This window comes from Rhodococcus sp. AW25M09, assembly GCF_000333955.1.
Lineage (GTDB): Bacteria > Actinomycetota > Actinomycetes > Mycobacteriales > Mycobacteriaceae > Rhodococcoides.
The window spans coordinates 57672-109838 of record NZ_CAPS01000121.1 but is presented as its reverse complement, the minus strand read 5'-3'; the positions used below and the strand labels follow the sequence as shown (position 1 = coordinate 109838).

The 52167-nt window shown below is 64.8% G+C and carries 44 protein-coding genes and 1 riboswitch (1 of these 45 cut by a window edge); of the genes, 24 read left to right on the top strand and 20 right to left on the bottom strand.

The genetic code is table 11. The features are described 5' to 3' along the window. A partial coding sequence (locus RHODMAR_RS23485) for an MMPL family transporter (protein ID WP_198289523.1) occupies nucleotides 1-1526 on the bottom strand: 1526 nt, incomplete at its 3' end. Nucleotides 1527-1734: 208 nt separating this feature from the next. Here RHODMAR_RS23485 and RHODMAR_RS23480 point away from each other — a divergent pair. Then, nucleotides 1735-2232 (top strand): MarR family winged helix-turn-helix transcriptional regulator, encoded by a 498-nt coding sequence (locus tag RHODMAR_RS23480; RefSeq protein WP_008719641.1) that lies wholly within the window; start codon nucleotides 1735-1737, stop codon nucleotides 2230-2232. A gap of 199 nt (nucleotides 2233-2431) precedes the next feature. After that, nucleotides 2432-2833, top strand: a complete 402-nt coding sequence (locus tag RHODMAR_RS23475) for an STAS domain-containing protein (protein ID WP_008719639.1) — start codon at nucleotides 2432-2434, stop codon at nucleotides 2831-2833. A gap of 168 nt (nucleotides 2834-3001) precedes the next feature. On the opposite strand, the gene RHODMAR_RS23470 is transcribed toward RHODMAR_RS23475, so the two are convergent. The 3 genes from RHODMAR_RS23470 to pruA form a co-directional block, all read right to left on the bottom strand. Continuing rightward, nucleotides 3002-3190, bottom strand: coding sequence for a hypothetical protein (locus RHODMAR_RS23470; RefSeq protein WP_008719637.1), 189 nt, complete (start codon nucleotides 3188-3190; stop codon nucleotides 3002-3004). A gap of 195 nt (nucleotides 3191-3385) precedes the next feature. After that, nucleotides 3386-4330 carry a proline dehydrogenase family protein gene (locus tag RHODMAR_RS23465; protein WP_008719634.1) on the bottom strand — a complete coding sequence of 315 codons (945 nt, stop codon included), beginning with the start codon at nucleotides 4328-4330 and terminating at the stop codon, nucleotides 3386-3388. Further along, nucleotides 4327-5976 (bottom strand): L-glutamate gamma-semialdehyde dehydrogenase, encoded by a 1650-nt coding sequence (pruA, locus tag RHODMAR_RS23460; RefSeq protein ID WP_008719632.1) that lies wholly within the window; start codon nucleotides 5974-5976, stop codon nucleotides 4327-4329. The genes RHODMAR_RS23465 and pruA overlap by 4 nt, the downstream gene beginning before the upstream one ends. A 99-nt stretch (nucleotides 5977-6075) precedes the next feature. Between pruA and RHODMAR_RS23455 the strand changes: the two genes are divergently transcribed. Then, a complete protein-coding gene (locus tag RHODMAR_RS23455; RefSeq protein ID WP_008719630.1) occupies nucleotides 6076-7647 on the top strand; it encodes a PucR family transcriptional regulator in 1572 nt (523 codons plus the stop codon). Between the two features lie 62 nt (nucleotides 7648-7709). Here RHODMAR_RS23455 and RHODMAR_RS23450 read toward each other — a convergent pair whose 3' ends face one another. From RHODMAR_RS23450 to RHODMAR_RS23415, 8 genes are all read right to left on the bottom strand, one after another. Next, nucleotides 7710-8723 carry a LacI family DNA-binding transcriptional regulator gene (locus RHODMAR_RS23450; RefSeq protein ID WP_008719629.1) on the bottom strand — a complete coding sequence of 338 codons (1014 nt, stop codon included), beginning with the start codon at nucleotides 8721-8723 and terminating at the stop codon, nucleotides 7710-7712. Between the two features lie 57 nt (nucleotides 8724-8780). Continuing rightward, nucleotides 8781-10109, bottom strand: a complete 1329-nt coding sequence (gene mmsB, locus RHODMAR_RS23445) for a multiple monosaccharide ABC transporter permease (RefSeq protein WP_008719625.1) — start codon at nucleotides 10107-10109, stop codon at nucleotides 8781-8783. Next, complete coding sequence (gene mmsA / locus RHODMAR_RS23440) at nucleotides 10106-11644, bottom strand: multiple monosaccharide ABC transporter ATP-binding protein (protein ID WP_042940182.1); 1539 nt, start codon at nucleotides 11642-11644, stop codon at nucleotides 10106-10108. Before mmsA ends, mmsB begins: the two co-directional genes overlap by 4 nt. A gap of 8 nt (nucleotides 11645-11652) precedes the next feature. Further along, complete coding sequence (chvE, locus tag RHODMAR_RS23435; protein ID WP_008719622.1) at nucleotides 11653-12789, bottom strand: multiple monosaccharide ABC transporter substrate-binding protein; 1137 nt, start codon at nucleotides 12787-12789, stop codon at nucleotides 11653-11655. A 195-nt stretch (nucleotides 12790-12984) separates the two neighbouring features. Then, nucleotides 12985-13788, bottom strand: a complete 804-nt coding sequence (locus tag RHODMAR_RS23430; protein ID WP_042940164.1) for a hypothetical protein — start codon at nucleotides 13786-13788, stop codon at nucleotides 12985-12987. Between the two features lie 32 nt (nucleotides 13789-13820). Continuing rightward, nucleotides 13821-14135: a DMT family transporter gene (locus RHODMAR_RS23425; protein ID WP_008719619.1), complete on the bottom strand. Its 315-nt coding sequence runs from the start codon at nucleotides 14133-14135 to the stop codon at nucleotides 13821-13823. Between the two features lie 14 nt (nucleotides 14136-14149). Next, nucleotides 14150-14211, bottom strand: a riboswitch (guanidine-III (ykkC-III) riboswitch). A gap of 36 nt (nucleotides 14212-14247) precedes the next feature. Next, a complete protein-coding gene (locus tag RHODMAR_RS23420) occupies nucleotides 14248-14985 on the bottom strand; it encodes a TIGR03943 family putative permease subunit (protein ID WP_008719618.1) in 738 nt (245 codons plus the stop codon). After that, on the bottom strand, nucleotides 14982-15986 hold the full coding sequence (locus RHODMAR_RS23415; protein ID WP_008719616.1) for a permease: 1005 nt from the start codon (nucleotides 15984-15986) through the stop codon (nucleotides 14982-14984). Before RHODMAR_RS23415 ends, RHODMAR_RS23420 begins: the two co-directional genes overlap by 4 nt. A gap of 84 nt (nucleotides 15987-16070) precedes the next feature. Between RHODMAR_RS23415 and RHODMAR_RS23410 the strand changes: the two genes are divergently transcribed. Both RHODMAR_RS23410 and RHODMAR_RS23405 read left to right on the top strand, forming a co-directional pair. Continuing rightward, a complete protein-coding gene (locus RHODMAR_RS23410; RefSeq protein WP_008719613.1) occupies nucleotides 16071-16778 on the top strand; it encodes a response regulator transcription factor in 708 nt (235 codons plus the stop codon). Nucleotides 16779-16798: 20 nt separating this feature from the next. Continuing rightward, complete coding sequence (locus RHODMAR_RS23405; RefSeq protein ID WP_042940181.1) at nucleotides 16799-18181, top strand: sensor histidine kinase; 1383 nt, start codon at nucleotides 16799-16801, stop codon at nucleotides 18179-18181. Here the strand turns inward: RHODMAR_RS23405 and RHODMAR_RS23400 are convergent. Genes RHODMAR_RS23400 through RHODMAR_RS23390 form a run of 3 tightly spaced genes read right to left on the bottom strand, consistent with a single transcriptional unit; the run spans nucleotide 18161 to nucleotide 21126 of the window. After that, nucleotides 18161-19282: an AbrB family transcriptional regulator gene (locus RHODMAR_RS23400; protein ID WP_008719609.1), complete on the bottom strand. Its 1122-nt coding sequence runs from the start codon at nucleotides 19280-19282 to the stop codon at nucleotides 18161-18163. The genes RHODMAR_RS23405 and RHODMAR_RS23400 overlap by 21 nt on opposite strands. Next, nucleotides 19279-19689 carry a universal stress protein gene (locus RHODMAR_RS23395; protein ID WP_008719607.1) on the bottom strand — a complete coding sequence of 137 codons (411 nt, stop codon included), beginning with the start codon at nucleotides 19687-19689 and terminating at the stop codon, nucleotides 19279-19281. Before RHODMAR_RS23395 ends, RHODMAR_RS23400 begins: the two co-directional genes overlap by 4 nt. A gap of 33 nt (nucleotides 19690-19722) precedes the next feature. Continuing rightward, nucleotides 19723-21126, bottom strand: coding sequence for a CitMHS family transporter (locus RHODMAR_RS23390; RefSeq protein ID WP_008719605.1), 1404 nt, complete (start codon nucleotides 21124-21126; stop codon nucleotides 19723-19725). Between the two features lie 168 nt (nucleotides 21127-21294). On the opposite strand from RHODMAR_RS23390, the gene RHODMAR_RS23385 reads away from it, so the two are divergent. Together RHODMAR_RS23385 and RHODMAR_RS23380 are read left to right on the top strand one after the other, a co-directional pair. Then, a complete protein-coding gene (locus RHODMAR_RS23385; protein ID WP_042940163.1) occupies nucleotides 21295-22959 on the top strand; it encodes a sensor histidine kinase in 1665 nt (554 codons plus the stop codon). After that, nucleotides 22956-23612: a response regulator gene (locus RHODMAR_RS23380; RefSeq protein WP_008719600.1), complete on the top strand. Its 657-nt coding sequence runs from the start codon at nucleotides 22956-22958 to the stop codon at nucleotides 23610-23612. Before RHODMAR_RS23385 ends, RHODMAR_RS23380 begins: the two co-directional genes overlap by 4 nt. Here RHODMAR_RS23380 and RHODMAR_RS23375 read toward each other — a convergent pair. Then, nucleotides 23558-24976: an MFS transporter gene (locus RHODMAR_RS23375; protein ID WP_008719598.1), complete on the bottom strand. Its 1419-nt coding sequence runs from the start codon at nucleotides 24974-24976 to the stop codon at nucleotides 23558-23560. The genes RHODMAR_RS23380 and RHODMAR_RS23375 overlap by 55 nt on opposite strands. A gap of 132 nt (nucleotides 24977-25108) precedes the next feature. Further along, nucleotides 25109-25534 (bottom strand): HIT family protein, encoded by a 426-nt coding sequence (locus tag RHODMAR_RS23370; RefSeq protein ID WP_008719596.1) that lies wholly within the window; start codon nucleotides 25532-25534, stop codon nucleotides 25109-25111. 89 nt (nucleotides 25535-25623) lie between these two features. Between RHODMAR_RS23370 and RHODMAR_RS23365 the strand changes: the two genes are divergently transcribed. The 3 genes from RHODMAR_RS23365 (at nucleotide 25624) to purD (ending at nucleotide 30229) form a co-directional block, all read left to right on the top strand. After that, complete coding sequence (locus RHODMAR_RS23365; protein WP_042940162.1) at nucleotides 25624-26880, top strand: bifunctional glycosyltransferase family 2/GtrA family protein; 1257 nt, start codon at nucleotides 25624-25626, stop codon at nucleotides 26878-26880. Beyond that, nucleotides 26877-28892 carry a glycosyltransferase family 39 protein gene (locus tag RHODMAR_RS23360; protein ID WP_008719591.1) on the top strand — a complete coding sequence of 672 codons (2016 nt, stop codon included), beginning with the start codon at nucleotides 26877-26879 and terminating at the stop codon, nucleotides 28890-28892. The genes RHODMAR_RS23365 and RHODMAR_RS23360 overlap by 4 nt, the downstream gene beginning before the upstream one ends. Before the next feature lie 77 nt (nucleotides 28893-28969). Further along, a complete protein-coding gene (gene purD / locus RHODMAR_RS23355; protein ID WP_008719588.1) occupies nucleotides 28970-30229 on the top strand; it encodes a phosphoribosylamine--glycine ligase in 1260 nt (419 codons plus the stop codon). 51 nt (nucleotides 30230-30280) lie between these two features. Here the strand turns inward: purD and RHODMAR_RS23350 are convergent, their stop codons facing one another. Beyond that, a complete protein-coding gene (locus tag RHODMAR_RS23350) occupies nucleotides 30281-31204 on the bottom strand; it encodes a malate dehydrogenase (RefSeq protein ID WP_008719586.1) in 924 nt (307 codons plus the stop codon). A gap of 264 nt (nucleotides 31205-31468) precedes the next feature. Between RHODMAR_RS23350 and RHODMAR_RS23345 the strand changes: the two genes are divergently transcribed. From RHODMAR_RS23345 to RHODMAR_RS23310, 8 genes are all read left to right on the top strand, one after another. Further along, nucleotides 31469-32644, top strand: a complete 1176-nt coding sequence (locus RHODMAR_RS23345) for a 4-hydroxybenzoate 3-monooxygenase (protein ID WP_042940179.1) — start codon at nucleotides 31469-31471, stop codon at nucleotides 32642-32644. 56 nt (nucleotides 32645-32700) lie between these two features. Next, nucleotides 32701-34164, top strand: coding sequence for a benzaldehyde dehydrogenase (locus RHODMAR_RS23340; protein ID WP_008719581.1), 1464 nt, complete (start codon nucleotides 32701-32703; stop codon nucleotides 34162-34164). A 75-nt stretch (nucleotides 34165-34239) separates the two neighbouring features. Next, nucleotides 34240-34755: a zinc-binding dehydrogenase gene (locus RHODMAR_RS23335; RefSeq protein ID WP_086000282.1), complete on the top strand. Its 516-nt coding sequence runs from the start codon at nucleotides 34240-34242 to the stop codon at nucleotides 34753-34755. A gap of 1 nt (nucleotide 34756) precedes the next feature. Then, complete coding sequence (locus RHODMAR_RS23330; protein ID WP_008719577.1) at nucleotides 34757-35500, top strand: IclR family transcriptional regulator; 744 nt, start codon at nucleotides 34757-34759, stop codon at nucleotides 35498-35500. A gap of 226 nt (nucleotides 35501-35726) precedes the next feature. Further along, entirely contained in the window at nucleotides 35727-36005 is a 279-nt protein-coding gene (locus RHODMAR_RS23325) for a hypothetical protein (protein ID WP_008719575.1), read from the top strand. Continuing rightward, nucleotides 36002-37555: a solute symporter family protein gene (locus RHODMAR_RS23320; RefSeq protein WP_008719573.1), complete on the top strand. Its 1554-nt coding sequence runs from the start codon at nucleotides 36002-36004 to the stop codon at nucleotides 37553-37555. Before RHODMAR_RS23325 ends, RHODMAR_RS23320 begins: the two co-directional genes overlap by 4 nt. 38 nt (nucleotides 37556-37593) lie before the next feature. Further along, entirely contained in the window at nucleotides 37594-39204 is a 1611-nt protein-coding gene (locus RHODMAR_RS23315; RefSeq protein WP_008719571.1) for a thiamine pyrophosphate-dependent enzyme, read from the top strand. Between the two features lie 42 nt (nucleotides 39205-39246). Continuing rightward, nucleotides 39247-40407, top strand: coding sequence for a pyridoxal phosphate-dependent aminotransferase (locus RHODMAR_RS23310; RefSeq protein ID WP_042940176.1), 1161 nt, complete (start codon nucleotides 39247-39249; stop codon nucleotides 40405-40407). A gap of 18 nt (nucleotides 40408-40425) precedes the next feature. On the opposite strand, the gene RHODMAR_RS23305 is transcribed toward RHODMAR_RS23310, so the two are convergent. Then, nucleotides 40426-41439: a threonine aldolase family protein gene (locus tag RHODMAR_RS23305; RefSeq protein ID WP_232433749.1), complete on the bottom strand. Its 1014-nt coding sequence runs from the start codon at nucleotides 41437-41439 to the stop codon at nucleotides 40426-40428. A gap of 67 nt (nucleotides 41440-41506) precedes the next feature. Between RHODMAR_RS23305 and RHODMAR_RS23300 the strand changes: the two genes are divergently transcribed. Both RHODMAR_RS23300 and purB read left to right on the top strand, forming a co-directional pair. Beyond that, on the top strand, nucleotides 41507-42130 hold the full coding sequence (locus RHODMAR_RS23300; RefSeq protein ID WP_008719566.1) for a TetR/AcrR family transcriptional regulator: 624 nt from the start codon (nucleotides 41507-41509) through the stop codon (nucleotides 42128-42130). Between the two features lie 58 nt (nucleotides 42131-42188). After that, nucleotides 42189-43607 (top strand): adenylosuccinate lyase, encoded by a 1419-nt coding sequence (gene purB / locus RHODMAR_RS23295; protein WP_042940160.1) that lies wholly within the window; start codon nucleotides 42189-42191, stop codon nucleotides 43605-43607. Here purB and RHODMAR_RS23290 read toward each other — a convergent pair whose 3' ends face one another. Continuing rightward, nucleotides 43608-44399: an HAD-IIA family hydrolase gene (locus RHODMAR_RS23290; RefSeq protein ID WP_008719562.1), complete on the bottom strand. Its 792-nt coding sequence runs from the start codon at nucleotides 44397-44399 to the stop codon at nucleotides 43608-43610. Nucleotides 44400-44561: 162 nt separating this feature from the next. On the opposite strand from RHODMAR_RS23290, the gene RHODMAR_RS23285 reads away from it, so the two are divergent. From RHODMAR_RS23285 to RHODMAR_RS23270, 4 genes are all read left to right on the top strand, one after another. Then, complete coding sequence (locus tag RHODMAR_RS23285) at nucleotides 44562-44981, top strand: HIT family protein (RefSeq protein WP_042940175.1); 420 nt, start codon at nucleotides 44562-44564, stop codon at nucleotides 44979-44981. A gap of 160 nt (nucleotides 44982-45141) precedes the next feature. Next, nucleotides 45142-48621 carry a non-ribosomal peptide synthetase gene (locus tag RHODMAR_RS23280; RefSeq protein WP_008719558.1) on the top strand — a complete coding sequence of 1160 codons (3480 nt, stop codon included), beginning with the start codon at nucleotides 45142-45144 and terminating at the stop codon, nucleotides 48619-48621. 46 nt (nucleotides 48622-48667) lie between these two features. Continuing rightward, nucleotides 48668-50320 carry a (2,3-dihydroxybenzoyl)adenylate synthase gene (locus tag RHODMAR_RS23275; RefSeq protein ID WP_008719556.1) on the top strand — a complete coding sequence of 551 codons (1653 nt, stop codon included), beginning with the start codon at nucleotides 48668-48670 and terminating at the stop codon, nucleotides 50318-50320. Nucleotides 50321-50328: 8 nt separating this feature from the next. Further along, nucleotides 50329-52167, top strand: partial view of a non-ribosomal peptide synthetase gene (locus RHODMAR_RS23270; protein ID WP_042940159.1) — the 5' portion only. 1512 nt of this gene lie beyond the right edge of the window; only the first 1839 of its 3351 coding nucleotides appear in the window; it begins with the start codon at nucleotides 50329-50331; its stop codon lies beyond the right edge, outside the window.

The window sequence follows — 52167 nt, the reverse complement described above, 5'->3', positions numbered from 1 at the left end:
AGGGGTGCGACAACCGCACGCAGAAGCAGCAGGAGGACGGCCAACACCACCGCTAGGATCGCGGGAATCACTATCAGGCGATCGCGGGCTGCGGCGTCGGTGGTGTCGAGCGCCTTGGCGTCGCTGCCTCCTACTCGAGCGCCGTCCACGCCGGCGAGTGCCGAACGCAGGGCCTCGACGACGGTGAACGATGCGTCGGAGGCGGGGGCCGCGTCGGTGACGACCGACAGGCGGGTGAGTCCGGTACCGGAATCGGCGACGCGGTCGACCGAGACGACGCCGTCGGTGCTCTCGACGGTGTCGATCACCGAGTCGATGTCCGCGGTGGGTGCGAGGACCGTCATCGGATCGGCCGAACCGGCCGGGAAGTGCTGCGAGAGAGTGTCGAATCCTTCGACGGATTCGGCGGTGACGCGGAACTGCTCGGTTTGGGAGAGCCCGATCTGCGTCCCGAACAGCGCCGCGCAGCAGGCCAGCAGCACGACGATGGTGACCGAGGCCGTCAGCACCGGTCGCCGCGAGACGCCAGCCGCGACCGAATGCCAGACACCCTCGGTAGCGGTGTCTCGGTCCGTCGCCTTGGGAGCGAAGGGCCAGAACAGCTTCGGGCCGAACAGTGCCAGTAGTGGGGGCAGCACGAACAGGACGAAGACCGCTGCGACGACGAGGCCGGCCGCGGCGAGAGCTCCGAGGCTGCGGGTGCTCGGCAGTACTGCCAGCAGCAGGGTCAGTAGCGACAGTACGACGGTGGCATTGCTGGCGAGAATGGCGGGACCGGCCTGCCGAACGGCGCGCCGCAGGGCGAGGCGGTGGTCGGATTCGCGTCGCAGCTCCTCGCGGTATCGAGAGATCAACAGCAGCGCGTAGTTCGTCCCGGCACCGAACACCAGCACGCTGGTGATCCCCGACGTCGAGCCGTCGAACGCGAGACCGGTGGCTTGGGCCAGGACGGTGCCGACGGTGGTGGCGAATCGGTCGGCGAAACCGATGACGGCCAGCGGCACCAACCACAGGATCGGGGATCGGTAGGTGACGATGAGCAGCACTGCCACCACGAGCGCGGTGACGGCGAGAAGTGTGAAGTTGGCACCGGCGAACGAGTTCGCGATGTCGGCACCGAAGGCGGGCCCGCCGGTGACCTGCGCGCGCAGATCGGGCGAGAGATCGTCGGATGCAGCGGTCCGCAAGTCGGTGACCAGGTCGTTGAGCGTGAAGCCCGACAACTCGGAATCGACCTGAACGAGCGCGATGGCAGCTTTTCCGTCGGGCGCCACGATCGGGGGAGGTCCCGGCTCGTCGGGTACCGAGCGGTCGACGGCGAGCAGCCTGCTTTGCGCGGCGGCGGCTTCGTCGATATCGGTGGGTGTCAGGTCGCCACCGTCTGCGCGGCTCAAAACCAGGATCACCGGCGCGGTGTCGGAATCCGGGAACTGAGCCAGCAGCTCGTCCACCTGGTATGACTCGGCGGAGGTCGGCAGTGAATTGGGTGATTGGTCGGCGGAATCGTTCGTGCCGACGAGGCCCATCACCGCGACGGAAAGAACGAGGATTGCGAGCGCGATCGCCCACGATCTACGGTGCGTCACGGCTGCGGCGATGCGGTCCCAGACGTCGTTGTTCTCGGTTCGGATGCTGTCCACGTTGCAAACAATCTCATTTTCTTAGATATTCAGCAACTGAATCGGTTTCGGGCAGTACTCTGACCATGAACGTAGCGAAGGAGTTACCACCGACATGGCCGACCGAAACCACCTCGAATCCGCAATATCTGCGGATCTCCGAGCGCTGTCTTCGGTGTCCGAGCAGATCGGCCAAGTGTTCGGTGCCTTACACAGCCTGCGGCCCAACGACTTTCGCGCGCTGCTGCATGTGATGGTCGCCGACGTCGAGGGTTCGCCCCTGACCGCCGGGGAGTTGGGCACCATGTTGGGGCTGTCCTCGGCGGCCATGACCTACCTCGTCGAGCGCATGATCGCCTCGGGTCACATCCGACGAGAATCCGACGCCTCGGACCGGCGCAAGGTCATCCTGCGTTACGACGAGCACGGGATGGAGGTTGCCCGAGGCTTCTTCGGACCCCTCGGCATGCGCACCAGCGCCGCGTTGAGCGACATTCCCGATGCCGATCTCGCCGCCGCGCACCGGGTGTTCGAAGCCCTCATCGGTGCCATGCGAGAACACCACTCCGAGCTCGGTAGCAACCGCCGCGCGGAGCGCACCCGCCCGGTGTGATGCTCGCGCCGCTGGTGGGCGAACTACTCGAGCCATTGCTGGACGCTGACGCCGCCGGTGCCGTAGGGTTGCTCTCGGTTGAGCTAACAGCCGGTCACGGGGAAACGCAGCGAAGTCAGCGTCTCGGGTCGAGCAGCAATGTGCTCCCGCTACGTCACTCGGTTTCCCCTTTCAGTTCGACCGATCGATGGGATCTGCCATGAGTGTTGAATCACAAGGCAACAAAGTCCGAACCACCCCGGGGGCCGTCGCGGAGAAGTCCGTGTCCGTCGCAGCAACCGGAGCAATCTTCACCGCGCACGACGGCCCCGACGGGTCACTCGTGGTCGCAGTGCACGGGGATATCGACATGCGCAGTGCGCCCATGTTCTCCGATTTCGTGTGCAGTCGTGTGTCCAGCAAGCGGCATGTGACCCTCAATTTGGCCGATGTCGACTTCTTCGGCATTGCAGGCCTCACAGTCTTCGATGCGGTCCGTGACTACACGGCCGGCATCGGCGCAACCTGGTCGGTCGTCGCAGGGCGCTCGGTCTCGCGTCTGCTGCAGGTCGCAGACCTCGAGTCCGTGATCCCGACGGCGCGTCCCTCGAACGACCAGTAAAACCCCGGCGTTCAACGCCGTGACAAGAGGTGGGCAGTTCCGAATCCGGGGCTGCCCACTGTCGGTTCAGCAGCATCTCGACTTGCTCTACTACGCACAATCGGACGATCCTGCCCCACGGTTCAACGGGGGTGCAGGATCGTCCGAAAGTGTGTCAGCGCTGTAGAACTAGTCTTTCGTTCCCTCGGAATCGCTGAAGAACGCCCACTCGCCGTCGTGCTCGACTTCGAGTCGCCACCCCAGGTCCTCGTTGTCTGCGCGGCTGTCCTTGAACCAGGCGTGCGCATCCTCTGAACTGGAGATGTCCTTGGTGTCGACGACGGTTCCGTGCGGATCGATAACTCTGTAGTTTGCCATGCAGTCAGGGTGCCCCGATGTCGCAGAAGCTAATCCACGGTGGAACGCCGAGGACGAACGGCAGCCGGCTTCCTCGGTTCGCAGACGCGCGCGCATTCGTCGAACGCTCGCGAAATCTGCTCGGAAACGATGAGAATTCGCGAGCACCTGGCAAACGCGCGCGCATTCGCGGCATCCAGGTCTCGGGTGAACCGGCTACTTGCGCGAGAGAAGCGATCGCGCGAAGAACATCAGGTTTGCGGGTCGCTCGGCCAGTCTGCGCATGAAGTAGCCGTACCACTGCTCTCCGTACGGCACATAGACGCGAACGTGCCGATCGGCAGCGACGAGTCGACGTTGTTCCTGATCGCGTATCCCGTAGAGCATCTGGAACTCGAAGTCCTCGGACGACCTGCCTGCGGCCGACGCGAACCGTTCCGCCGCCTCGATCATCTCCGGGTCGTGCGAGGCCACCATCGGGTAGCCACGTCCGTTCATCAGAACCTGCAGGCATCGGAGGTAGGAGTCGGACACCTCCCGCGTGCCCTGAAATGCCACCGACGACGGTTCGTTGTACGCCCCCTTGCACAGTCGGATCCGAGATCTCGGTCCGGACAGGTCGACGCAGTCCGCCTCGGTTCGTCTCAGATAGGCCTGCAACACCGTGCCCAGATCAGGAAAGTCCACGCGGAGTTCACGCACGATCGACAGGGTCGAATCGGTGGTCGTGTGGTCCTCGGCGTCCACCGTCACCCACACCCCGGCCGCTTCCGCGGCCGTGCAGATCGTGCGCGCATTCTCGAGGGCGAGGCTTCGGTCGATTCCCTGGCCCAGCGCAGACAACTTGAGCGAGACCTCCAGGGCCCGTCCGCTGGTCTCCCTGCTCGAAAAGCGTTGTATCAGTGACAGGTACGACTCGACGGTGGCGGTGGCCAGGGCGCTGTCGGTGGTGTCCTCACCGAGATAGTCCACCGAGACGAACCGGCCCGAGGCCAGGAGAGTGTCCACGGCGGCGACGGCCGCAGGTTCCGATTCTCCCGCCACGAAGCGGTCGACGAGAGATCGGGTGGCGCGCAGCCGCGTGAGAGTCGTCTGCAGTGTCGACGATCGCGCCGCCGCCAGCAGCGCAGGCCGGAGGGGATTGCTCAGCACGGTGGTCATCGCAGGCCCTCGCCTTCCTGATGTGGGTAGCCATGGGTGGTCGGGGGGACGAAGGTTTCCTTGACAGTGCGCGCCGAGGTCCAGCGCAGCAGGTTCTGGAGTGACCCGGCCTTGTCGTTGGTTCCCGACGCGCGGGCGCCACCGAACGGTTGCTGACCCACCACTGCGCCGGTCGGTTTGTCGTTGACGTAGAAGTTTCCGGCCGCGAATCGCAATGCCGCATGGGCCTGTTCGACGGCAGCGCGATCGGTTGCGATGACTGCTCCGGTCAGTGCGTACTTCGATCCGGTGTCGACGGTACGCAGGATCTCGGCGTAGGCGTCGGGCTTGCTGTCGTCGTAGACGTGCACGGCGAGGATCGGTCCGAAGTACTCGGTGGTGAAGGCCTCGTCGGTGGGGTCGTCGCCGAGGAGAACGGTGGGGGAGACGAAGTATCCCTCGGAGTCGTCGTACGTGCCGCCGGCGGCGATCGTCAAGCTGGGCACGGACTTCGCGCGATCGATAGCAGCCGCGTTGCGGTCGAACGCCTTTCGGTCGATGACGGCCCCGCCGTAGTTCGACAGGTCGGCCACGTCGCCGTACTTCAGCGCCGATACCTGCTCGATGAACGATTCGCCCATCGTTGCCCACAGCGATTTCGGCACGAAGGCCCGCGACGCCGCCGAGCACTTTTGGCCCTGGAAGTCGTAGGCACCGCGAATCATGGCCGTGGTCAGCACATCCGGATCGGCGGAGCTGTGCGCCACGATGAAGTCCTTACCTCCGGTCTCGCCGACGAGGCGTGGGTAGGAGTTGTAGTTCGAGATGTTGTTGCCCACCTCGCGCCACAGGGTCTGGAACGTCGCGGTGGATCCGGTGAAGTGGATGCCGGCCATGCGCGGATCGGCCAGCGCCACCTCGGAGACCATCGGCCCGTCGCCGAGCACCAGGTTGATCACTCCGGCCGGCAGTCCGGCAGCTTCGAGAAGTTGCATCGTCAGGTACGCGGCCACGGCCTGCGTCGGAGAAGGCTTCCACAACACGGTGTTGCCCATCAGCGCAGGTGCGGTGGGGAGGTTGCCCGCGATGGCGGTGAAATTGAACGGGGTGATGGCGTAGACGAAACCCTCGAGCGGACGGTATTCGAGGCGATTCCACACTCCCGGTGCCGATACCGGCTGATCGGCGAGGATCTGCCGAGCGAACGCGACGTTGAAGCGCCAGAAGTCGATCAGCTCGCAGGGGGTATCGATCTCGGCCTGGTATGCCGACTTGGACTGACCGAGCATCGTGGCAGCAGCGATTCTTTCGCGCCACGGTCCGGCCAGGAGATCGGCCGCGCGCAGGAAGACGGCCGCGCGCTCGTCGAAGGGGAGGTCCCGCCACATCGGGGCTGCTGCGCTCGCGGCTTCGATGGCATCGCGGACATCCTGCGGGCCGGCATTGGTGAAACTGCCGATGATCGACGAGTGCCGGTGCGGCTCGACGACGTTCTCCACGGGGCCGTCGGCATGACGGTGGACTCCGCCGATGACCTGTTTGATCTCGATGGGCGAGGTCCGGAGTTCGTTCAGGTGGGTCCGCAGGCGGGCGCGTTCCGCGCTCCCCGGTGCGTAGGTGTTGACCGGCTCGTTGGTGGGGGTGGGGACCGATGTGACGGCGTCCATGGCTGCTCCTCGTCTTCGATGTGTGAAGCCCATTGAAGTCCGATCCGAAGACCGTTCAATCAGCTCATCGGCCAAAGAATCCGTGATCTACTTGTTCGCATGGCCAATGCAGTCTCGCTGCGATCCTTGCTGACATCTCTGCACAGCGCAGTCGTCGAACTCGTGCTCGCCCCCGCAGGAATCGACATGGCCGTCGACTCCGTGGCGTTGCTCGACGCCGACGATCTGCGCCTGCCACCAGGGGTCTCCGCCGATCTGACGCTGCTGGTGGGCGTCACCGAGGCCGACGTGGTCCGGTGGTTCGACGACCTCGCGCTGCGCGCCGCGGCGGACAGACCGCTCGCGGTGCTGACCAAGGTGGCCGACTCCGCAGCACTGGCCCATGGGGCGCGCGAGACCGGCATCGCATTGGTGGCCGTACACCGTCAGACGCGCTGGGAGCTGCTGCTGTCGATGACGCGCGGAGTTCTCGACCAGGTGCGAACGAACGGTCCCGACGACGCCACCTTCGGGGCCGACACCGACCTGTACGAGCTGGCCCAGACGGTGGCGTCACTGACGAAAGGCATGGTGAGCATCGAAGACGAGCGCTCACACGTGCTGGCCTACTCGGCATCGGACGACGCAGCCGACGAATTGAGAACGCTGTCGATCCTCGGTCGCGAAGGGCCGACCGACTATCTACGCAGGCTGCACGAGCGCGGTGTGTTCGATCGCCTGCGTCGCACCGACGACGTCATCGACGTACCGGCCGATCCCGAGCTGGAGATTCGACGACGACTGGCCGTGGGTATACGTCGACTGTCCCGTAGTCCCACGACTCTCGGGACGATCTGGGTGCAGGAGGGTGCCACCCCACTCGCCGTCGACGCCGATGCGGTGCTGAGCGGTGCCTCGGCCGTCGCAGCCCGATTGATCACCCGCATCGCGAATGCCCCCACCAACGAGACCCTGCAGATCCAACGCCTCCTCGGGGCACATGGCGGCGGAGTGGACGTCCCGTCGCTGGCGTCGGCGCTGTCGATACCGACCTCCGGATCGGCGGCCGTCGTCGGATTCGCTGCCTGTGGAGAATTCGACATCAGTGCCATGGCACCCGCGATCCGACTGCACGCCAGCGCATTTCGACGCGAATCCTTGGTCACCACCATCGGGGAGAGAATTTACGCGCTGTTCACCGGGGTGGCGTCGGGCACACCGATTGCGGCCTGGACCGCCGATGCCGTCGGTCGGATCGAGACGCGGACCTCGCTGGCGCTGCGCGCTGCGGTGGCCGCCCCGATCGCCGAGCTCGAGGGAGTTGCCGTGGCCCGATTCGAGGTGGACCGAGTACTCGACGGCACCACCGGGGAGGTTCGTGTCACCACGCTCGAGGAGTCGAGAACCTCTGTGTTGCTGGGGGAAATCCTCGAACTGATCGGGAATCACGAACAGCTGCGAGACCCTCGCATCGCCGCCCTCGACCGATACGATGCCTCGGGCGACTCCAGGATGCGGGAAAGCCTCGAGACATATCTGGCGTGCTTCGGCGACGTTCGGTCCGCTGCCGCGAGGCTGCACGTTCACCCGAACACTTTGCGCTACCGCATTCGCCGAATCGAGCAGATCCTCGATCTCGATCTCACCGATTCCGACGCACGGCTACTGGTCGAGATCCAGCTCCGCATGTGAGTGGCTGCGTTCTCGGGTCGTTCCGCAGGCTTCACTCCCCGCCCGACCCGTGCTACGAATTCTCATCCACGTGGGGCCGCGTCGGTGCTCGACCTGATCACCAAACTCGGCTCGATGCTCGAGCGTCGGGTGCTTCGGCTCCCGGAATCGATCTGGCTCAGCAGTATTTCGACACTCCTGATACCGACCTCGCTGAACTCCTGGCGGATCGTGGTCAGCGGTGGTGAAAAGAATTCGGCGTCGGGCACATCGTCGAATCCGACCACGCTGACGTCCTGGGGTACTCGCTTCCCGTGTACCTCCAGCGCCCGCAACATCCCGAGCGCCATCGCGTCGTTGCCGGCGAACACCGCTGTGACGCCTGCGATCCGAGCCAGCTCGCTTCCGGCTGCGAACCCCGATCTCGCGGTCCAATCACCGCTGAGGGTGGGTGGCGGTTCGATGCCTGCCTCCTCGTGGGCCGCGCGCCAACCGGCCACGCGGTCGACGGCCTCGTACCAACCCAGGGGCCCGGCAACGTGCCACACCGCGCTGTGCCCGAGTTCGAGCAGGTGTGCGGTGGCGGCTCGTGCTCCGGCGATCTGGTCGACCGAGACCACGGCCAGATCGCCTACCGGTGAGCCCTCGACGGCAACCAGGGGAAGATCGCGCGCCACATCGGCGATGTCGCCGCCGTCGGCTCGCAGTGGGGCGATGACGACGACTCCGTCGACACCCTGTTTCTGCAACCTGCGGACGCAGGTGATGATGGCCGACTCGTCGAAGGAGGTGGGAACGCCGACCACGACGGAGTAACCGGCTTGGCGCGCTGCGTATTCGACGCTGTAGAGCGTCGACACCGGGCCGTAGAGCGCGTTTCCGGTGCCGACGATTCCGATGGTGCGACTGCGGCCGGTGACCAGAGCGCGCGCGGCCGTGTTGGGCCGATATCCGAGCTCCGAGATCGCCTGATGCACCTTCGTTCTCGTCGTCTCGGTCACGTTGGGATGACCGTTGATGACGCGGGAGACGGTCTGGTGGGATACGCCGGCGAGCCGGGCGACATCGGTCATGGCCGGTCCGCGGGTCGGCGTCATCGTGTGCAGCTCCTGTCCGTTGTCGTCAGCCAATCACAGCATGCGCGTCCGCGCGGGTCATGTGGGTGTGTTCGCCGCCGCGGTCGTGGTGGGTGCAGGCTTGTGAGGTTCGGCTCCGGTGAGCATCTCGGGCGGGACGGGCAGGCCGAGATAGTTGGCCGGCGGCGCAGTCTTCTCGCCCTTGCTGCCTCGACCGCTGGCCGCCCGGCGTTTGGTCCAGATGTCGAATGCGACCGCGGCGAGAAGGACCAGGCCCTTGACGAGCTGAACGCGCTCACTGGGCGAGCCGATGAGTGACATTCCGCTGTTGATCACCGCAATGATGAGTCCGCCGGTGAGCGCGCCGACGATGCGTCCGACGCCGCCCTGGACCGCTGCGCCGCCGATGAAGGCCGCCGCGATCGCGTCGAGTTCGAAGCCGTTGCCTGCAGTGGGGCCCGCCTGATTGAGTCGGCCGGCGAAAATTATGCCGGCGAGAGCGGACAGGACGCCCATGTTGACGAAGATCCAGAAGGTCACCGGCTTGACCTTGATTCCGGACAGCGACGCGGCGTGGATGTTGCCGCCGATGGCGTACACGTGCCGGCCGAAGACGGTCTTGCCGGCCAGCGTGGAGTAGCCCATCACCAACACCGCGAGGAGGATCAGCACGTACGGCAGGTTCTTGAAGCGAGCCAGCTGAACAGCGATCGCGAGCACCAGCCCACCGGCCAGGATCATCTTGGCCAGGAACAGTGGCATCGCTTCCACCGTCTGCCCGTACTTCTGCCGTGCCGTCCGCGAACGCCACTGGGTGAACACGATTCCGGCAACGGCGAGGACGGCGACGAGCAAGGTGAACAGATCCGCCCCGCCGAGCGGCCCGAGGCCCACGTTGCCCAAGAACCCGGGGAGGAAGCCGTTGGCGAGGGTGCGTACCGGTCCTGGAAACGGCCCGATGCCCTGGTTCCCGAGAACGATGAGCGTGACTGCTCGGAAGATGAGCATGCCTGCCAGGGTCACGATGAAGGCCGGAATGCCGAAGTAGGCAACCCAATAGCCCTGCCAGGCCCCGATCAGACCGCCGACGATCAGCGTGATCAGGACAGCCAGTGGCCACGGCACGTTCTGCTGGACCATCAGGACACCCGAGATCGCTCCCGTTGCCGCGACGACCGATCCGACGGAGAGGTCGATGTGGCCGGCGATGATGATCACCACCATGCCGATGGCCAGGATCAGAATGTAGGAGTTCTGGACCACCATGTTGCTGATGTTCTGCGGCACCAGGAGTTGGCCACCGGTGAGAACGGTGAACAGCGCGATGATCAACGCGAAGGCGATGAAAATCCCGCTCTGGCGCAGGTTTCGAGTGAGCAGCCCCCGGATGCTCGACAGCTGATTCATCGAAGTACTCCTGTTCCACGGGTCATGAGATGCATGAGAGATTCCTGCGTCGCGTTGTTGCGGGTCACCTCGCCGGTGATTCGGCCTGCGGACAGCGCATAGATCCGGTCGCACAGTCCGAGCAGCTCCGGGAGTTCCGACGAGATAACCAGAACTGCCTTCCCGGCGTCGGCGAGATCGTTGATGATGGAATAGATTTCGAACTTCGCGCCGACGTCGATTCCACGTGTCGGCTCGTCGAGAATGAGCACATCGGGATCGCTGAAGATCCATTTGCTCAGCACGACCTTCTGTTGATTGCCGCCGGAGAGCTTGCCGACCACGGACGAGACGTTCGGTGCCTTGATGTTCATGCTCTTGCGGAAGCCCTCGGCAACGCGATATTCCTGGTTGTCGTCGACGAATCCGCCGGTCACCAGTTTGTCCAGTGCCGCGGTGGAGATATTGCGTTTGATGTCGTCGATCAGGTTGAGGCCGTATCGTTTTCGATCCTCGGTGGCATATGCAATTCCATGATGGATGGCGTCGCTCACGGATTTCACGTGAATCTCTTTGCCGTACTTGTACAACCGGCCCGAGATGTCGATGCCGTAACTTCGGCCGAAGACACTCATCGCCAACTCGGTACGTCCGGCACCCATCAAACCGGCGAGACCGACGATCTCACCGCGGCGCAGCGTGAGGTTCGCCCCGTCGACGACGGTTCGTCCGTGCTGGGTGGGGCTGTGTACGGTCCAGTCCTCGATTCTCAGAACCTCCTCACCCACGGTGGATTCGTGGGGTGGGAACCGGTGCTCGAGATCGCGGCCGACCATGAGCGAGATGATCCGATCCTCGGTGACATCGGGGTCTCGCATGTCCAGCGTCTGGATTGTCTTTCCGTCCCGGATGATTGTGGTCCGGTCCGCAATGGCCGCGATCTCGTTGAGCTTGTGCGAGATGATCACAGACGTAATTCCTGCGTCTCGCAGACCACGCAACAACTCCAGCAGGTGGGCCGAATCCGAATCATTGAGTGCTGCAGTCGGTTCGTCGAGAATGAGCAGTGTCACGTTCTTGGACAGTGCCTTGGCGATCTCGACGAGTTGTTGTTTGCCGACACCGAGATCGCTGATCACGGTGCTGGGGTTCTCCCGCAGCCCTACCCGATCCAGTAGGGCTGCGGCCTCGGAGTTGGTGCGGTTCCAGTCGATGAAGCCGCGCCTCGACCGCTCGTTGCCGAGGAAGATGTTCTCGGCAATGGACAGATGCGGGCTCAGCGCCAGTTCCTGGTGGATGATGACGATGCCCTCGGCTTCGCTGCTCCGGATGTCGGAGAACGTGCACGGTCGACCGTCGAACACGATCTGGCCGTCGAAGGTTCCGTGCGGATAGACACCCGACAGCACCTTCATCAGGGTCGACTTGCCTGCGCCGTTCTCGCCGCAGATCGCATGAATCTCGCCGCGGCTGACCGACAGCGTAACGTCCTGCAGGGCCTTGACCCCGGGAAACGTCTTGGTGATGCCGCGCATCTCCAAGATGGGGCTCGTCATCGCCGAACTCACTTCAACTGATCCTCGGTGTAGTAGCCGCTCTCGACGAGAAGCTGCTCGTAGTTGTCCTTGTAGACGATCGCGGGCTGCAACAGGTACGCGGGAACGACCTTGTCGCCGTTGTCGTAGTCGGTGGTGTTGTTGGTCTCGGGCGTCTGACCCTCGAGCATGGCCTCAGCCATTGCGATCGTGACCTCTGCCAGCTGACGAGTGTCCTTGTAGATCGTCGAGTACTGCTCGTCGGCGATGATGGACTTCACCGATGGCACCTCGGCGTCCTGCCCGGTGACGACCGGGTAGGGCTGACCTGCGGTGCCGTAGCCGTTGCTCTTGAGTGCGGAGAGGATGCCGATGGACAGGCCGTCGTAGGGCGAGAGCACGCCCTGAACCTTCTGGCCCGAGGAGTACGTCTTGGTGAGCAGATCCTCCATGCGCTTCTGCGCGGTGGCCGGGTCCCAACGCAGTGTTGCGGCGGTCTCGAAATCGGATTCGCCGCTGCCGATCTTCAGAGTTCCCTTGTCCAGGTAGGGCTTCAACGTTTCCATGGCACCGTCGAAGAAGAATGTCGCGTTGTTGTCGTCGGGGGATCCGGCGAACACCTCGATGTTCATCGGGCCCGCAGGTGCGTCGGCCTTGTCGGAGCCGTCCTGATTCTTCAGGCCGAGGCCGACGAGAAGTGACGTGGCCTGGTCGACGCCGACCTTGTAGTTGTCGAAGGTCGCGTAGTAGTCGACATTGGGCGAGTTACGAATGAGGCGGTCGTAGGCGATGACGCCGATGCCGTTGTCCTTGGCTTCCTGCAGCTGGGTGGTGATGGCGGTGCCGTCCACCGAGGCCACGATGAGAAGCTTTGCGCCCTGGGTGATCTGGTTCTCGATCTGGTTGACCTGGGTGGGGATGTCGTTCTCGGCATACTGCAGATCGACCTTGTATCCCTGCGCCTCGAGTGCGCTCTTGAGGTTGTCGCCGTCGGCGATCCATCGAGCCGAGGACTTGGTCGGCATCGTGACACCGATCAGTGCGCCCGCCGTACTGCCTCCCTCGGCCGGCGCGACGTCCGCTGTCTTGGTACTCGACCCGCATGCGCTGACCGTGATGGCGAGTGCCACCGCGGCCGCGGCAATGGTTAGGCGTCGAAACTTCATCGTTTCTCCCTGCGTAGTGAAATCGGACCGTGGAGTGGTGGGCCGAGGCGATATATGTGCCTCACATCACATCAAGACGAAAGTGTGAGCGATAACAACGCGGTTGTCAAAGATTTTTTTCGGCATGACCCGTGACCAGTGTGAGCGCTAACATCGATGCGCGATCGCTGACGCCCAACGCGTGGGTCGGAGAGGTCAGCGCAGCTCGTGTACCGACTGCTTGCCGCCCTTGAGCCAGCGGTTGGGAAGTCGACCGACCAACTCGCCCAGCGGATGAACAGCAGCCGAGAGGATCTCCACCGAATCCTGCAGAATGTCGATCGAGATGCTCATCCGCTCGATGTTCGGGGCCACCGAGGTCAGTGTCTCGGACAGTTTGACCAATTGATCGAGCGGACCGTCCTTGGCCGTCAGGCGTTCGACAGCGCCGTCCTCGGCGAGCAGGGTCTCGAGGATGCCGTCCTCGGCGATGGCGCGTTCGATCAGACCGTCCTGACGCGTGAGTACCTCGAGCGGCCCGTCCGTGGCCGTCAGTCGTTCGAGTGGACCGTTGGTGGCGGTGATGCGGTCGAGCAAGCCACCTTCGGCCAAGAGACGTTCGAGTGGCCCGTCCTCGGCGAGCAATCGATCGAGTGGTCCGCCGGGAGCGAGGATTCGCTCGACGGGCCCGCCTGCGGACAGCAGCCGCTCGAGGGTGCCGTCCTCGGACGTGAGGCGATCGACGACGCCCCCCTGAGCGAGCAGACGGTCGAGGGGCCCGCCTTCCTTGAGCGCATTGCCCAGGGCGCGGTCGTCGGAGGTGAGTTGGCCGAGCTGGGTGAGCAGTTGCATGGTGCCGCCGCGCGGATTGGCGAGCGAGGCCATTCCGGCGGTGCCGGATGCGCCGGAGGCCAGTGCCATCCGCGTGGTCGCCAGTGCGACCTCGGCGACTCCGATCGCCTGTTCGGCAATGGCAATTCCGGCGCGCGCGGGCAGTGTGATCGCTGACACCCAGTTCATCGTTTTACTGTAACTGCTTGTAGCTCGGAAAATCAGTGAAGAACCTTCAGTCCCACCACGCATCCGACAATGCCGACCAGAAGCGCAACCTTGAGCAGTGACGCGGCCTCGGCCCCGGTGATCATGGCGTACGTGACGGTGAGGGTGGCACCGATCCCCACCCAGACGGCGTAGGCGGTGCCGGTCGGAATCGAGCGCATCGCGATCGCGAGACCGATCATGCTGAGCACCACCGCGACCCCGAACACGACCGACGGCCCGAGTTTGCTGAAGCCCTCCGATTTGCCGAGTGCGGTTGCCCAGATCGCCTCGAGAACGCCGGAGACGGCAAGAATGAGCCAAGCCATGAAAATTCACTCCTCTGACACCGTCTTGTCATGGTCGGGTACGGCGTGCTCGTCCGATTGTCGGAAGTGACTTGTACGATCGTACCAATTTTGGTCGACGGTGGTCACGGATTCAGTACTCGTACGTATTCTCGGGTGCGTCGATTCGATCGATGGTCGAGACCGACATCGTGGGTGTGAATGCGGTGTCCTCGGTCGCGGTGGCAGCGTCGACGGTTCCCGATATCTGCAGCCAGGTGCCGTCCGGAATGTCGTCGAGAGCCGCGCTACCTGCGTCCAGGTGGATGCGGATGGATCTGGCGTCGGCCGCGCAACAGATGATGAGAATGCGCGCGAGGTCGACGCCTTCTCTCGTTCCGTTCGAGCGCGGCGAGCCTCCGTTCGCGGTGGCGACGGCGAATCCGGTGACGCGAATCTCCCGCCCGTCGAGGCTGCGTTCGGAGTCCCTGACCGCGCGTTGTACGACATCGAGCAGCGGGACCTCGGGTACCGCCTCGTCCGGGAGCGCTGGAAACGGCACTTCCCGATCAGAGGCGACGGCAGTGACGGATCGCTCGCCGACAGCCGAGACCCCCAAGGCGGGCGGTGCGACGAACAAGATGACCGCGAGCGGGACCAAGAGCAGCCAGTACGGACGCGAATCATGATCGTGACCGTCGTCACCGGGTCCGCCGCGGCGGATGTCGGCAACGATCGACGCGATCGCCAGCGCGACGATCAGCACCCCGGCGGTCAGGAGATACGGATGCAGCGACGGTTTGACGTATCGCACAAAGCTGCCGTCCAGCGAGATCTTGACCATCGCTCCGCCGAGGAGCACCAGCAGCAGATTCTGCACCTCGCGCTTCATCGCAGGCCCACGACGAAATAGCCGCACACCGAGGCGCACACGATCGCGACGACGAACGTCAACGGAGCGAAGCGCGCGACGAAACCTCGTCCGAAGCTGCCCGCCTGCATCGCCATCAATTTCAGGTCCACGGCCGGCCCCACCACCAGGAAGACCAGACGCGGCAGCAGTGGCAGCATCGACATGCTCGCGGCGACGAATGCATCGGCCTCCGAGCACAGAGCCAGGATCACCGCGAGGACGGCCATCACCAGTATCGACAGCATCAACTGCCCGGCGAGATGGGTGAACACCCAGTTCGGAATCACAAGATGGAGTAACGCGGCCGCCGCTGCACCGAACACCAGAAAGGCTCCGGCCTGAAGCAGATCCGCGCGGGCCGATTCGCGGAACGTCTCCCACCGCGACGAATGGTGGTCGTGTCCACGATCGGCGAGTCGGGCAGTGATCCACTCGGCCTTGCCGAACCTGGTCCACAGCCAGCCCATCACCAGGGCGGTGGCGAGCGAGCCGAGGAACCGCGCGAGCACCATCGTCGGCTCGCCGGGAAAGGCGACGGCGGTGGACACGAGCACGACGGGGTTGATCGCCGGTGCCGACAGCAGAAACGCCAGAGCTGCAGACGTCGGAACACCCTGATCCATCAGCCGCCGCGAGACGGGAACGGCACCGCACTCACAACCGGGCAACGCCATTCCCGCGAGACCGCTCACTCCGACAGCAACGGTGGCGTTGTTCGGCACCACCTTCTGCAGCACCCCGGGCGAGACGAACGCGGCGATGCCTCCACTGACGAGCACACCGAGTACCAGGAACGGCGTCGCCTGCACGAAGATGCCGGTGAACACCGTCGCTCCGGTCTGCAGCGCGGGGGACGAGTCGACCCACCGGGAGATGTCGGCACCGAAGACGATGCCCAACAGGAGCAGAGTTGCGAATACGTGCATGGATGACACCGCAAGCCGAGTCCTGCGTCGGCCGTCCGTCTTCGCATCGAGCATGTCCCCGCCATCATGCCCCCTACTGGGTGGCTCACAGCAACCTCACAGCGAGAGTCCAGCGAACGGGCAGCATCTCGCGCAAAGATGGACGCCGTGAGCGAGACACCCGAGGCCCGAGTCCTGATCGTCGACGACGAACCGACCATCGTCGAACTGTTGTCGGTCAGCCTCAGGTACCAGGGATTCGAGGTGGCGACGGCATCCTCGGGTCCCGAGGCTCTCGACAAGGCGCGCAATTTCCGGCCCGAGGCATTGATCCTCGACGTGATGATGCCCGGTATGGACGGCTTCGGTCTGTTGCGTCGGCTACGCGCCGACGGAGTCGATGCGCCGGCGCTGTTCCTGACCGCGCGCGATTCGGTGGAGGACAAGGTGACCGGACTGACCCTCGGTGCCGATGACTACGTCACCAAGCCGTTCTCGCTCGAAGAGGTGGTGGCCCGCCTTCGGGTGATTCTGCGTCGGTGGGGCAAGAACGAGGACGCGCAGCCGTCGCGAGTTGCGTTCGCAGACATCGAACTCGACGACGACACACACGAGGTGTGGAAGGCAGGCGAGCCGATCTCCCTCTCGCCCACCGAGTTCACGCTGTTGCGATACTTCATGGTCAACGCGGGAACTGTGCTCAGCAAGCCGCGGATCCTCGATCATGTGTGGCACTACGATTTCGGCGGTGAGGTGGGTGTCGTCGAGTCGTATGTGTCGTATCTGCGTCGCAAGGTCGACACCGGCGACACTCGCTTGATTCACACGCTGCGGGGAGTCGGATACGTCATGCGCCGGCCGCGGTGAGGGACCGTCGATTTCGAAGTCTGCCGCTGCGACTCACTTTGGTCGCGGCGCTCCTGCTTCTGGTCGGTGCGGGTCTGTTGGCGTCGGGGGTCGCGGTGACGACGTCCCTCGAGACATCGTTGATGCGTCGGCTGGACAGCCAACTGGTGGAAGCGTCCCGCGGGTGGGCGCAAAGGGACGCTCGCCCGCTCCCGCCCGTGGACGAGCCGAACCCTGGTCGGCCTCCGTCGAACTTCTTCGTTCGCTCCGTGGCCGACGACGGTACCGTCCGCGGCCCGATCAACGATGTGGCCGAGAGCGTTCCGGATCTGTCGGGCCCGTCGTCGGCCACGCCGAAAACCGTGGGATCCGAGGGCGACCCGGCCACGCAGTGGCGGGTGATCACGGTGAGCAACAATCAGGGTTCCACCACCGTGGGAATGTCACTGAGCGGCAATCAGCAGACGGTCAGCAGGCTTGCGGCACTCCAGTTCTACATCGGAGCCGCGGTGTTGCTGGCCCTGGCCGTGATTGCCTACTTCGTGGTGCGGCGCAGCCTACGGCCACTACGAGAGGTGGAGACGACGGCCGCTGCCATCGCAGCCGGAGACCTGCATCGCCGGGTGCCCGAGTGGAGCAAGAGGACCGAGGTGGGCCGGCTGTCGGCGGCTCTGAACGGGATGCTCTCGCAGATCCAACGCGCGTTCGCGGCGACCGCGGCCTCGGAGGAGGCGGCGCGTGCGTCCGAGGATCGGATGCGCCGGTTCGTCGCCGACGCCAGTCATGAACTACGGACTCCGCTCACCACGATCCGCGGGTTCGCCGAGCTGTACCGGCAGGGCGCCATGAGTGACATCTCCTTGCTGATGACGCGAATCGAAGGCGAGTCGGCGCGCATGGGCCTGCTCGTCGAAGACCTGCTGATGCTCGCGCGCCTCGACGCTCAACGGCCCCTCGAGATGCGCCGCGTCGACCTGCTGACCATCGCCGCCGATGCCGTACACGACGCGAAGGCGGTCTCGCCCCAGCGAGACATCTCACTGAAAGTGATAGCAGGACCTGGGATTCCCGAGGTCGACGGTGACGATGCCCGGCTGCGGCAGGTACTCGCGAACCTCGTCGGAAACGCAGTTCGGCACACGCCCGAACCCGCATCGATCACCGTCAGCGTCGGCACTACCCAGTCGTCGGTGCTGCTCGAGGTCCAGGACACCGGACCTGGTCTGGGCGAAGACGAGGCTGCGCACGTCTTCGAGCGCTTCTATCGAGCGGACTCCTCGCGGACGCGCGAAAGTGGTGGCAGCGGACTCGGTCTGTCGATCGTTGCGGCGTTGGTCGCAGCCCATGGCGGCACCGTCGAGGTGCAGAGCATCCCGGGGCAGGGCGCGACTTTCCGGGTCGAATTACCCCGCGCCGACGGTTGATTCGGGTGCCGCGCCGGCTTTCCTACGTTCGGCCAGCTTCGTGTACGCGGCTGCGGCGAGTGGCGCGGCAGCAAGCATCGTCACCAGCCGAATCACCTGAACGCAGGCCACGAAAGTGACGTCCGATCCGGTGGTCGCAGACACCGCCAGCACGGCGGCCAATCCTCCGGGTGTGGTGGCGAGGTAGCCGGTCAACATGCTGACCCCGGTGATCGCGGACAGTGCCCAGCCGAACAGCGCGCACACCGACCCGATCGAGAGAACCAGCAGTGCGGCCCACGGGAAGATGCGTCCGATGGCTCGCAGGCCGGCGGTCGTGAAAGCAAGTCCCGCTTGCCATCCGATGACGATGAACGCCACCGGTAGCAGGACCGTGGGTACCGAGATGTCGACGGGCCACCCGAGTAATTCGCATGCGCCCGCCACGATCAGCGGTCCGAGCGTCGCCGGTGCGGGCAGGCGGATCAGACGCGCGAGCACGATTCCGACGACGACGGCTCCGAGCAGAAACGCCGTGCCGACGTACCAGGGCGTCGTCGATTGCTCGTCGGTGCCGGCCCCTCCAGCAGTGTCGGTATGGAACGCGAATGTGACGATGAGCGGCATCGTCACCACTACGAGTGCAACACGAAGGTACTGGACCACCGCGACGATTCGCTCGTCGCCGCCGAGTTCCCTGGCGATCGACACCAGACCCGTTGCGCCGCCGGCAATCAGCGACAGCGCCCCGGTGACCGGGTCGACATCGCGATGCAGAGCGAGCAGTGCGCCGCAGCCGGCGCTGACGACCAGCGTCCCCGCGCCGACGAGAACAGCAGGAATCCAGTTCTCGCCCAACGCCCCGAGTGTCTCGGTATCGAGCATCAGACCGATGGTCACTGCCAGTGTGCCTTGCGCTGCCATCGACGCCGGACGCGGCACCGCCGCAGGTCCCAGTCCGGTCAGAGCGAACACCACGGCGACGACCAGTGCCGCGAACAACGACGGTGCCGTCAGCCCCAGGGCCTCGAAAAGGGCCCAGCCCCCGAGGGATACGACCGTGAGGCCGATCCATCGGAGGCTGTGTCCGAGCAACTCGGTCGTGCGGTTCGGAGCGCTCACGCTCCGGATTTGACCAGCAGAACCGGGACCGGGATCTCGAGCAGTAGACGCTGAATCGTCTGTCCCATCAGGAACTTGCCGACTGCCGAGCGGTGGCGCGAGCCGACCACGAGGATCTCGCACTTCTGTTCTTCCACCAGTGTCAGCAGGGTATTGACGGCATCGGGATCGGGCCTACCTGCCGCCACCCTCCAGGAGACGGCGTCGGCGTGGTCGATGTCGTTCATGGCAGTCTCCACCGCAGTCGATACTGCGTGCGTCTCGACTGCCTCGGCGGAAGGCTCGGCCGATCCGGAGAGTGCATGCAGGACGACGAGGTCCGTCTCTCGAATGCGTGCTTCTCGAACGGCGGCCGCCAACGCTGCGCGGCCCTCGGGTGAATTGTTGTGCAGTACGCCAACAGTCATGGCAGGTTCTCCTCGAAACAGTGGGGTGGGGGATCAGCCGAAGGGAATCTGGCCGAGGACGATGCCGACGGCCAGCATTGCGAGGGAAACGACCACTGCTCGCCACAGCACCTTCTTGTGGTGATCGGCCAGCGACACTCCGGCGAGGGTGACGAGCAGCAGGATGGCCGGAACCAGCGGGCTCTGCAGGTGGACGGGCTGTCCGGTGATCGAGGCACGGGCCATCTCGACCGGGTCGATGCCGTACTTGCTTGCGGTCTCGGTCAGCACCGGCAGGATGCCGAAGTAGAAGGCGTCGTTGGTCATGAAGAAGGTCAGCGGGATGCTCAGGATTCCGGTGATGACGGCCAGGTACGGTCCCATGCCGGACGGAATGACGTTGAGCAGCCATTCGGCCATGGCCTCGACCATTCCGGTGCCCTGGAAGACGCCGGTCAGAATTGCCGCGGCGAGCACCATGGCGACCACCGAGACGATCGAGGACGAGTGCCGCGCGATCGCGTCACCCTGCTCCTTGACCTTGGGGAAGTTGACCGTCAGAGCGATCGAGGCAGCGATCATGAACAGCACCGGGATGGGCAGAATGTCCATGACGAGGACGACCAGCAGGACGACTGTCAGAGCTGCGTTGAACCACAGCAGCTTCGGGCGCAGAGTGTCGCGATCGGGATCGAGGCCGTCGAAGAACTGGCCCGATTCGTCTGCTCCGCCGGTGCCACCTGTTCCCTTGCTGCCGCCGGTTCCCGGTTTTCCGGTTCCACTGCTGCCCTTGCGGATACTGCCGCCACCACCGGAGGCCACCAGCTCGGGCTCGTAGATCAGCTTGCCCAGGCGGCGACGCTCCATGATGCCCAGGTGTACAGCGAACAGCAGCACGATGATCAGGCCCACGATCATCGACGGAACCATCGGTACGAACACGTCGGAGGGGGAGATGCCGAGAGCGGACGCGGCGCGAACCGTCGGGCCACCCCACGGGATGATGTTCATCGTGCCGTTGGCGAGACCGGCGATCACCGTCAGAATCACCGGGCTGACACCGAGTTTGAGATACAGCGGCAGCAGTGCGGACGTGACGATGATGAACGTCGTGGAGCCGTCACCGTCGAGAGAGACGACCATGGCCAGAATGGCTGTTCCGACAACCAGTTTCATCGGGTCGTTGCGCACCACGCGCAGGATGCCGCGCACCAGCGGGTCGAACAGTCCGACGTCGATCATGATTCCGAAGAAGATGATGGCGAAGAACAGCAGGGCCGCGGTGGGGGCCAGGGACTTGATGCCGTCGGTGATCATGTCGCCGATGCCGAGTCCGGCCCCGGCCAGCAGGCCGAAGATGACGGGTACGAGGGTGAGTGCGACGACAGGCGTGGCTCTCTTGGTCAGGATCAAGAACATGAAGGCGGCGACCATGAGGAAGCCGAGTATCACCAACATCGTGCACTCCTTCTCGAAAGTGTGAGGTGGGTCCGGTCGGACTTGGTGTGTGACCGAAGTTACGTAACCGGCATCACATGTTCGCTGTTGTGCGCACTACCCGCGCAAGCGACGTAAAGAGTCTTTTGCGCATTGTGCTCATGGACGTCGTGGACATAGCCTTGGCGGGTGCGATTGAGGACTCAGGTGCTGTTGTTGCAGGCCGCGCTGGTGGCGGTGGCTCTTGCGGTGGCGTTCGGGGTGTTCGCGATCAGCAGTGGCAGGCAGGCGAGCGAGGAGTACGGCGAACGTGCGTTGGCTGTCGCGCGGACGGCGGCGTCGGATCCGGAGGTGCGCACGCTCGTCGAGCAGTTCTCCGCGGCGGACTCTGCGGGGACCGAGGCGGCACCTGCGGAAATGTTGGCGAGCGGGGCTCTGCAGCGGGCGGCCGAGGGTGCTCGAATTCGCACCGATGCGCTGTTCGTCGTCATCACCGACGATCGGGGTCTGCGGTTGGCGCACCCCGACCCGACGGTGCTCGGCCTGCGGGTGAGTACAGATCCTTCGGGCGCGTTGGCGGGCAACGAGGTGGTCGAGCAGGATCGCGGCACGCTCGGTGACTCCGTTCGTGCGAAAGTTCCGGTGCTGGAACTTGGTTCGAGGGACGTGGTGATCGGTGAAGTGAGCGTCGGAATTTCCACGACGGCGGTGCGTACCGAGTTGGTGAAAGACCTCGTCAACGGCGCGTTGGTGACGGGCGCCGTGCTGTTGCTCGGGCTGTTCGGCTCGACTTTGTTGGCGCGCAGGTGGAAACGGCTGACTCTGGGGCTCGAACCGGAGGAACTCGCCGAACTGGTCCGGGAACAGGAGGCGGTGCTGCACGGAATCGGTGAGGGCGTGGTGGCCGTCGACCCGGACGGCATGGTCACGGTCGTCAACGACGAGGCGCGTGCGTTGCTCTCGATCGACGGCAGGCCGGGGATGCGTGTCGAGGACATCGGCCTCACCCCGAGGCTGCTCGAGGTCATCGAATCTCCGACGGCCGAGCCGGTGCTCGCTGCCGTGAACGAAGTGGTGGTCATTGCGGCAGCACGAAAAGTACTGCGCGACAATCGAGATCTGGGTACGGTGCTGACCGTGCGCGACCGAACCGATGTGGAGACCCTGACGCGGCAGCTCGACGCGGTGCAGTCGATGTCCGCCGTACTGCGCGCTCAGCGACACGAGTTCGCGAATCGGATGCATCTGGTCAGCGGATTGCTGCACGAGGGCCACTCCGATCGCGCGTCGCACTACATCGACGAGATCCTCGGTGTCGGGCCCAGATCGGAATCCGTCGAGGGCATCGATGCCGTGTCCGATGCCTACCTTCGGTCGTTCCTCACGGCCAAGGCAGCGCACGCGCGCGAGAGCGGCGTCCGGTTGGTGTTGGGCGAGAACACCTGGGTCGGCGGCGAGCTGGCCGTTCCGGTCGACGTGACCACGGTGCTGGGCAACCTCGTCGACAACGCGATCGATGCCGCCCGGCTGGGTGTCCGCAGGCCCGCGGAGGTGGAAGTGGAACTGATGCAGGATGGTTCGACGTTACACATCGTCGTCGTGGATTCGGGTGACGGCGTGGACCTGGCACCCGATCAGGTGTTCGTCGAGGGCGTCTCGACCAAATCGACGACAGAATCGCCGGGCGGCCGAGGGGTGGGCCTGGCGCTGAGTCGTCAGATCGCGCGCACTCGGGGCGGCGATGTGACATTGGCCGATGTCGGCGGGCAGATCAACGCGGACAATGGACGAGGGGGCGCGGTGTTCATCGCGTCGATACCGGATGCACTGGAAACGGACGAGGTGTCGGGATGAGAGTACTGGTGGTCGACGACGACTTTCGGGTTGCGGATCTGCATGCGGCGCTGGTGAATTCGCTCGACCACTACGAGGTTGCAGCGGTGGCGACGAGCATCGGCCAGGCGCGTGAGCTGGTGGCGACGCAGTCGTTCGACTTGGCGCTGGTCGACGTCTATCTACCGGACGGATCCGGCATCGACCTGGTCCGCGAACTCCCCTGCGACGCCGTGGTGCTCTCCGCCGCGGCCGATCGGCAGACCGTACGCGCTGCGATGATCGCCGGCGCGTGGACGTATCTGATCAAACCTTTTCCGCGCTCGGCACTGGTCGACCGACTCACCGGCTACCTGACGTATCGCGCTGCCCTCGACCGTTCGGAAGAGCTGAGCCAGGCCGATATCGACGGCGGTTTCGACGCGCTACGCCCGCGCGCAGCGGCACCGATGCCGACCTCGCAATCGGTCACCCGTGATCTGGTCCTGGGCGCTGTTCGCGGTACGGCCGATCCGATGTCTGCGGGTGAAGTTGCTGCGGCCATAGGGATTTCCCGAGCGACGGCGCAGCGCTACCTGGCTACTCTGGTGTCCAAGGGGCGGTTGCGTATGCAGCTACGCTACGGGTCCACCGGGAGGCCGGAGCAGGAATACTCGTCAGCGCCGGGCGCCTGATAGCGCCACCACCACGGCTCCGAGCACCGATATCGCAGCGGTGAGCAGGGCTGCGGTGTTCCAGCCGTCCACCAGCGCAGTGGCGGTACGGTTCCCAGCGGGAACAGCAACGACGCGACGACGGTGACACCGACGGCAGATCCGACGTAGCGTGCGGTGTTGTTCGCTCCGCTTCCCATTCCGCCCCGTCCGGCCGTGACGCTGGCCACGGCCTCGCGTCCCAGAGCTGCGTTGAGTATCCCGCTGGAAACGCCTGCCACGAGTAGGCCGGGGAGAAGTCGCGACCAGGATGCGTTCTCGGACAACCCCGTCAGCATCACCATCCCGATCGCGACCCCCACGAGACCGATGGCGAGTTGCGTCCGTCCGCTCACCGATGCGGGCAGCCTGCGGGCCAACAGAGCGGTGACTACCGATGTGGCCGACCACCCGAACAACAGCAACGCAGCACCGAGCGCATCGATCCCCAGCACGGTTCCGACGAATCCGGGCATGTACGACATCAACGCGATGATTCCGCCGCCGGTGGCCAGCGCAGCAACAGTTGCGGCGACGAACGGTGGATGCTTGAAGAGTGTGAGATCGAGCATCGCTGCTGCACTGCGTAATTCGAGGATGAGGAAAGATGCCAAGAGGAGCGCAGCGAGGACGAACAGCACGATCGGGGTGACGGAGATCCAACCCTGCCTGCCCTCGACCAACGCAGCCAGCAACGCACCGATGCCCGTCGCCAACAGCAGCGCACCGAACGGATCGAGTCCACGCGGGGCGTCGGACGTGGATTCGTCGACCAGAAGATGCGCAGCGACGGCGAGCGCGGCCGTGGCGACTGCGAGAACCACATAGGCCTCGCGCCAACTCGCCCAGCGATCCAGGGCGGCTGCCAGCAGTGGGCCGAGTGCGATTCCGGCACCCACGCTCGCGCCCCATACTCCGCTGGCCTTCGCGCGTAGCGGACCGGCGGGATGGGTGTGCGCGATGATGCCCAGGCTCGATGCGATGACGGCGGCGCCGCCGAGGCCCTGCAGGATGCGGGCCGAGACGAAGATCAGCGTGTTGGGGGAAACGGCACAGACGACGGCGCCGACGGCCAGGACTACGGCACCGAGCGCGAACGTGCGACGCCGGCCGAAGTCGTCGGAGACGGTACCGGTGGTGAGTAAGGCTGCGGCGAGGCCGATGCTCATGGAGCTGAGAATCCAGGTGCGGCCCGCTGCGTCCGACATCAGGTCCACGGCGGTGCTGTTGATGGTCGCGAGCGGTGCGGTGAATGCCATCAGGGTCAGCAGGGTGCCGAGGGCTGCGATCGACAGTGCTCGGGTGCTGTTCGTGGTGCCGGTACGGCCGAGCGCTGAGTCGGTCATCGTCATCCTTGTGGTCTGGTGATCGAGGCCCGCGATCTGTAGTCGAGCTACTGGAACAGATCGCGAAACCCGCAGCGAGGCGTCGACGATTCCTGCGCGCCGCTGAGCATGTGCGTCCCCCTGGAGGGCCGATCAGTCCGCTACGTGCGCCTCGTGGCCGAGCTCGCGCAACGCCGCCCGCAGCTTGGTCGCGGCCTCGTCCTGGGACTCCGGCGAGGGATTCGGGTCGGCACCGGAAATGTCGAAGTTGCCCATGTCGTAGGCCGGGAACACATGCAGGTGCAGATGCGGAACCTCGAGCCCGGCGATCAACAGACCGGCGCGGGGCGCGTCGAACGCAGTCCGAACGGCCTGGCCGATGATCTGCGCGACCGCCGTGATCTTGGCGAACGCGGCACCGTCGACGTCCTGCCACTGGTCGATCTCCTCCCGCGGAACCACCAACGTGTGGCCCTGGGTGACCGGCGCGATCGTCAGGAACGCAACCACGTCCTCGTCCTGCCAGACGAAACGTCCGGGGATCTCGCCGGCGATGATCTTGCTGAAGATGGAAGCCATGGGAACAGGATGCCCTATGCGTTCGCCTCCCAGGCGATTGCCAGGTGCGTCGCAGGGTGGGTCCAGCTCCGAACCCGAGTGTTGTCCCCATGCCAACGAATTCTCTCGCACCAGCAGCAGGCCGACGGCCCGGCTCGAATGCCACGGGCACGCTCGAGGTGGTCATCCCGGTCTACAACGAAGAGGCCGATCTCGAACAGTGCATTCGTCGTCTACACGAGCATCTCGAGGACCGAATCCCGTTCCGGTCCCGAATCACGATCGCCGACAATGCCAGCACCGACGGCACGCTCGCCGTCGCGCATCGACTCGCCGAGGAGATCGACGGAGTCCAGGTTCGTCATCTGAACGAGAAGGGACGTGGGCGGGCCCTCAAAGCAGTGTGGTTGGCGTCGGCCGCGGATGTCGTGGCCTACATGGATGTGGACCTCTCCACCGACCTCAACGCCCTGATGCCGCTGATCGCACCCCTGATGTCCGGCCACTCGGACCTCGCGATCGGATCGCGGCTGAGCCGGTCCTCTCGCGTGGTCCGCGGGGCGAAGCGCGAATTCATCTCGCGCAGTTACAACCTCATCCTGCGCACCTCGCTTCGTGCACGATTCTCCGATGCCCAGTGCGGCTTCAAAGCCATGCGCACCGATGTGGCCCGGCATTTGCTCCCACTCGTCGAGGACACCGGGTGGTTCTTCGACACCGAATTGCTCGTGATTGCCGAGAAGGTCGGCTTGCGCATTCACGAGGTACCCGTCGACTGGGTCGACGACCCGGACAGCAGCGTCGATATCGTCGACACCGCCGTCAAGGACCTGCAGGGATGCTGGCGCGTCGGACGCGCACTGGCCACCGGCGTGCTGCCCGTCGCCGAACTACGTCGAAGCCTGGGACGGGAGCCGCTCGTGCCCGGAGTGCCGCACGGAATGATCGGCCAGATGGTGCGATTCGGCATCATCGGTGTCGCCAGCACCGTCGCCTACGCGCTGCTGTATCTCGTGTTGCACTCGTCGATCGGCGCACAGGCCGCGAACTTCTTCGGGTTGCTGATCACTGCAGTGCTCAACACTGCGGCCAACCGCGCCTTCACCTTCGGCGTCCGGGGCTCGGAGGGAGCAGGCAAGCATCAAGTCCAGGGCCTGGTGATCTTCGGCTTCGCGCTCCTCGTCACCAGCGGATCGCTTGCATTACTGCATGCCTGGGTTCCCGACGTGTCCCGGCACGTCGAACTCGCCGTCCTCATCGTCGCCAATCTCGTTGCCACCGTGTGCCGATTCGTCGCGCTGAGGTGGGTCTTCCGTAGCCCCCAGTCGGTACTCGCGCACGCCGAGGGTGCGGCGGAGATCCTGTGACGACGTTGATCGATCGACCCTCCGCGGCTGCCGCGTCCGCTCCTACGACATCTCGCCGGTGGGAATGGATCGGATTGGTCGCGCTGCTCGTCGGTACCGGGGTCGCCTACATCTGGGGACTCGGTGCGTCGGGCTGGGCCAACTCGTTCTATTCTGCTGCCGTACAGGCAGGTTCGGTGTCCTGGAAGGCCTTCTTCTTCGGATCCTCGGACGCCGCCAATTCGATCACCGTCGACAAGCCGCCGATGTCGCTGTGGTTGATGTCGTTGTCGGTGCGCATCTTCGGGCTCGACACCTGGGCGATGCTGGTGCCGCAGGCTCTCCTCGGGGTCGCGTCGGTGGCACTGCTGCGCGCCACTGTCCGGCGCAGATTCGGCGGTGCCGCGGGCTTGCTCGCCGGACTGGTGCTGGCCCTCACCCCGGTTGCGGCACTGATGTTCCGGTTCAACAACCCCGACGCATTGCTCGTGCTGCTGATGATCGCGTCCGTCTGGGCGCTGCTGCGAGGCGTCGAGTCCGGAAAGATCAAGTGGCTGCTCATCACCGGCATGTTCGTCGGATTCGGCTTCCTCACCAAGCAGCTTCAGGTGATGCTCGTCGTACCGCCGTTGGCGCTGACCTATCTGATCGCCGGTCCACCGAAATTCGTCACCCGACTGCTACAGCTGTTCGGTGCCCTCGGCGCGATGATCGTCTCGGCGGGATGGTGGCTGTTGATCGTGGAGTTCTGGCCGGCATCCTCGCGGCCCTGGGTCGGTGGATCGCAGAACAATTCGATCCTCGAGCTCACACTCGGCTACAACGGGTTCGGTCGACTCAGTGGTGACGAAACCGGCAGCGTCACGCCCGGTGGTGTCGGGGGCGGCGCGGGTGGCGGGTCGATGTGGGGAGAAACCGGCATCTTCCGCATGTTCGACGCCTCCCAGGGCGGCCAGATCGCCTGGCTACTGCCTGCTGCATTGCTCCTGTTCGTGGTCGGACTGGTGTTGCGTGGCAGGTCTCCTCGAACCGACGGCCGGCGCGCATCGCTGATCGTCTGGGGTTCGTGGTTGCTCGTCACCGGCCTGACGTTCAGCTTCATGGCCGGAATCTTCCACGCGTATTACACCGTTGCGCTCTCACCCGCCGTGGCCGCGCTGGTCGGTATCGGCAGCGTCCTGCTGTGGCGTCGACGCGACACCTACTGGGTGCGTATCGCGATGGCCGTCGCGGTCGCGGCGACGGTGGCGATGGCCTGGGTGTTGCTCGGCCGCAGTGCGAGTTTCGTGCCGTGGCTGAAATGGGCGATTCTCGTCGTCGGAATTCTCGCTACGGTGGCGATGCTGATTCCGGCACTGACTCGGGGAAAAGTGGCGGTGGCGTCGATTCTGGCGGTGATGTTCGCGGGGCTCGCCGGTCCGACGGCCTACGCCGTCGACACGATCGCTACCCCGCACAGCGGAGGCATCGTCTCGGCCGGCCCGAACACCGGCATGCGCGGATTCGGCGGCACGGGCGAGGGTCGCCGAGGCCAAGGTGCGATTCCTGCCGGGATGCAGTTGCCTGCCGGGATGCAGTTGCCTGCCGGGATGCAACCGCCTGCGGGGTTCCCCGGTCGAGGCGGGGCTCCCGGGCAGTTGCCCGGTGCCGACGGTGGGTCGGAGATGGGCCGCGGTATGGGTGGTCTGTTGGACGGCAGTACGCCGACCGCAGCGATCACCGAGATGCTCGAGGAAGACGCCGGCTCGTACACCTGGGTGGCAGCGGCCATCGGAGCGAACACCGCAGCGGGCTATCAATTGGCCACGGGGTATCCCGTCATGCCCGTGGGCGGATTCAACGGCACCGACCCCTCACCGACCCTCGCCGAGTTTCAGCAGTACGTCGCCGAAGGTCAGATCCACTACTTCGTCGGAGGCGGCGCCGTGCCGGGGATGGCGTCGGGTACCTCGGCCGCAATATCGGCCTGGGTCATCGAGAACTTCACCCCGACCACGGTCGACGACGTGACGTTCTACGACCTGTCGCCGTAGTCCCGGGAAGGCACGACGTGCCCCGCACCGTGACAGGTGCGGGGCGCTGTCGCGTCGAGCAGATAGTCTGATGCACTGTGCGCGTACTAGTCATAGGTTCCGGTGCTCGTGAGCACGCCCTTCTCCTTGCGTTGAAGGCCGATCCGTCGGTCGACACGCTGTTCGTTGCTCCGGGCAACGCAGGCACCGCGAAGCTCGCCGAGCAGCATGCGGTCGACGTGGCGTCCGGCGAGGCGGTGACCGCTCTGGCGAAGAAGCTCGAAGCGGACCTCGTCGTCATCGGACCTGAGGTGCCCCTGGTCCTCGGTGTGGCCGACGCACTCCGCGAGGCAGGCATCGCCACGTTCGGCCCCTCTGCAGACGCCGCTCGAATCGAGGGCTCCAAGGCGTTCGCCAAGGACGTGATGGCAGCAGCAGGCGTGCGGACCGCGCACAGTGAAATTGTCGACTCGCCCGCGTTGCTCGACGCAGCCCTCGACCGTTTCGGCCCGCACTGGGTCGTCAAGGACGACGGCTTGGCCGCGGGCAAGGGTGTCGTCGTCACCACCGATCGCCTCGTCGCCCGCGATCATGCTGCCGAACTTCTCGAGAACGGTCACCCGGTTCTACTCGAATCGTTCCTGGACGGACCCGAGGTCTCCCTCTTCTGCCTCGTCGACGGCGAGACCGTGGTGCCGTTGCTGCCCGCTCAGGACCACAAGCGCGTCGGCGACGGGGACACCGGGCCCAATACCGGCGGCATGGGTGCCTACACCCCGTTGCCATGGCTGCCCGCGGACGCCGTCGACGAGATCGTCCGCGACGTGGTGAAACCTGTTGCAGCCGAGCTGGTCGAACGCGGCTCGGGCTTCTCCGGCCTGCTGTACGCAGGTCTGGCGATGGGTGCCGACGGACCGGCCGTGGTCGAATTCAACTGCCGCTTCGGTGATCCCGAGACCCAAGCGGTGCTGGCGCTGCTGAAGACGCCGATCGGCACCCTGCTGAACGCCACCGCTACCGGGACCCTGGCGTCGCTGCCCGCGCTGGAGTGGGCAGACGGTGCCGCCGTCACCGTTGTCATCGCCGCCGAGAACTACCCCGGTCGCCCGCGCACCGGTGACGAGATTCTCGGCTCCGACGGTGCCGGCGTCCTGCACGCAGGTACCGCAGTCGAGGACGGCGTGGTCGTCTCCGCGGGTGGACGCGTCCTGAGTGTGGTCGGCACCGGATTCGACCTCACCGCCGCACGTGACGACGCCTACTCCCGTATCGCTGGAATCCGCTTGCCGGGCAGTCACTTCCGCACCGACATCGGATTGGCTGCGGTCGAGGGACGCATCTCGCTGGACGTACGGTAAACCTCGCGCGCGACCACTCTCACCGGACGCCGGCAGTGCGTCGAGATCGACTCAATGCAGTGAAATGCCCTCGGCGGCAGCGCGCACACTGTCGCCGCCGGTGCGAAACGCAGCCAGTTCGGAGGTGGACAAGTCCCATTCCACGACGGAACGAACACCCGATTTCCCGAGCAGAACCGGAACGCCCAAACTGGCACCCTTGACTCCGTATTCGCCGTCGAGCACGACGGATGCCGGTAGCGGCTCGTCCGATTCGGTCACGATCGCGTCGACGAGCAACGCCGTCCCGCGTCCACTGCTCCACGTCGAAGTACGGCCCGAGTCGAGCGCCACGTGCTCGACGTACCAGGTGTCGATGTAGTTCTGGGCGACTGCCCGCTGTTCGTCGTCGAGATGGACGGGCGAGCCGTCCACCAGTAGCGAGTCGTAGAGCGGAACTTGCCCAGCGCCGTGTTCGCCGAGCACCCAACCCTCCACTCGGTGCGGTGATACGCCGAGCGCGCGTCCGACGCCGGTCCGCAGCCGAAGGCTGTCGTTGATGGTGTATCCCAGCAACTTTCGCCTGTCGAACCCGGTTCGCTGATGCAGCCACGTGCTCAGTGCATCGGCCGGGTTGGTGAGCATGACGAAGATTCCGTTCCACCCGGACTCGATGAGCGGAACAGCAAGAGCCTCGACAATTCTGGCATTGTCCTCGAGAAAAACCGAGCGAGAGGCATTCAGCCGCAGGGGAACTGCGGCACTGAGGATCACGATGTCGGAGTCGGCTGCGTCGTCGGCCGATCCCCCGCGCACCGTCGAGGATCCATCGATACCCGCCACGTCCTGTAGGTCCATGACGTGACTGGTCACCATGTTGGGCTTCGTGTCGACGATGACGACGTCGTACGTCGACGGACGCAATAGCAGATTGAAGGCTACGGACGAACCGATTCCGCCCGCTCCGCCGAAGATCGTGACTTTGGTTGCGTTCATATGAGTGGTCCCTTGTGCTGGTTGTCGTGAAACGCCTGTGTGTGGGGTGACATACCGAGTGTGTCCCAGCGAAGAGTGGGCCCACAGCATTCCTCTCGCGATTCGGAAAAGGGACCATGAGACCGAATTTCACCAATCGCAAAATTATTTCACTGACTGAAAGTGGTCTTGGTCTCATCGCAGCAGACCGGTCACAGTGAGAGAAACCACAGCCGCAGCCCGCGGTGAATTCTTCTCGAGGAGACAGCAGTGAGTACACCAACCATCCGCACCCGTGTCGGGATCGTCGGTGCTGGACCAGCAGGGCTGATGCTTTCGCATCTGCTGCACCTACGCGGTATCGACTCGGTAGTGCTCGAGTCACGCTCGCGTTCGGACGTCGAAGAAACGATCCGGGCGGGTGTTCTGGAGCAGAACACGGTCGATCTCATGGTGGAGACAGGACTCGGCGACCGGGTCAAGGCGGAGGGACTCACGCACAGCGGTGTCGAGCTCCGTTTCGCCGGTCGCGGCCGACGGATCGATTTCGAGGAACTGACCGGCAGATCGGTTACGGTCTACCCACAGCACGAGGTTCTCAAGGATCTGATCGCGCGCCGGCTGGGCGACGACGGCGACGTGCGCTTCGAGGTGTCCGATGTGACCGTGCACGACCACCTGAGCGACACCCCGACGATCTCCTTCGTGGACAAGGACGGTTCCGAGCAGCTCATCTCGTGCGACCTTGTTGCAGGCTGCGACGGATCGCGTACCGGCACAAGGTTCCTCATCCCCGAGACGCAGGTTCGGACCGATCACTTCCGGCAGTACCCGTTCGCGTGGTTCGGCATTCTGGCCGAGGCGCCGCAGACATCGGAAGAACTGATCTACGCGCACCACGAGCGAGGATTCGCACTGTGCAGTACCCGCACCGCGGACGTGCAGCGACACTACCTCCAGGTCGACCCGGAGGACACGGTCGAACAGTGGTCCGACGATCGAATTTGGGACGAGCTACACAAACGGGTAGACGGCGAAGGTGCCGAAGTGCGCGAGGGCACGATCTTTTCGAAGTCGGTTCTCCAGTTCCGAAGCTTCGTCTGCGAACCGCTCCAGCACGGACGCCTTTTTCTCGCGGGAGATTCGGCGCACACGGTTCCGCCCACCGGTGCCAAGGGAATGAACCTTGCGATCGCTGACGTGGTCGTGTTGTCGAACGCGATGGCAACCTACTTCGAAACGCGCGACGAGCGCGGACTGGCCTCGTATTCGGAGACCGTGCTGCCGAGAATCTGGAGAGCACAGCACTTTTCGTACTGGTTGACCAGCATGCTCCACACCGTACCGGGCGCGACGAGCTTCGACCTGCAACGTCAGATCGCCGAACTCGACACCGTCACCCGATCGGCTGCCGGACGGACACTCATCGCAGAGAACTACGTCGGCGTCGCATTCGGCTGAGACCGCCACAGCCTCTGCAACACACGATCCACAGCCACCTCACGAAAGAAACGCATATGAGCACGTTGTTGTCCACGCCCGTCTGGGAATCGAAAATCTTCACCGGTGAATGGGTAGCCGGAGGAGCCGAGGATCGGCTCGTCGTCGAACCCGCGACCGGGAAGCAGCTGACGACTGTCGGTATGGCCACGGCCGAGGATGTCGCCGTCGCTGCGTCCAAAGCTGCTTCGGCACAGAAGGACTGGGCCGCACTACCGTTCTCGGAGCGTGCACGCGTGCTGCGTCGGGCCGGCCAGCTGTTCGAGGATCACGCGCAGGAGATCGGCGAGTGGATCATTCGCGAGGCGGGCGGCATCGGGCCCAAGGCCGCCATCGAGACGCACACTGCGGCGGAGGAATGCTTCAACGGCGCAGCGTTGGCAGCTCACCCGATCGGTGAAGTTCTCCGATCGGAGCAGCCCAGGTTGAGTTTCTCGCGGCGCGTCCCGGTCGGGACGGTAGGCGTCATCGCACCGTTCAACTTCCCCCTCATTCTGTCGATTCGCGCCGTGGCCCCTGCCCTTGCCCTGGGCAACGCCGTGATCCTCAAACCCGACCCCAGGACCGCGATCTGCGGTGGCGTCGTGCTTGCGCGAATTTTCGAGGAAGCCGGACTTCCCGCCGGTGTGCTCAGTGTTCTCCCGGGCGGTGCAGACGCCGGCGAGGCGCTGGTCGTGCACCCCACTGTCCGCGTCATCGCGTTCACGGGATCCACACGTGCCGGTCGCGCGGTGGGCGAACTCGCAGGCCGACACCTCAAGCGGGCGCACCTCGAGCTGGGCGGAAACAACGCACTCATCGTCCTCGATGACGTCGACATCGAAAAGGCAGTATCGGTCGGTGCTTTCGGCTCCTTCATGCACCAGGGGCAGATCTGCATGCAGACGGGTCGGCACATCGTGCACGAGAAGATCGTCGACGACTACATCGCGGCACTGGCCGAGCACGCGGATCGCCTTCCGGTGGGTGACCCGTTCACTTCGCAGGTAGCGCTCGGGCCGATCATCGACGCCGGACAGCGCGACCGTATCCATCAGCTGGTCGGCGCGAGCGTCGAGGCAGGGGCAACTCTCTCGGCGGGTGGGACGTTCGACGAACTCTTCTACCGCCCGACGGTCCTGGGCCACACCCCGCTGACGGCTCCCGCGTTCGCCGACGAGGTTTTCGGCCCGGTCGCCCCGGTGACGTCGTTCGCGACCGTGGACGAAGCCGTCGACATCGCAAACCAGACCGAGTACGGCCTGTCCCTGGGCATATTGACCGCCGACGGGATGCGCGGACTCGAACTGTCGCAGCGTATTCCGTCGGGATTGGTGCACATCAACGATCAGACCGTCGGCGACGAAGCGATCGTGCCGTTCGGGGGAGTCGGCAATTCCGGCAACGGTGGCCGTGTAGGTGGCATCGGCGCAAACCTCGAAGCCTTCACCGAGACCCAGTGGGTCACGGCTCAGAGTTCGCTGCCGATCTACCCGTTCTGAGCCGCCTCGATACGAAGGATTTTGCTTGCACCCCGAGGGTGCGGAATTCAGACCGGTGCCGGTGCGGTCCTGAACATGTTGAAGCCGACACCGGGCGCCAGCATCGTCGTGTTCGGGGCCGGTGCAGTGGGGATGGCGGCGATCATGGCTGCTGCTCTCTCGGGTGCCACGATGATCGTCGCCGTCGCCGTCGCCGTCGACGTCGTGGCGTCACGTTTGGAATTGGCACAGTCTCTGGGAGCGACGCACATCGTCGATCCGGCACACCAGGACACAGCCCAGAAGGTCGCAACACTGACCGACGGGAGGGTCGACTACGCGATCGACGCAACGGGTAACTCGGAGGTGCTCGCAACTGCGATTTTATCGCGTGCTCCACTGGGCACCGTTGCGGTGATCGGTGCGCCCAGCGCGGGTACGACCGCGGCTGTGGACGTGAATTTCATTCTGAACGGGCGACCGATCGTCGATGTCACCGCGGGTGATTCGGTTCCACAGGAATTTCTTCCCGCACTGGCCGAACTCGAACCTGCCCGCCTGAGAAATCGGCACCTCTGTCGTCTGCACGGTGTATGGGGATACTGTCGCTGACATGGAGTCCACTCCCCGCGGCATGCTCGCGCGCGCCGCGGCCGTGTTGTCGGCGTTCGGTGCCCACAATCGCACATTGACGCAATCCGACATCAGCAGACGAACCGGGCTGCCTCTGCCGAGCGTACACAGAATCTGCGCCGAGTTGGCTCGTCTCGGTGCCCTCGAAAGAATCGACGGTGGGAGATATCAGGTCGGTGTGCGCCTGTGGGAGGTCGGATCACTTGCGCCTCGGTCGCAGGGTCTGCGCGAGATAGCTCTGCCCGTCATGGAAGATCTGTACGAGTCCACCCACGAGAATGTTCAGCTCGTGGTCCGCGAAGGGCTCGAAGCGCTGTACATCGAACGAATCTCGGGCCGGGATGCCGTCCGGCTCAAAGGGAGAGCGGGTGGCAGGCTACCGATTCATGCGTCCAGCGGTGGCCTCGTTCTCCTCGCCCACGGGGGACCGACTCTCCTCGCCGACGTTCTCGACGCAGGCCCGCAACGGCTGACCGAGAACACTGTGGTGTCGGAGAACGGGCTGCGGAAGCTGTTGGACGACATAAGACGAAACGATTTTGTGGTCTGCAACAGATTTCTCGACGAAGTGACGGTCGCGATTGCGGCACCGCTTCGAAGCGCGGAGGGCACGGTGGTGGCCGCGATGTCGATCGCCCTGTCCGCGAACACCGACCACCGCCCACTCGTTCCTGCGCTGCGCACCGCCGCTCGGACGGTCTCGCGGTTGCTGGGCTCCGGGTAGTACTTTCCCCAGTCGTCGAGCGTCGCGGAATGCAACAGCGACAACAGAATCGCCCGGCCGGAGCGTCATCGCACATCCTCTCGCCCGGGCCGACAGCGTCGAATTTTCCATATGTCGAGAGGTGCCCTTCTTTCGGGCCTCACCGAACTGCACAGTGGTCCATGACACACACGAGGGCCTGCTGTGACGAGCTCCAGCTCGCGGCCCCGACCGATTCGGGAGAATCATGACCAGACCGATCAGAACTTCACACCTGGGCGACCGCGCGGTCGTCGATGCCGACACTGCCCACCTGGTTCGCAAGAACCTCATGCGAGCAGCTTCGGCGTTCCTGCTCTTGATGGTAGTCACTCTGACCACGCTGTTCACGCCGATCTTCGACGGCCACATCGGTGGCGTCGGCATCGCGTACATCGTCGGTTTCCTCGACTTCGTCGTCGTGCTCGTGATTGCCGCGGTGCACTGCGTCGAGAACAACAAGATGGCGGAAGAGGGGACACGATGAACGGGAGTGGAATGTCACTCGCGGTGGTCGCAGGCATCGTCATCGCGACGCTCGGCTTGGCGGCGTACGCGGCACGACGAAACTCGGGCACCGGAGATCACTACGTGGCAGGTCAACGGGTCAGTGGATTTCAGAACGGATTGGCACTGGCAGGTGAACAACTTTCGGCCGCATCGCTTCTCGGTATCACCGGAGCAGTCGCGCTGACAGGGTTCAGCGGCTTCTACCTTGCGATCGGAATTCCGACGGCGTTCCTGTTGGTGTTGCTGGTCGTGGCCGAGCCGTTGCGCAACCTCGGGAAATACACCTTGGCGGACGTTGTGTCGTTCAGATTCGAGGGGCGTGTGCTCAGAGGCTCGATTGCCGTGACGACCCTGCTGATCAGCACCATCTACATGATGATCCAGTTCGTCGGAGCAGGTGTGCTGGCGGAACTTCTTCTCGGCGTTCCGTTCTCGGTTGCCGTTGTGGTTCTCGCAGTGCTGATGACGATCTACATGCTGCTGGGCGGGATGGTAGCGGCGACCTACATCCAGGTCTTCAAAAGCATGTTGCTCTTGGTTCTGGTGTTCGTTCTGCTGCTGTTCGTCATATCGCGCACAGGATGGAATCCGCTGGGTCCGCTGAGTCGGGCGGCGGACAACTTCGGAATCCAGACCGTCACTTCGCATCGTCTCGACGGCGTGTCCGCGTGGAACAACATATCGCTCATGATCGGGCTGTCCCTCGGCGTCATGGGGCTGCCGCACGTGATGTTGCGGTTTCTGACCACCAAGAATGCGAAAGCCGCACGGACGTCGGCCTTCATCGCGATGATCATCTTCTCGTTCTTCTTCCTGCTGTTGCCCATCTTCGGTTACGCAGCACTCAACACGGTCGGGCGGGACACCATCGTTGCCGACAACAAGGGCGGGAACCTCGCCGTCGCCAGATTGGCCGAAGCGGTCGGCGGGAACGTGCTGCTGTCGGTGTTTGCAGGCGTGGTCATAGCCACGATCCTCGCCGTCCTGGCCGGCATCGCGATTGCGGCCTCGGGAGCCGCGGCACACGATCTGTACACCAACGTGATCAAACGAGGTGATGTGACTCCGGAGCGTCAGCTCCTCGTCGGACGTGTTGCAGGCGTGGCCATCTCGATCTTTGCCATCCTGCTCGCGCTGGGTGCACAGAATCTCAACATCGGATTTCTTGCGAATGTCGCGTTCGCCTTGGCCGCAAGCACTTTGACGCCGGTCCTGGTGCTCACCATCTACTGGCGAGGATTCAATCGCATCGGAGCACAGGCGGCGATTACCGGTGGCCTGCTGTCCAGCCTCGTTCTGGTGATCATCGGTCCGAACGTGATGGGTGAGAGCGCGCTCTTCCCGCTGAGCATCCCCGCTGTCGTGACGGTGCCACTCGCATTTCTGCTCGCGTTCGGCGGTAGCGTCGTCGGGCGTTCGAGGGAAGATGCGCGCGGCCGTGACTACGGCGAAATCCTGTCGAAAGCGTTTCCGAGCAACGCTGCTCGGACGGTCGACGACACCGCGAGCGCGGTCGACAATTCCTGATCACCACAGATGTTCGAAACAACGAAACACGAGGAAACATGACGAACGTCCGCGAATCCACCTTCGACGTCCTGCGTCAGCTTTCGATGACACGCATCTTCTCCAACCCGGGTTCCACCGAGGTGTCCCTGCTGACCGACCTTCCTGACGACCTCGAGTTCGTCCTGGGTCTGCACGAAGCATCCGTCGTCGGAATGGCAACCGGTCATGCATTGGCCTCCGGCGCTCCGGCTTTGGCCATTCTTCACACCACTGCGGGGCTCGGCAACGCGGTCGGTGCCCTCGCGACGGCGCGCGTCAACAAGGCACCGTTGGTGGTCGTCGTCGGCCAGCAGGACCGGCGGCACCTGGCACTGGAACCATTTCTTGCGGGGCATCTCGACGGGTTGGCAGGCGATTATCCGGTGTGGGTCAATCAGCCTGCCAGGCCGCAAGACGTTCCGGGTGCCATCGCCCGCGCGTACTACGAGGCGGAGCACGCACGCGGGCCGTCCATCGTCATCGTTCCGATGGACGACTGGCTGGAGGACATCGACACGTCCGTCGAACAGGCGAACCCTGCGGCCATCGTTCGATCGAGGGCGGTCGCCGAGCAGGACTTGGTCGCGGTTGTCGAGTTCGTCGAATCGAGCAGGCGACCGTTGCTCGTCGTCGGTGCCGGTCTCGACACGAGGGAGGGGTGGGACGGGGCCATCGCGTTGGCGGAGCGTCTCGGATGCGACGTCAAACAGGAATCTTTCGGATCCAGAGCCGGATTTCCGCAGGACCATCAGCAATTCCGTGGCCACCTACCAGCTGGGAGATCGCGCCTACGTGAGACCTTGTCGGCCTACGACCTGGTGTTGACCGTCGGTGCCCCGGTGTTCCGGCAGTACCCGTTCGAGTCGGGACGTCTCGCGCCGGAAAGCGTTCCGATCGTCGTGATCACCGACGATCCAGCCGAGGCACATCGAAGTCCGGCTACGCTCGCGGTTCTTGCCGATCCAGCGCACGCGACGGCTCTTCTGGCTCGATTGGTCCGACCACGCGAGGCGGAAGCCATCGAGTCGCCGTCCAACGCGGCCGAACCGCTGACACGCCCGGTGGACGGTGCGCCACTGCGAGCGGTACACGTACTGCAGTCGCTGGCTTCTCGCATATCGGCGGATTCTGTTGTGGTGGAGGAAACGCCGTCCAGCCGGCCTGATCTGCATCGGCTGATCCCCGCGCGGGCACCATTGGGATTCGTCAGCGCGGCGATGGGCGGACTCGGATTCGCGATGCCTGCATCGATCGGCATCAAGATGGCGTCCCCGTCGCGACCAGTGATCACGGTCATCGGTGACGGCTCGTCGTTGTACTCGATACAGGCGCTCTGGAGCGCTGCACGGTACAACGTGGGTGTGTTGTTCGTCGTGCTCTCCAACGGCCGCTACGCCATCATGGATCGCCTTGCGGAGCAGGAGAAATCGGGTCCTGCGCCGTGGCCGTCGTTCGAGGACGTATCCATCGGCGGGATCGCCGAGAGCCTCGGATGCCCGGTGAAACGCGTATCCGAATTCTCGGAACTGAGTTCGGTACTCGATGAGGTCGTCCCGACTCTCGAAACCCGCAAGACGCCTTTGGTGCTCGAGGTCGTCGTCGCTACGGAACGGACCTTCCAGGCCTGATGGGCCGACGCGATGCGAACCGACGTCGGTATGGTCGAAACAATGCATAGCGAATCGCAGCGATCGATGGTCGAGCCGTTTCACGTGATGGATGTGTTCGCCGCGGCGGCCGAGCGCGCGCGCACTCATGGAGATGTGCTCTCGCTCGCCGCTGGTCAGCCGTCGACTCGGGCGCCCGAGCCGGTGTTGCGCGCCACCCGGGAGGCGCTGGATGCGCATCTGCTCGGATATACCGAGACACTGGGAATTCTGCCGCTGCGGCAGGCGATCGCCGAGCATCACAGCGCGCGGTACGCAATCACCGTCGATGCCGACGACGTGGTGATCACCACCGGATCCTCGGGCGCGTTCACTCTGCTGTTCCTCGCTGCGTTCGACGCAGGAGACACCGTCGTGATGGCCAGGCCGGGCTATCCGGCGTACCGAAACACGTTGGCGGCCCTGGGCTGCCGCGTCGTCGAACTGGACTGTCTGGAAAGTACGCGATTCCAGCCGACCGTCGCGATGCTCGAGGAGCTGCCCGAGCCGCCTGCAGGGCTCATCATCGCCAGTCCGGCCAACCCCACCGGCACGATCATCGATGCAGACGAGCTTGCGGCCATCGCACGGTGGTGCGACGAGCACGGAACGCTGCTGATCTCGGACGAGATCTACCACGGCATCTCGTACGGCGACGCGCAGACGTCGAGTGCCTGGGAGACGTCGAAAGAATCCGTCGCGATCGGATCGGTGTCGAAGTACTTCTCGATGACCGGGTGGCGCTTGGGGTGGATGCTGTTGCCCGCCCGATTGCGCAGGGCCGTCGAGCGATTGGCGTCGAACATGACGGTCTGCCCGCCGGCGATCTCGCAGATTGCCGCCATTGCCGCGTTCACCGAGGAGTCCCGCATCGAGCTGGACTCCCACGTCGAGCGCTATGCCGTCAACCGCCGAATTCTGCTCGACGGTTTGCCGACCCTTGGCATCACCGACCTCGCACCGGCCGACGGTGCTTTCTACGTGTACGCCGACATAGCGCACCTCACCGAGGATTCGCGGAGCTGGTGCGCGCGAGTGCTGTCCGAGACCGGGGTCGCGTTGGCACCGGGCGTCGATTTCGACACCGCGCGCGGCAACCACACGGTGCGCTTTTCCTTTGCAGGCACCACCGCCGACGTCGAGGAGGCATTGGAGCGCCTCCGGGTCGTGAGTGGAACTTCGTAGCACGCTACGAAGTGCCGCTCACATGCGGCGCAGCCGCTCCAGCGCCTTGTCGATGTCGGCAGCACTGACGTCCCGGTGGGTCACGAAACGCACCTTGCCCGCAACCGTCACCGCGGCTATGCCCAGCTCGTCGAGCTCCGCAACCGTCCGCGCAGGGTCGGGGACCGACGCGAGAAGAATGTTCGTCTCGGGCTCGGCCACATCCCAGTTCCGCTCGCGCAACCCACGAGCGAGGGTCGCCGCATTGGCGTGATCGACGGCCAGATCACCGATCCGATCCAGCGCGACCAACCCCGCGGCGGCCAGGATGCCGCCCTGACGAACGCCGCCGCCCAACATCTTTCGTACGCGTCGCGCTTGGTGAATTCGATCGGCATCGGACACCAGTACCGAGCCGACAGGTGCGCCGAGGCCTTTGCTCAGGCACACCTGCACCGTATCCGCACCGGCGGCGAGTGACGCAATCGGAACATCCTGTGCCACAGCAGCATTCCACAGCCGGGCACCGTCCAGGTGAATCTTCAATCCGCAATCACGCCCGGCAGCAACGAGTTCGGACCACTCGTCCGGTCCGAATGTGGCACCACCGGCGAAGTTGTGGGTGTTCTCCAGCGAGAGCAGCGTCGTCCGCAACGTGAAGTACGGTCCGTCGCCACCGGCCGCCGCGCGCACCGTCGACGGCAGTGGACGTCCGGGCCCGCTGTCGTGGGGGAGTGCCTCGGGCATCCCGCCCGCCAACCACGCTGCGGTACCGAGCTCGGAGCCGAGGACGTGTGCGTGCTCGGGTGCCAGAAACCGATCGCCGCGTTGCAGATGCAGCATCAGCGCGATCATGTTTCCCATCGAACCCGACGGGACCCACAGTGCCGACTCGAAGCCGAGCAGACCGGCCACTGCCTCTTCCAGCGCCGCCATTGTCGGATCGTGATCGAGGACGTCGTCGCCCACTTCGGCGTCGGCCATGGCTTTGCGCATGACCGAATCGGGTCGGGTGATCGTGTCGGAGCGGAGGTCGATCGTTCGATGTGCCACGAGCACTGACAATTCCATAGCGCCAAAGCAGTCCGACGAACGGCCTCGAGCTGGCACGATGACTTGAATGTCCGCAGGTCCGACCGAGTCGCAGCACAAGGTGTCGGGTGCGACTCCGAAGGGGGTGCGCCGCCGGCAGGCACTGGCGTCGGCCGCTGCGGACCTGCTCGTCGAGGGCGGCTTCGACGCGGTTCGGCATCGATCGGTGGCCGCGCGCGCCGGGCTGCCGCTTGCGTCGACCACCTATTATTTCGAGTCCCTCGGAGACCTGGTCGCTGCGGCCGTCGACATCGTCGGAACTCGCGAAATCGAGGTGATGCGCGGGCGAATCGACGACGAGGGCACCTGCTCACGAAAGATGGAATCGACAGTCGACCTCATAGTCGACCTGCTCATCGGTCCGCAAGAGGGCCACGAACAGCTGATCGCCAGATACGAACGTTTCATCGCCTCAGCCCGGCACCCCGAACTGCGGGAGGTCCAGCTGAGGCTGCGGGCCCAGATCGACGACCTACTCACCGACGTGCTGCGCCGATCCGGTCGAAGCGTGCAGGAAGAGCAGCTTCGACGCCTCGTGGCCGTGGTCGACGGCGCGGTCGTCGGCGCGCTCAGCGAAGTGGACCCCGACCCCCGTGAGATGGCGCGAAGCATGCTGCGGGCCGTCATCGACGTCGTGGCCCCGGCCGGATGAGCGAGCCTCGTCAGGCTGCTCGCCGCGCAGGCCGCACCCCTGACTAAGCTGGACGCTCGTGAGCATCCCGAATGTCCTGGCCACTCGTTACGCAAGTCCCGAACTGGTGGAGCTGTGGTCTCCGGAGCACAAGATCGTCCTGGAACGTCAGTTGTGGATCGCCGTGCTGCGCGCGCAGTCCTCTCTCGGAGTCGACGTGCCGAACGCCGCCATCGCCGACTACGAGGCAGTCATAGACCAGGTCGACCTCGCGTCGATCGCCGACCGCGAGCGCGTCACTCGGCACGACGTCAAGGCCCGGATCGAGGAGTTCAACGCCCTCGCCGGCCACGAACACATCCACAAGGGCCTCACCAGTCGCGATCTCACCGAGAACGTCGAGCAGCTGCAGATCCTGCGCTCGCTCGAACATGTTCACGGGCACGGAGTCGCCGTGGCCAAGCGCCTGGCCGAACGCGCTGCCCAGTACTCCTCGCTGGTGATGGCCGGGCGCAGCCACAACGTCGCCGCTCAGGCCACAACCCTGGGTAAGCGCTTCGCGTCCGCCGCCGACGAGCTGCTGCTGGCTCTGGCCAGGGTGCAGGAACTGATCGCTCGCTACCCGCTGCGCGGCATCAAGGGGCCGATGGGTACCTCGCAGGACATGCTCGACCTCTTCGGCGGCGACTCGGCCAAGCTCGTCGCACTCGAGCGCATCGTTGCCGATCACCTCGGCTTCCGTCACACGCTCACCAGCGTCGGTCAGGTGTACCCCCGCTCGCTCGACCACGAGGTCGTCTCCGCGCTCGTCCAGGTCGGTGCCGGCCCGTCGTCGTTCGCGCACACCGTCCGTCTGATGGCAGGCCACGAACTCGTCACCGAGGGCTTTCAGCCGGGCCAGGTCGGCTCCTCGGCGATGCCGCACAAGATGAACACCCGCTCGTGCGAGCGCGTCAACGGCCTGCAGGTGGTACTGCGCGGCTACGGGTCGATGGCCGCCGAGCTCGCCGGGGCGCAGTGGAACGAGGGCGACGTCTTCTGTTCCGTCGTGCGTCGCGTCGCGCTACCCGACGCCTTCTTCGCCATCGACGGTCTCATCGAGACGTTCCTGACCGTGCTCGACGAATTCGGTGCCTACCCGGCCGTCATCGCGAAGGAACTCGACCGCTACCTGCCGTTCCTCGCGACGACCAAGGTGCTGATGGCCGCGGTGCGCGCGGGCGTCGGACGCGAAACTGCACACGAGGCGATCAAGGAACACGCCGTCGCCGTCGCCCTGGCGATGCGCGAGCAGGGGCTCGAACCGGACTTGCTCGATCGCTTGGCCGCCGACGATCGCCTGCCACTCGACCGCGCTGCCCTCGATGCTGCACTGGCCGACAAGTCGGTCTTCAGCGGTGCCGCCGGGGCTCAGGTCAGTGCCGTCGTCTCCGCTGTCGAGCGTCTGATCGCGAAATACCCGGCCGGAGCGTCGTACACGCCGTCGCCCATTCTCTAGTCAGGTGAGGATGTCGGGGAGGTCGGCCACGGAATCGATCACGTAGTCGGGTTCCATTGCGAACTCGTCCGTGATGCGTCGATCCAGGGCGTCCTGCTGGAACTTCCCGGTGCGAACGAGAACTCCGGTCATCCCGACGACCTGTGCGGCGAGTACATCGTTGTCCAGGTCGTCGCCGACCATCACCACGTCCTCCGGGTCGACGCCCATCCGCTCGGATGCCGTCCGGAAACCCAGTGGAGCGGGCTTGCCGATGGCCTTTGCGGTATGTCCCGAAGCCTGTTCCATCCCCGCCAGATACATGCCGGTATCGATGCGCAGGCCCGCCCCGGTGCTCCACATCAACGACCGATGCATCGCGACGACCGGGATGCCGCGACACAGCCAGTCGTAGACGCGACTGAGGCGTTCGTGCGTGAACTCCGGCCCGGCACCGCCGACGACGACGACATCGGGATCTTCCGCCGTCTCGTCGACGAACTCGATACCCGGCATATCGTGGGCGATCTCACCGTTGTTGATCAGGACCACCCGCGCGTCCGGGTAGTTCTCGCGCAGATGATCTGCGGTGAGCGACGCGGCCGTGACGATCTCGTCGGAATGTACGTCCAGCCCTACGTCGCGCAGCGCCACGGCAATCTGCTCGCGGGTCTTCGACGTCGTATTGGTCAGGAACGCACGGGCAATGTCCTTGCTGTCCAGAAACTTCAGCGTCTCCGCGGCCCCTGGCACCGCCTGCCACGACGTCACCAGGACGCCGTCGATGTCGAAAAGAACCCCGCCGATACCCATCGGCAAACAGTAGTCGGGTTACCGAACGCCTGCAGTGTCAGCCATCGCGTCCATGGAGTCCGTGCTCAATTCCTGTCACCGTAGTCTCGTCGCCGACGGCAAACAGACGCGATATCCCAGGGACGAAATCGAGAGGGCTCGAAAGCCTTAGGGTCGGTGACCGTGAACCCATACACAATTTTCTCCGAGATCATCGCCGGAACGGCCGAGTCCTCCCGTGTCCACGAGGACGAGACAGTGGTCGCTTTCATGGACATCCGGCCGCTCACCAGCGGCCATGTGTTGGTGGTACCCAAACAGCAGTTTCGTACCCTGGCGGAGTTGCCCCCGGAGGTCGGGGCTCACCTGTTCGTCGTGGGGCAGAAGGTGGCCGCGGCTGTGCGAGCGAGCAATACACGTGTCGCCGGCGTCAACCTGTTTCTCGCCGACGGCACCGTGGCCGGTCAGGAAATCTTCCACGTGCACCTGCATGTCATCCCACGCATGATCGGCGATGGATTCGGCCTGCGTGCCCGGCCGTCGTCGCCGCAGCGTTCCGAACTCGATCGGCAAGCCGCAGAGATTGCGGCTTCGTTGAGCTGAGCGGCACGCAGCCCGAGTCGCACACCCCCTCGTCGCGCCGACAAATGCTAGCCTCCCCAGGGTCGACTAAGCGAGGGTAGCCTTTCCTTACGGAACGCCGAAGGTGAACTCCTGGTCGCGCCCAGTACGACGCAGCGCAGGCGACCGAAGGGGACACCGAATGGATCAGCAGGGAACCGGGAGCGATCAGCTGCGGACGCTCGTCGCGGAACTGATCGGCATCGAACCCGAGGCCGTCTCGGGCGATGCGAACCTGTTCGAGCTGGGGTTGGAATCGATCGTCCTGATGCGCTTGGTCGGCAGATTCCGCAAACAGGGTTCGAAGGTGACGTTTGCCGATCTCGCTTCGCGGCCCACGGTATCGGCCTGGACCGAATTGGTCGGTGCCGCAAGCAGACCGGTACCCCACACGCCTGCGCGCGAACCGGAAGCGAACCAACTCGACGCAGACACCTTCGACCTTGCCGTGTTGCAGCATGCCTATTGGATCGGCCGCAGCGCAGAGCAGCGCTTCGGTGGAGTCTCCCCGCACCTGTACACCGAATTCGACGGCGAAGCAGTGGATCCCGATCGGCTGCGAGATGCGCTCGACGCTGTGGTGCGCAGACACGACATGCTGCGGGCCCGGATCACCGACAACGGAGAGCAGCGGATCGAGTCCATTCCGGGGTGGCGCGGGTTGACCGTCCACGATCTGCGAACCGAGGTCGACGCGGCGGTCGAACTGGAGCGAACTCGGCAGCGACTGACTCATCAAATGCTGAATATCGAGTCAGGGGAAATGTTCTCGGTCGATCTGTCGTTGCTGCCGGACGGTCGAACCCGGCTCCATCTCGATCTGGACATGATTGCCGGAGACGCCGTCAGCTTCCGCATCCTGGTCGCAGACCTGGCTCGGGCATACGACGGCCGGTCACTTCCTGCCATCGACTACAGCTACGCGCGCTACCTCGCCGATCGTCCGCACGATCGGCGCAGCGCACGGGCGCAAGCCGAGCGCTACTGGTCCGAGCGCCGCGACTCACTGCCTGGAGCGCCCACTCTGCCGTTGCTCGAACGAGATTCAGGTACCCCGACTGCAACTCGACGGGCATTTCATCTCGACTCGCAGGCATATTCGGCTCTGCAATCGCAGGCTCGCGCACACGGGGTCACCCCGGCGGTCGCGGTGGCAGCGGCCTTCGCCGAGGTGGTCGGGGCCTGGTCACGTGAGCAGCGATTCCTTCTCAACGTCCCGATGTTCGACCGTGCCCCGACGCACCCGGGCGTCGGCGATCTCGTGGGCGACTTCTCGTCCTCGGTCATGCTGGACGTCGATCTGAGCGAGACGCTGTCGTTCGCCGAGCGCTCCCGACGGCTGCGGGCGCGTCTGCACGAGGACGCCGCGCACGTCGACTACTCCGGGGTAGAGGTACTTCGCGATCTCGGCCGTCGTAGAGGAGCCACCGTGCTTGCCCCGGTCGTCTTCACCAGCGCGCTCGGATTGGGTGAGTTGTTCGACGCCCGTGCGCGCCAGGTGTTCGGCAACCCGGTGTGGATCGTGTCGCAGGGACCGCAGGTCGTTCTGGATGCGCAGATCACCGAACTCGACGGTGGCGTGCTGGTCAATTGGGACATTCGCGAAAACGAGTTCCTGCCAGGAGTTCCCGATGCGATGTTCGACGCCTTCGAGGCGCTCGTTCGTGGGCTGGTTGCCGACCACGGTGCAGCGTGGCGGGAGCCGGTAGGGCAGCTGGTCCCACCACGTCAGCTCGCAGTGCGGACCCCATCGCCGGACGTACCCCGAACGGACGCGTCGCCGGTGGCCGGGACCGAGACCTTGCACCGCGCCGTCTTCGATCGTGCGCTGAGCAATCCAGTCGCGATCGCTCTCGAATGGGACGAAAACGAGTCGATGACGTACGGCGAATTGTGTGACCGCGCCCTGAGAGTGGCTGCGGCACTGGCTGGTCGAGGTGTGGCAGTGGGCGACACCGTCGGGGTGACGTTGCCGAAGGGCCCCGAGCAAGTCGTTGCGATTCTCGGCGTACTCGCCGCAGGCGGGGTGTACGTACCGATCGGCGTGGACCAGCCGGCGAACCGCGCTGCACTCATCGCGCGCCGTGCCGAGTTCGCGGTGACGATCGGGGGATCGGGCGAGGACGGCCTCACTGTGTCCGACACCATCCTCGGTGAGCCGCTGCCCGCACCGCATCTCGGACCCGACACCGCCGCCGCGTACATGATCTTCACCTCCGGTTCGACGGGTGAGCCCAAGGGCGTGGTCGTGTCGCACCGAGCCGCGATGAACACGATCGGGGACCTGATCGACCGATTCGCGCTGGACGAGCGATACCGTCCGTTGTGCTTGTCGGAGTTGGATTTCGACCTGTGCACGTTCGATCTGTTCTCGGTGTTCGCGGCCGGCGGTACTGCGGTGCTGATTCAGGAACACGAGCGTAGGGATCCGCAGCGGTGGGTCTCCCTGATTCGCTCGCATCGGGTCACGGCGATCAGCTGCGTCCCGCCCTTGTTGGACATGATCCTGTCCACCGGTGACGATCTGGGCGGTTCGCTCGAGGTCGTCATGCTCGGCGGCGACAAGGTGGGTATCGACCTTTATCGCCGGTTGACGGCGGCGCTGCCGGGATGTAGATTCGCCGGACTCGGCGGCGCCACCGAAACCGCGATCCACAACAGTATCTGCGAGGTCGTCGACGTCGATCCGAATTGGCGCACAGTGCCGTTCGGCGTGCCGCTGCGTTCGATGGCGATGCGGGTCGTCGATGCGCGCGGTCGCCGCGTGCCGGACTGGGTGCCCGGTGAGCTGTGGGTGGCAGGCACCGGATTGGCCGAAGGTTACCTGGGCGATCCCGAGCGCACGTCGGACCGCTTCGTGGTGGTCGATGGATATCGCTGGTACCGCACCGGCGATCTGGTTCGTTACGGCGCGGGCTCGATGGTCGAATTCTTGGGCCGCGTGGACAATCAGATCAAGATCAACGGGTTCCGAATCGAGCTCGGTGAGATCGCTTCGGTGCTGTGCGACGATCCCGAAGTAGCAACCGCTGCAGCGGTTGTCGATCGCACCGGCACTCCCGCACTGATGGCTGCGGTGGTCCCGACCGATCCCGCCGCGGACCCGAGCGAGACCGTGGCGGGCGTGTTCACGAGGATCGTCGAGCGGTTACCGGCGCACATGGTGCCGGAACGGATGGTGGCACTGCGAGCGCTGCCGCTCACCGTCAACGGAAAGATCGACTCTGCCGCCATCGTCCGACAGTGCCGCGCGGCCGTCGATACCGAGCGGGCGACGGCCCGTGTTGCGCCTCGAACCCACCTCGAGCGCGCGCTCGCCCTGATCTGGCAGAGCGTTCTCGGCGTCGAAGAGGCAGGGGTCACCGACAGTCTGTTCGCACTGGGCGGCGACTCCGTTCTCGCGACCACCATCGTGGCCCGAGTTCGCGCGGCCTTCGACATCACCTCCGTGACAGTGCGGATGTTGTTCACCAACCCGACCGTAGCGGGACTGGCGCACAACATGATTGCCGACCAAGGCACTGCGAAGTCGCTGGAGTCGACCGCGGAGATCTATGTGTCGATCGAATCCATGTCGGAGGACGAACTGCTGGCCGCACTCGAGCAGCAGCACACGCGCTGACTCGATCGACCACGTCCACTCATTCCTTCCACGATCGGGTATCCCAATGCACGCACGCATCGAGCACAATGCTCACTTCGTACCGTTCGACGAGGGCCGCGCGCAGACATATCTCGACGCCGGACTCTGGCGCGGGACAACGCTCTCCGACGCGTTCGCATCCTGGGCACACCGGTTCGCCGCTCGTCGGGCAGTCGTCGACGAGACAGAGGTACTGACGTACCTCGAACTGTATTCGCGAGTGCGAACGACCGCAGCAGGGTTTGCCGACCGTGGGATCGGGCCGGGGGATCGGGTGGTGGTACAACTGCCCAATTCGGTCTCGTTCGCGGTCGTGCTGTTCGCGTTGGTCGAGTGCGGTGCGGTGCCCGTGCTCACCCTCCCCGCGCATCGGCGTCGTGAAATAGCGCACTTGGCAAACACATCCGAGGCCGTGGCGTACGTGATCGCCGAGCGGAGCGGAGACTTCGACTACTGCGCGCTCGCCGACGAGATCCTTCCGACTGTGCCGAGCATTCGGGAAGTCTTCGTCGACGGTCGGCCGAGCTCGGCTGGTTCATACACTCCGCTGTCGGCCGTCGTCGCTGTGCCACAGGAATTTCCGCGCACATCCGCAGCGGATCTCGCGGTGCTTTTGGTATCGGGCGGAACGACGGGCCTACCGAAGTTGATTCCGCGTACCCACAACGACTACGAGTACAACGCACGGGCAAGCGCCGAGGTCTGTGAATTGACGGCCGAGGATGTATATCTCGCTGTTCTCCCTGCGGCCCACAATTTTCCTCTCGCGTGCCCGGGCCTGCTCGGTGCGCTCGGTGTCGGTGCAACGGTGGTGTTCTCCGGTAGCCCCAGCCCCGATCAGGCGTTCGCGGTGATCGAGAGGTATCGCGTCACGGTCACCGCGTTGGTGCCGACATTGACGCAGCTGTGGTGCGAAGCGACGGAGTGGGAAGCGGCGGACCTGTCCAGTCTGAGGTTGCTGCAGGTCGGCGGCGCGAAGTTGACGCCCGAGATCGCCAAACTCGTGGAGCCGGCGCTCGGGTGTCGGTTGCAGCAGGTGTTCGGAATGGCCGAGGGGCTCGTGAACTACACGCGGGCAGACGATGCGCCGGACCTGGTGATCGGTACCCAGGGGCGTCCGCTGTCCGAATGCGACGAGGTCCGAATCGTCGATGCCGACGGCAACGACGTCCCGGCCGGGGAGGTGGGCGAGCTGCTCACCCGCGGACCGTGCACCATCAACGGTTACTACGCTGCAGCAGAGCACAATACGACGGCCATCACCCCCGAGGGTTTCTATCGAAGCGGAGATCGGGTTCGCGTGCTGGATTCCGGTCACCTGGTCGTCACCGGTCGGATCAAGGATGTCATCACCCGCAACGGTGAGAACGTCGCGGCCGACGAGCTGGAAGATCTCCTGCTCGCCCACCCCGGAGTTGCCCGAGTGTCGGTGATCGGGATACCCGATCCCGACGTGGGCGAGAGTATCTGCGCCGTGATCGTGCCGAACGGACGCGCTCGGAACAACAGCATCCCCACTGTCGCCGAGGTGCGAGCATTCCTGACGGACGCAGGCTGCGCCGGGTTCAAGCTGCCCGATCGCGTAGTGGCACGAACATCGCTGCCCGTCACCGCCATAGGCAAAGTAGACAAGTCCCTGCTCGTCGCGCAGTCCACGGAACGGCAGGGGAATCGATGAAGGGCCCCATGGATCCAAACGACGTCAGAGGTCGGTTGCTGCAGGATCGGTTGCGTCGCGCTCGGGGCGGTGAGACCGACGAGGTCGAGCGCGGTCCACTCGCGAACCTCGAATCGTCCGAATTCGAGGTGGTGAAAGCACGATTCGGATCCGTCGACGATGTGTGGCCACTGTCTGCGCTGCAGCTGGGGTTGGTCTACCAGGTCGGTGTGGATGCCGACGCCACCGATCTCTACACCGTCCGCACCGTGGTCGAGCTCGATCGGGTTCTGGACGGGGACAGGTTTCGGCACGCCCTGCAGTCGGTGGTCGATACCACCTCGGCGCTGCGAACGGCGTTCGTCACCCCGGACGGTGGCGTACCGATCCAAGTGGTGCTGTCGACGGTCCCGGCACCACTGACGGTCATCGACCTCGGTAGCTGCCCGCTGGACGAGGTGGACGAGCAGTGGAACCGGGCGCTCGCGGACGATCGCGAGCGATCGTTCGACATCGCGGGTCCGCCGCTGTTTCGGGTCACGCTGGTGCATCTTCCCGGCGGTGTCGACCGCCTTCTGACGACCTATTGGTTCGGGTGTTTCGACGGAGGCTCCTCGGCATTGCTCGTGGCGCGCGTCCTGGACCGATACGACGGCGCAGGACCGAGCCTCGACCACGGCTACCGGGAGTATCTGCGCTGGTGGACTTCTCGCAACCGGGGTGAGTCCGAGCAGGCGTGGCAACGCTGGTTCGGCGATGTCGACACCCCGACATTTCTGGCCGAATCAGCCGAAGCGGGCGGCGAGCGTCCCCGGCGGATCGAACAGAGAGTATCGGCGTCGGTATCGGGTCGGCTGGATGCGATAGCTCGCGAGGCAGGCACGACTCTGTTCACGGTGCTCGGGGCCACGTGGGCCAGCGTGCTGATGCGCGTGGCCGGTCGGTCCGACGTGGTATTCGGTACCGCTGTGGCCGGGCGACCGATGGATGTACCGGGCTCGGAGCGTGCGATCGGGGCGTTCATCAGCACCGTGCCGATTCGCGTCGGAGCAGGCGGATCCGATACGGTCGCCGATCTCGCTGTGCGGGTGCAGGATCAGCGCCTGGACCTGATGCCGCACGACACTCTCGGTCTCGGTGGCATTCAGAAAGCGATCGGTGCGGGCGCGCTGTTCGACACACTGCTCGTGCTGCGCAATGCAGGCCCCGCCGGTTCCTCCGCCGCCGGCCCGGAGCGGAAGGTACGACACATCTCGACCGTCGACGGCTCGGAGTTTCCGGTGTCGATCGCCGTCGATCCGGGAGAAGAACTGAACCTGTCGGTGACGTACCTACCCGATTCGGTGGACGACCAGCGCGCACGGTACCTGCTCGATGCTTTCCACCATGCTCTGATTGCTGCCGCCGAACAGTCCGAGGTGCCGATCTCACAGTGGCCGGCGCCGCCGACCGAATCAGCGAGCATCGCAGACAACGGATTCGACGGAAGGCTCGATCGGCTGCGCGATACGACCATCGCGGAGTTGCTCGCCGACCGTGCGGCGTCCATCCCCGATAGGACGGCGTTGGTGTTCGGCGACGAACGAGTGACATTCCGAGACCTGGATGCGCGGGTGCGTGCGTGCGCGGGTGCTTTACTGCGACGTGGTGCCGGTCCGGAGCGCATCGTCGCCCTCGCACTGCCGCGGTCGGTGGAGATGGTGGTGGCACTGTTCGCAGTACTGCGCACGGGCTCGGCGTATCTACCCCTCGAACTCGACTATCCCACCGCTCGCCTGGACATGATGTTGGCCGACGCTGAGCCGACGATCCTGGTGACGACCATCGAAAGCCGGCTGCGTGGACTGACGACCGACGCCACTGTGATG

What these genes read in the sequence shown, in the direction of transcription:
- RHODMAR_RS23480 (WP_008719641.1), top strand. Translation starts at nt 1,735, where the DNA reads ATGGCCGACCGAAACCACCTCGAATCCGCAATATCTGCGGATCTCCGA.
- RHODMAR_RS23475 (WP_008719639.1), top strand. Translation starts at nt 2,432, where the DNA reads ATGAGTGTTGAATCACAAGGCAACAAAGTCCGAACCACCCCGGGGGCC.
- RHODMAR_RS23470 (WP_008719637.1), bottom strand. Translation starts at nt 3,190, where the DNA reads ATGGCAAACTACAGAGTTATCGATCCGCACGGAACCGTCGTCGACACC.
- RHODMAR_RS23465 (WP_008719634.1), bottom strand. Translation starts at nt 4,330, where the DNA reads ATGACCACCGTGCTGAGCAATCCCCTCCGGCCTGCGCTGCTGGCGGCG.
- pruA (WP_008719632.1), bottom strand. Translation starts at nt 5,976, where the DNA reads ATGGACGCCGTCACATCGGTCCCCACCCCCACCAACGAGCCGGTCAAC.
- RHODMAR_RS23455 (WP_008719630.1), top strand. Translation starts at nt 6,076, where the DNA reads ATGGCCAATGCAGTCTCGCTGCGATCCTTGCTGACATCTCTGCACAGC.
- RHODMAR_RS23450 (WP_008719629.1), bottom strand. Translation starts at nt 8,723, where the DNA reads ATGACGCCGACCCGCGGACCGGCCATGACCGATGTCGCCCGGCTCGCC.
- mmsB (WP_008719625.1), bottom strand. Translation starts at nt 10,109, where the DNA reads ATGAATCAGCTGTCGAGCATCCGGGGGCTGCTCACTCGAAACCTGCGC.
- mmsA (WP_042940182.1), bottom strand. Translation starts at nt 11,644, where the DNA reads ATGACGAGCCCCATCTTGGAGATGCGCGGCATCACCAAGACGTTTCCC.
- chvE (WP_008719622.1), bottom strand. Translation starts at nt 12,789, where the DNA reads ATGAAGTTTCGACGCCTAACCATTGCCGCGGCCGCGGTGGCACTCGCC.
- RHODMAR_RS23430 (WP_042940164.1), bottom strand. Translation starts at nt 13,788, where the DNA reads ATGAACTGGGTGTCAGCGATCACACTGCCCGCGCGCGCCGGAATTGCC.
- RHODMAR_RS23425 (WP_008719619.1), bottom strand. Translation starts at nt 14,135, where the DNA reads ATGGCTTGGCTCATTCTTGCCGTCTCCGGCGTTCTCGAGGCGATCTGG.
- RHODMAR_RS23420 (WP_008719618.1), bottom strand. Translation starts at nt 14,985, where the DNA reads ATGAAGCGCGAGGTGCAGAATCTGCTGCTGGTGCTCCTCGGCGGAGCG.
- RHODMAR_RS23415 (WP_008719616.1), bottom strand. Translation starts at nt 15,986, where the DNA reads ATGCTCGATGCGAAGACGGACGGCCGACGCAGGACTCGGCTTGCGGTG.
- RHODMAR_RS23410 (WP_008719613.1), top strand. Translation starts at nt 16,071, where the DNA reads ATGGACGCCGTGAGCGAGACACCCGAGGCCCGAGTCCTGATCGTCGAC.
- RHODMAR_RS23395 (WP_008719607.1), bottom strand. Translation starts at nt 19,689, where the DNA reads ATGACTGTTGGCGTACTGCACAACAATTCACCCGAGGGCCGCGCAGCG.
- RHODMAR_RS23390 (WP_008719605.1), bottom strand. Translation starts at nt 21,126, where the DNA reads ATGTTGGTGATACTCGGCTTCCTCATGGTCGCCGCCTTCATGTTCTTG.
- RHODMAR_RS23380 (WP_008719600.1), top strand. Translation starts at nt 22,956, where the DNA reads ATGAGAGTACTGGTGGTCGACGACGACTTTCGGGTTGCGGATCTGCAT.
- RHODMAR_RS23375 (WP_008719598.1), bottom strand. Translation starts at nt 24,976, where the DNA reads ATGACCGACTCAGCGCTCGGCCGTACCGGCACCACGAACAGCACCCGA.
- RHODMAR_RS23370 (WP_008719596.1), bottom strand. Translation starts at nt 25,534, where the DNA reads ATGGCTTCCATCTTCAGCAAGATCATCGCCGGCGAGATCCCCGGACGT.
- RHODMAR_RS23365 (WP_042940162.1), top strand. Translation starts at nt 25,624, where the DNA reads ATGCCAACGAATTCTCTCGCACCAGCAGCAGGCCGACGGCCCGGCTCG.
- RHODMAR_RS23350 (WP_008719586.1), bottom strand. Translation starts at nt 31,204, where the DNA reads ATGAACGCAACCAAAGTCACGATCTTCGGCGGAGCGGGCGGAATCGGT.
- RHODMAR_RS23340 (WP_008719581.1), top strand. Translation starts at nt 32,701, where the DNA reads ATGAGCACGTTGTTGTCCACGCCCGTCTGGGAATCGAAAATCTTCACC.
- RHODMAR_RS23335 (WP_086000282.1), top strand. Translation starts at nt 34,240, where the DNA reads ATGTTGAAGCCGACACCGGGCGCCAGCATCGTCGTGTTCGGGGCCGGT.
- RHODMAR_RS23330 (WP_008719577.1), top strand. Translation starts at nt 34,757, where the DNA reads ATGGAGTCCACTCCCCGCGGCATGCTCGCGCGCGCCGCGGCCGTGTTG.
- RHODMAR_RS23325 (WP_008719575.1), top strand. Translation starts at nt 35,727, where the DNA reads ATGACCAGACCGATCAGAACTTCACACCTGGGCGACCGCGCGGTCGTC.
- RHODMAR_RS23320 (WP_008719573.1), top strand. Translation starts at nt 36,002, where the DNA reads ATGAACGGGAGTGGAATGTCACTCGCGGTGGTCGCAGGCATCGTCATC.
- RHODMAR_RS23315 (WP_008719571.1), top strand. Translation starts at nt 37,594, where the DNA reads ATGACGAACGTCCGCGAATCCACCTTCGACGTCCTGCGTCAGCTTTCG.
- RHODMAR_RS23310 (WP_042940176.1), top strand. Translation starts at nt 39,247, where the DNA reads ATGCATAGCGAATCGCAGCGATCGATGGTCGAGCCGTTTCACGTGATG.
- RHODMAR_RS23300 (WP_008719566.1), top strand. Translation starts at nt 41,507, where the DNA reads ATGTCCGCAGGTCCGACCGAGTCGCAGCACAAGGTGTCGGGTGCGACT.
- RHODMAR_RS23290 (WP_008719562.1), bottom strand. Translation starts at nt 44,399, where the DNA reads ATGGGTATCGGCGGGGTTCTTTTCGACATCGACGGCGTCCTGGTGACG.
- RHODMAR_RS23280 (WP_008719558.1), top strand. Translation starts at nt 45,142, where the DNA reads ATGGATCAGCAGGGAACCGGGAGCGATCAGCTGCGGACGCTCGTCGCG.
- RHODMAR_RS23275 (WP_008719556.1), top strand. Translation starts at nt 48,668, where the DNA reads ATGCACGCACGCATCGAGCACAATGCTCACTTCGTACCGTTCGACGAG.